The sequence below is a fragment of the Alteromonas sp. R7 genome, assembly GCF_055755235.1.
Window position 1 is genome coordinate 1 of record NZ_JBVTQX010000012.1, and the last position, 57,671, is coordinate 57,671.

Genomic DNA, 57,671 nt, shown 5'->3' on the forward strand with positions numbered 1-57,671 from the left:
CGGGATGGAGCAGTCTGGTAGCTCGTCGGGCTCATAACCCGAAGGTCGTAGGTTCAAATCCTGCTCCCGCAACCACATTTAAAACCCAGCTTTTGCTGGGTTTTTTCTTTTTATACGGCAAAACATAATAGCGTTCCTTGATTTACACGATAATTTTGAATTAATTACTACACTGTGTAAATGAGTGTGCTAAGTTAACCTCACGCCACCATTGAAAATTAAACTAATAGGTAGTATGGCCGCGTTATGATATCCCGTTTTTTTACTTTTGAAGAACACGCCACCTTAATAGAAGGTGCTTATCATTTTCCTTTGGTCATTCTATCGCTTATGGTGGCTGTGTTTGCCTCATTTATGGCGTTTAATGTGGCAGGGCAAGCCGCGATCACCGAAGACAAACTTCGACGAAATGCCTTATTAGGCACCGGCAGCATTGCATTAGGCGGTGGTATTTGGTCTATGCATTTCTTGGGGATGACCGCTTTTGATTTGTGTCTGCCCGTTGACTATGATCCTCTGATTACCGGGCTCTCTGCCGTTCCCGGGATTGCCGCAGCTTGGGTGGCGCTTCACCTTTTAACTAAGTCCCGTATTAGCCTCGCTGAAATAATATTAGGTGGTGTACTGGTAGGTGCTGGTATTGGCACTATGCACTATAGTGGTATGGCCGCTATGGAAATGGCACCGCTTCTTCGTTACGACCTTGGTATGTTTGCCCTTTCTATTGTGGTAGCTGTGTGTTTAGCCATGCTGTCGCTGTGGATTAAATTCGGCATTACAGCTGCTACGAAAAGTAAAAAGCTGTTAGGAAAACATGTATTACTTGCAAGTATCGTCATGGGACTGGCTATTTCTGGTATGCACTATACGGGGATGGCGGCAGCAAGATTCGTATTGCCACCAGGAATGGAAACGTCGGGTCAGTCTTCAGATATTGCTGTTTATCTAGCAATTTCGATTGCTATCGTTACGTTAATATTAATTACCATGGTATTGGGCATTAGCCTTCTTTTTAAATATCGCGATGTAATGGTACGCGCCATTGAAAGTGAGCGAATTCAAAGTGCTATTACCGATACCGCCGTCGACGCCATCCTGACCGTTGATGACAAAGGCATTATAAAAACCGCTAACCCCGCTGTTGAGCGCATCTATGGCTATACTCAGCAAGAAATAATCGGTATGCACGCAGCTGAGGTAGTAACTCCTGAAAGACGTCATTTATACGGTGATGACTTCTTCAGTCAGCGAGTAGTACCAACTGAGCAAATTATTGGTACAGGAAGAGAAGTAGAAGTACTTCGCAAAGACGGTGAGCGTATACCAGTGCGCTTGGGTGTCGGCTACACAAAAATTGATGGTAAGCCCGTTTTTGTCTCTTTCGCTTCTGATTTACGTAAACGCAAGGAAATGGAAGATGCATTGCGCGAGAGCGAAGCTAAATTTAGAAGTCTTATCTCAAATATTCCTGGTATGGCTTATCGCTGTTTAAGTATGCCAGGGTGGCCCATGGTATTTATTAGTGATGCTGTAACAGAAGTAACCGGATACCCGCCTGAAGATTTTACCTTGCCCAATCCGAAGCGCTCTTTCACCGATCTTTACCATCCTGATGATGTAGAGCGTCTATCATCTATTAGTCCTGATGTAGGCGCCTTTTCATATGAATATAGAATCGTCGCAAAATCCGGAGAGGTGAAGTGGGTTATCGAGCATGGAGTACAGGTTAAAGACGATGATGGCATGGTGCTCTATGTAGACGGCTTCATATCTGACATTACACATCGAAAAGTGATGGAGAATGAATTAAAAGCGGCAAAGGAAAAAGCAGAGCAAGCTGCCGCTGCGCGTACCGCATTTCTTGCTAATATGAGTCATGAAATCCGTACGCCTATGAATGCAATAATAGGCTTTAGCGACCTCATGTTAGGAGAAGCCTTACGCGAAGAGCAAAAATCTCACTTAACCACGATAAACCGTTCCGCACGTTCATTGCTGCATCTTCTTAACGACATACTTGATAGCGCGAAGTTGGATAAAGGTAAGCTTGATTTAGATTATCGCGATTTCCTTATTCGCGAAGAGTTGGATTTAGTTATTTCAACATTTTGGTTAGAAGCCAAGCGCAAAAAAGTTGGACTTGTACTTAATGTCGATGATTCGGTAGCTAACGGATACAGAGGTGTACCGGAGCGAATGCGACAGGTACTTAACAATCTGATAGGCAACGCCGTTAAATTCACTCACGAGGGTGAAGTGACTATCAATGTCAAAAGTGATGAAAAGTATGTGTATTTTGACGTGACAGATACCGGCATTGGTATGACGCAAGAGCAAGTAGAAAGAGTATTCGACCCGTTCTCTCAAGCAGATGCATCGATGAGTCGAAAGTACGGCGGCACGGGGCTGGGAACAACTATTTCCAAGCAGTTAGTTGAACTGATGGGCGGTAATATTTGTGCAACTAGTGAAAAAGGTAAAGGAACGACCTTTACTTTCAGACTTCCTCTAGAAGTTGTAGAAATTGATGATTATGTATCTAGTGAGCTCTCCTCGAAAGCAGCACGTATTGAAACCTCGTTAACCGTACTGGTTGTTGACGATGTGCAGCAAAACCTTGAGCTGCTTTCGTTGCTGCTAAAACGCGCTGGCCACAGTGTAGAAACGGCAACAGATGGACAGATTGCATTGGATAAAATGCGCGCTAAGTCGTTTGACGTGGTACTGATGGATTTACAGATGCCAAAGTTAGATGGCCTAGAGGCAGCCAAACAGCGTCGAGAGTTTGAAAAAGAAAATAGCTTACCACCTACGCCCATTATTGCGCTGACCGCTAGCGTGTTAGTACAGGACAAACATGCCGCGCAGCAGGCGGGAATGGAAGGGTTCGCCAACAAGCCCGTCGATTTCCCTCAATTGATGGACGAGATTGCTCGCGTGCTTAACATAGATACACTTCAGTTGGACTCGGTACCAGACACATTAGAAGTAAATGCTCCAGCATCTGCGCTTAAAGTTGATAAAAACGTGTTGGATTTGAAGAAGGCCATCGATTTATGGGGGAGTGAAGAGGTCGTCCTACAAGAGGTGGATAAATTCTCTACTACCTGCAGGGATAAAGTCGACGACTTAATGGGGGCGGCAATTCGTGAAGACTATAAAGCGGTTGCTACACTTTCACACGGTTTAAAAGGTACATCGGGTAATCTTTGCTTAACCACCTTCTATCATACAACCAGGGAAATTGAAGCTCAGGCTCTAAAATCAGAGGTGAATATTGAAGACGTTAACCGTCTTCGTGATGCCTTAGATAAAATCGAGTTGATGCTTAGCGAATCGCCACTGTATGCCGAAAATGCCATTAATGAAAGTATCGATAATGCATTGCTGCTGAGTCATTTGGAGGCTATGCTCGATAGTGTAGAGCAAAACATGGTAGATGAAGATGAATTGTCATTTTTACGCGAGGTTGGGTGTTCTAGTCACAAAGAACAGATAACTCAAATTCTCTTAGATATCGATGATTTTGAGTTCGAGTTGGCGCATGAGCGCATCTCTACATTGATACAAGAATTAAAGTAGCCAAGAGACGCGGCATGTTAAACATTGAAATCACAAAACCTACTTTATTACTCGTTGACGATGAGCCAGTAAACCTAAGGGTTTTAAAGCAACTTCTCGCTAATGATTATCAGCTTATTTTTGCGAGAAATGGCGAAGAAGCGTTAAAGCTCACTGAGACTAGACAGCCAAATTTGATATTGCTTGACGTTATGATGCCAGGACTGACGGGTTTTGAAGTATGCCGCCAGCTTAAACAGCAAGCAGATACAAGGCACATCCCCGTTATATTTGTCACCGCCTTAAATGATGAACACGAAGAAACGGAAGGCTTCGAAGCGGGCGCTGTGGACTACATTACTAAGCCTATATCTCCGGCCATCGTAAAAGCGCGGGTTAAAACCCACCTCAGTTTGGTGCAAGCTGACGAGCTACTTGATAGCCGTTTACAAGTTGTACAGCGTTTAGGTAGAGCGGCGGAATATAAAGACAATGAGACGGGCATGCATGTCATGCGCATGAGCCATTATTCGAAAGAACTTGCGCTTGCCTATGGACTTACAGATAAACAGGCTGAAATTCTGCTTCATGCTGCACCGATGCACGACATCGGCAAAATTGGTATTGCTGATAGTATAATGTTGAAACCAGGGAAGCTGACAGACGAAGAGTTTGCCACCATGAAAAACCACCCTGAGATTGGTGCGGAAATCATTGGTGATTGCGGCGATTCTTTGTTGTTGAAAGTTGCAAAGTCTGTTTCGCTAACCCACCATGAAAAATGGGACGGGTCAGGCTATCCTAAAGGGCTTGCGGGTGAAGATATTCCCATTGAGGGGCGTATTTGCGCCATTGCTGATGTGTTCGATGCCTTAACCAGCAAACGTCCTTATAAAGACGCCTGGAGTATTGAAAAAACGGTAGATTTTCTTCAAAGCCAAAAGGGAAAGCATTTCGAACCCAGACTTGTCGATTTGATGATAGAAATTATGCCTAAAATTCTTGATATTAAAGCGACATTTAAAGACGAAGACTAAGTCTGCTGGACTAAACCGCAATTAAAATACTTTCATGCAGGCCGAATTTTACACAGAAAAAATCGATACCCTCCAGTGTGTGCGCCTATTGGCTGTTGCTTAATGCGACGGCTATACGTATAATGTGTTCATTAAGTGATGAGAGCGGGATCCCTCAGTACAGGAAAGTAACGCACTTATCATTAGCAAGCTATCACCTAACGGTGGTTTTACCCATAGGTTTGCAACTGCCCTTGTTGGCAGGTATGGGTTCAGAATTTTAATAAAAGCCCCGCTAGTCCGGGGCTTTTTGTTGTATTAAAACCTGGAGTCAGCCTCGCTGAGCCGGGTGATGACAGGTGGGCTTTAGGCCCTTTTTTCGTTTTTGGAGGTTTGCATTGGCAAAACTTGAAGAGAAACTAACCGAAATGCTAGAGCCAGGTGTTGAAGCACTGGGTTTTGAGTTGGTTGGGATCGAGTTTGTACGAGCGGGGAAGCATTCTATTCTTCGCGTTTTTATTGATCATGAAAACGGTATTACCGTTGATGATTGTGCAGATGTAAGTCATCAGGTTAGCGCAATTTTGGACGTTGAAGATCCAATTAGCACTGAATACAACTTGGAAGTGTCATCACCGGGTATGGACAGACCGCTTTTCAAAGAGAAGCACTATATCGAGTCTGTGGGTGAAGTGGTTCAAATTCGTTTGTCTATGCCAATGGATGACAGACGTAATTTTAAAGGCAAAGTACTCGCGTGCGAAAATGGCATCGTAAGTATTGAAGTGGATGGCCAGCAGTTCCAGTTAGCTGTGGCGAATATCGAAAAAGGTAACGTTGTTCCCACGTTCGATTAACGGAACAGCTCTGCTTTCATCGACGAAAGCAAAAGAGAGGCGAAAATGAATAAAGAAATTTTGTTAGTGGCGGAAGCCGTTTCAAATGAAAAACAAGTGCCTAGAGAGAAAATTTTTGAAGCGCTAGAGTTTGCGATCGCTAGTGCAACAAAAAAGAAAAACGAAGGCGAAATTGAAGTTCGTGTAAGCATCGACAGAACGTCTGGTGACTTTGATACATTCCGTCGCTGGTTGGTTATCCCTGATGATCAAGAACAGGAAAACCCATTTGCTGAAATTACGATTTCTGCTGCACAAATCGACGAACCAGAGATACAACTCGGCGATTATGTGGAAGAACAGATTGAATCTATTAAATTCGACCGCATAACTACGCAGACCGCAAAGCAAGTGATTGTACAAAAAGTACGTGAAGCTGAGCGTCAGCAAATGATTGCTGAGTACGAAGACAAAGTAGGTGAGCTGGTTACAGGTACGGTTAAGAAAGTAAACCGCGACAACATCATCATCGACTTAGGTAACAACGCTGAAGGTGTTATCTACCGCGATGACATGCTTCCTCGTGAAACTTTCCGTCCGGGCGACCGTGTACGTGGCCTTCTTTACGTTATTCGTCCAGAAGCACGTGGCGCACAGCTATTTATTAGCCGTACGCACCCAGACATGCTAGTTGAGCTTTTCCGTCTGGAAGTACCAGAAATTGCGGAAGAGACACTAGAAATTAAATCTGCAGCGCGTGACCCAGGTTCTCGTGCAAAGATTGCGGTTAAAACTAATGACAAACGCTTAGACCCGGTTGGTGCGTGCGTTGGTATGCGTGGTTCACGTGTACAAGCCGTATCAGGGGAACTTGGCGGTGAACGTGTTGATATCGTGTTATGGGACGAAAACCCAGCGCAATTCGTTATCAATGCTATGGCTCCCGCCGAAGTGGCGTCAATCGTTGTTGATGAAGACAGCAACAGCATGGACGTAGCGGTTGAAGCAGACAACCTAGCACAGGCAATTGGCCGTAGTGGTCAAAACGTTCGCCTAGCTAGCCAGCTTACAGGCTGGGAACTTAACGTGATGACGGTTGAAGATCTCAACAAGAAGCACGAAGAAGAAAACGCGAAGGTACTTGATCTATTTACTGCTGGTTTGGACATTGACGAAGAATTCGCGTCTGTCTTGGTAGATGAAGGCTTTACAACGTTAGAAGAAGTGGCATACGTGCCTGCAAGTGAGCTTCTAGCGGTTGAAGGGTTAGATGAAGAAATGGTTGAAGAGCTGCGCAACAGAGCGCGCGCTTTCCTAACCACGCGTGCACTGGCGAACGAAGAATCGCTTGAAGGTGCAGAGCCTACAGAAGCCTTATTAAATCTTGAAGGTATGAGTAAACACGTGGCCTATGTGTTGGCCAGCCGCGGTGTTACCGACCTGGAAGAATTAGCAGAACAAGGTACCGATGATATCAGTGATATCGATGAACTAGACGAAGAGAAAGCCGGTGCGTTAATCATGGCGGCTCGTAATATCGTATGGTTCAGTGAAGAAGAGTAAGGTCAACAGGGGGAAAATTACGTAATGGCAGATGTATCTATTGAAAAGCTCGCCAGCGACATTGGTACGACCGTTGACCGATTGGTTGGCCAGTTTAAAGACGCGGGTATCACTAAGAATGCCGGCGATCAGGTAAACGAAGACGAGAAACAAAAACTATTGGATCATTTAAGTAAGCAACACGGCAGCGCAGCTGAACCAACGCGTATGACACTTAAGCGTAAGACAACAAGCACGTTAAGTGTTGGTAAGTCTAAAGAAGTGAAAGTAGAAGTACGTAAAAAGCGCACTTACGTTAAGCGTAGCGATGTTGAAGAACAGCAGCGTCAAGCGGAAGAAGAGGCGAAGCGTCTTGAAGAAGAAGCACGTCTGAAGCGCGAAGCGGAAGAAAAAGCAGCAGCTGAAGCGAAAAAAGCCGCTGAAGAGAAAGCACGTAAAGCTGAAGAAGCTAAGAAAGCTGCTGAAGAAGAGCGTGCTCGTCGTGCGGAACAAGCGAAAAAAGAAGCTGAAGCACGTAAGGCCGACGAACCTGAGCTAACTGAAGCTGAAAAAGCGGAAGCTGAAGCGGCTCGTCAGGAAGAAGAACGTCTGCGCAAAGCGCAAGAAGAAGAAGCGCAGAAGAAGCTTGAAGAAGACGCGAAGAAAGCGGCTGATGAAGCGCGCAAACTTGCTGAAGAGAACGAGCGTCGCTGGAAGGAAGAAGAAGAGCGTCGTAAAAAAGCAGAAGCTGAAGAAGTTCACTTGCACTCTAACCGTTATGCTCAAGAAGCGGAAGACGAAGAAGACATGCAGGTTGAGCGTTCATCGCGCCGTCGTCGTAAGTCGAAGAAAAATGCGGGTGAGCATCTTAAGCAAGGCTTTAACAAGCCAGCTGCACCTGTAGAGCGTGTTGTTAAGCTTGGCGCAACCATCACCGTTGGCGAACTAGCAAGTAAGCTTGCTATTAAGTCTAACGAAGTTATCAAAACGATGATGAAGATGGGCGAGATGGCAACCATTAACCAAGTACTAGACCAAGATACTGCGGTACTAGTGATTGAAGAAATGGGCCATAAGTACGAGCTTGTTAACGACAATGCGCTTGAAGATGAGTTGTTGGCAGATGGCACTGGCGGTGAAAAAACCACTCGTGCACCTGTTGTAACCATCATGGGTCACGTTGACCACGGTAAAACGTCATTGCTTGACTACATTCGTCGCGCGAAAGTTGCAGACGGTGAAGCCGGTGGTATTACCCAGCACATTGGTGCATATAAAGTAGAAACAGAAAATGGCGAAATCACGTTCCTAGATACACCTGGACACGCCGCATTTACCGCAATGCGTGCTCGTGGTGCTACGGCGACGGATATCGTTATTCTTGTTGTTGCTGCAGATGACGGCGTAATGCCTCAAACGAAAGAAGCGGTACAGCACGCTCGTGCTGCTGGCGTACCTCTTATCGTTGCAGTGAACAAAATGGATAAAGAAACAGCTGATCCTGATCGCGTTAAAACTGAGCTATCTCAACTAGAAGTTATCTCAGAAGAGTGGGGCGGTGAGCACCAGTTCTGTAACGTTTCTGCGAAAACAGGTATGGGCGTAGACGAATTGCTTGAAGCTATCGTTCTACAAGCTGAAGTTCTTGACCTTAAAGCAGTAGCTGAAGGCCCGGGTCGCGGTATTGTTATTGAATCTCGCCTTGATAAAGGTCGTGGTCCAGTAGCATCTGTATTGGTTCAAGAAGGCCAATTACGCGCTGGTGACATCCTACTTTGTGGTGAAGAGTACGGCCGTGTTCGTGCAATGCGTGACGAAAACGGTAATGAAATTAAGATTGCTGGTCCTTCTACGCCTGTGGAAGTACTTGGTCTGTCTGGTGTTCCGGTAGCGGGTGAAGACGCAGCCGTTGTTAAAGACGAGCGTAAAGCGCGTGAAGTAGCAGCGAAACGTCATCAGAAGAAACGTGAACTTAAACTTGCTCGTCAGCAAAAAGCGAAACTTGAAAACATGTTTGCGAACATGGAATCAGGTGACGTTAGCGAACTTAACATCGTACTTAAAGCTGACGTACAGGGCTCTGTAGAAGCGATTTCTGAATCATTGGTTAAGCTTTCTACTTCTGAAGTAAAAGTGAATATTGTAGGTAGTGGTGTAGGTGGTATCACTGAAACTGACGCAACCCTTGCGGCTGCATCAGGCGCTATCGTACTAGGCTTTAACGTTCGTGCCGATGCTACAGCGCGTCGCGTACTAGAAGCTGAAGAAATTGATTTACGTTACTACAGCGTTATCTATAACCTAATTGACGAAGTGAAAGCGGCCATGAGCGGTATGCTTGCACCGGAATTCAAGCAGGAAATCATTGGTCTTGCAGAAGTACGTGACGTATTTAAGTCACCGAAACTGGGCGCAATTGCGGGCTGTATGGTGACTGAAGGTAACGTTAAGCGTAGCAACCCAATCCGTGTACTTCGCGACAACGTAGTTATCTACGAAGGTGAACTAGAATCACTGCGTCGCTTTAAAGACGACGTTCAAGAAGTACGTAACGGTATGGAATGTGGTATCGGCGTTAAGAACTACAACGACGTGAAAGTAGGCGACCAAATCGAGGTCTTCGAAATCGTTGAGGTTAAGCGCGAAATTTAATTGCCTTAGTTAATTCGGCATGTGAGAAACGGGGGCCGAGTGCTCCCGTTTTTGTCTGTATACAGTAAACAGGCTTCACGCATGCCCTGCGTTAAATAAGGAAAGGAGAGTATAATGGCCCGTGAATTTTCACGTACCGACAGAGTCGCTCAGCAAGTCCATAAAGAAGTGGCGAGCATTCTGCAAAATGAATACAAGCACCGCGTTGGCGACATGCCCTTGATCACGGTTTCTGACGTAGATGTGTCGCGCGACCTAGCACATGCAAAAATCTTTGTGACTATCTACAACAGCACCGAAGAAGAAGGTAAAGCGCAAATTAAACAACTGGCAGAATACAAAAAGTTTATCCGCAGTATTCTAGCTAAACGTATTCGCATGCGCTCAGTGCCTGATCTTCACTTCTTTGAAGATAAGTCGATTGTTGAAGGTATGCGTATCTCTAATCTTGTGTCTCAGACCATCGCAAAAGATGAGTCAAAGCGCGATAAAGACGATCCACAAGAGCAGGAGTAAATGGCAAGACGTCGTAAAGGCCGTGAGATTAACGGCATAGTATTGCTTGATAAACCGCTTGGTGGGTCATCTAACCAACTGCTTCAAAAAGTGCGCTGGCTGTACAAAGCTGCGAAGGCTGGGCATACAGGCGCACTTGATCCACTTGCCAGTGGCATGTTGCCGCTGTGCTTGGGTGAAGCTACGAAGTTTTCTCAGTTTCTTCTGGATGCAGAAAAGACCTACGAGGTAACTGCTCAACTAGGTGTTCGCACCACCACGTCTGACGCCGATGGCGAAGTGGTTGAAGAAAAGCCTGTTGATGTAAGCGAAGAACAAGTACGTGATGCGTGCTTGGCGTTTCTAGGTAAGAGTAAACAAATCCCGTCCATGTTTTCAGCGCTTAAACATCAAGGTAAGCCACTTTATCACTATGCACGTCAAGGTATAGAGATTGAGCGTGAACCTCGTGATATTGAAGTGTTTGAATTAGATGTACTGCGTATTGAACTGCCGTTTGTAGAAATGCGCATTAAATGCAGCAAGGGCACTTATATTCGCTCTATCGTAGATGATTTAGGTCAGAACCTTGGCTGTGGCGCCTACGTGACTCGCTTACACCGTACGGAAGTAGCAGACTATCCTACGGATAAAATGGTCTCGCTGGATAAGTTAATTGAAATTCAGGAATCACTGGAAGAAGGTGACTTTAAAGCGCTGGATGACTTATTGATTCCTATGGATACCGCCGTAAGTCGGTTGCCATTTGTGACCATTAACGACGCTGAAAGAAACCGTTTTGATAACGGCCAATCTGTAAAAGGGACTTGTAGCGAAACGCTGAGTGAAGGCGTGTCTTACCGCGTTTACCATGGCGACGATACCAGTGGTATATTCTTAGGCGTAGGGGAAGGGGTTCTTGACCCGAAAGACCAAGGTATCCCTAAACAAGAAGTGTTTGTTAACCCAAAACGTCGAGTTGTTTATAGTTAGTACTTTGCAATGACCTATATCTAGCAGATTATGCTCGTTTAAAGCCTTGCGGTTAACGCAAGGCTTTCTTAATTGCAAATAAAGTAGTATAAAAGGTGCACTATTTAGTGGTAGGTTCTTTATCACTCATACAGATTTCTACTTTCTGCGAAACGTCTTAAGCTGGCGTGGTGTTTTAATTAAGGGATTATTCAATGACCAAATGGATTGGCTTATGGCTTTGTTCGCTATGCCTAGTATTTGCTGCGGGTTACTATGTCAATGATAAACGCCCTACAGTCCCTTCAGAAGTTTCTGTTCACATAACCAATGTAGGCGATGGTAAAGATCAACACGTCTCACAAACAGCGTTACTCCCTCAGCAAGGAGAGATCAAGCGTGAGCAGTCACCCAAAGACTCAGCGAGTAAATCTGACAATATTAGCCTAGAAGCCTGGTTTTCCGACAAGCCCAAGCTTAGCTTAAAACAAATAGGCGCCTTAATTATCTCTATAAGCATGATGGGCGAGCAGGCGATTATCGATACGTTATCAAGCATCGATACGTCTATTAGCGACCCAGATGCTGCCATGATTTTGTCAACAATGGTCTCTCGCTTAGTAGAGCTGAACCCCGAAAAAGCTTGGGACCTTGTTGATAACATGGATATTAACTTGGAATCAAAGCAGCAGTTTCGCATATCAGTTATAGCTAACTGGGCTAATCAATCGCCTTCTGACGCCCTTGACTGGTATATTAATAATTCCTCACTTACCTCAGGCATGCTCGAAAACAACATTTACCCTTCGCTTATTTTTAGAGAAATGGCAAGTGAGGATATTGATAGCGCCTTTCAGTCTATCGCTCTTCTTGAGTCAGAGAATTTAAAAAGTGCGGCCTATAGCGGCATTTTTAGTGTCTTAGAAACATCAGAGCAGTTTCGAGACACGTTATCGTTAATAAAACGTTCGGATGATAAACGGTTAGAAACTAATTTAATAAGTGTATGGGTACGCAAAGACGTTGAAAGCACTAAAGCTTGGTTCGACACGCTAGATGACAACGAACGAAAAAAAGAGATAAAGCGCGCTGTCTTTGATAGTTATGTAAACCAATCACCTAGTGAAGCTGCTTCCTGGTTTGTAAGACATAGCAATAGTGAAAACTATCAATCTGATGTTGAACACGCTGCCAGAACTATCGCTTACTTTGAGCCCGACACTGCGCTAACTTGGGCACAACGTCAAACGAATATTGATACTGAGCAAGTAGTGATTACCTTATTACAAGGAGCTGTTTACAGATCGCCGCAATTTGTAGAGCAAAATTTAGATTTAGTCGTAGATCACGACGCTAAGATAAGCATAGCTCACTCGGTATATTCTGCATACGGATACAAAAGTGACCAGCGGGCAATGGATTTTCTAAACGGTGTCGAATACAAAAGTGAGTTAGCTAAACGTATTAATAAGGTGGAATCGAACCTTAAACGGGTTAATTAATGAAATTACGTCGTTCCGTCCTTGCTAAGTCTGTAAACGTCATTATAATACGGCGCTCATTCCGCTTTGCTGAATTAGTGATCGGCGAAGCATTAATATTAGGAGAATGATATGTCACTAACTAAAGCAGAAACCGCAAAAATCATTGCTGAGTACGGCGTTAAAGAAGGCGACACTGGTTCACCAGAAGTTCAAGTTGCTTTGCTTACTCACAACATCAACAAGCTTCAAGGTCACTTTGCTGATCACAAGAAAGATCACCACTCTCGTCGTGGTCTTCTACGTATGGTTAGCCAACGTCGTAAGCTTCTAGACTACCTTAAAGGCAAGAACGCAGAGCGTTACCTTGACCTTATCAAGCGTCTAGGTCTACGTCGATAAGACTAGGTTTCAAGAAAAGCGCCCAATGGGCGCTTTTTTTTGCAAAAATGTACAGCAAAGTGCAATACGCCCTAGTACATGTATGAAGCCAGCCAATTAACCTTGTGTTTGTACTACGCGTTAGTTCGACGGTATGTTTTGCTTTTTATCTTCAAACATCCGCTCATCTGCAATGTAAATTAACTCTTCTAGCGTCTTGCCTTCTTCTGGATAGCTCGCGTGACCTATGCTGACGCCAACGCTGAACCCGCCTTGTGTGGTAGTAATAGGCTGTGTAAGCTTTTTAGCAAGTCGGGCTTTAAGTGTCTCTACATTGTATTCAGTGCTTAGCTCGGTGATTACTACGATAAACTCATCACCACCAACCCGTGATGCAATATCGTACACGCGACACATGGATTGAAGCCTTTGTGCAAGCTCAACAAGAACTTCGTCACCGATAGTGTGGCCGTATTCGTCATTAATGGGCTTAAATCGATTGAGATCCAGATAAAGTAGCGTACACACCTTATTGTTTCTCTCTAATCGAGGAAGCTCATTTCGCATATAGGTAGATAGGGCAAGCCTATTCGCTAAACCTGTTAGCGTATCGCTATTTGCCAGTTTTCTAATTTTCTGTTCTGCTTCGACTTGCTCGGTGATATCAACATTAATTCCAAACATCTTGTTGCCTTCAATGCGACCATAACCGCTAACATGACGGTATTTGTCGCCAGCGGCTTTCACTCTAAAAATTGCGTGAAATCCTGAGCTATCTTTTATTGATTGCTCTATCTTTTGCTTCACATTGGCAATATCGTCATCGTGAACTGTGTATTCCCAGTCACTAAATTGACCACTAAAACCAGCTTTGGAGACATTGTAGATTTTATGCATCCACTCATCCCAAATGAGCTCGTTAGTAGCGATGTCCCACTCCCATACACCTATGTGTGCTGCGTCAGCGGCCATAGACATGCGGCGGTTTAACGTTTTAAGCGTTTGTTGAGCTTCCCGCCATTTTGTTACGTCTTCGGATAGTGCCAATATGTATTGAGGGGTGCCGTAGTTGTCATCAATGACAATCTTTTTGGTCTCAAAAAAGCGCGTCACACCACCTATATTGAGTTTGAATTCGTTAACGATTTGCTTTTCAGAACTTGAAAGTAATTGCTTATCGTCAGATACAAATTTCTTGGCCTCCGCCTCGTCGAATATATCAAAGTCAGATAGCCCCACGAGTGACGCTTTGTCGGTGCCCAATATTCTACTTCCCGCATCATTTACATGGGTAATCGAAAGGCTGTCGGCACGCTTTACAATCAACATATTGGGCAGTGCGTCAAACACCGTTTGTGCAAAAACTTCTTGGTTCTTTACGTCAGACAAATCTTTTACCGTACACACATATGAAATATGGTTTCCCGGCAGCAAATTAATGCGAAGTGTCAAAGGAAAAACCTTTCCGCTTTTCCGAATACCGTCCAAAGTTAAAGGCACGTTGTGCGCTGCGCTATTCTTTGCCGCTTTTTTTAATCCTATCAGGAGTGGCTCATGGGCATGCTCAGAAGGGCTCACAAGCTCGCGTATGTGAATGGTCTGAGGAGAAAAACTGTCGAGACCAAACATGCTTAACGCGACAGGGTTGGCAAATTCAACCATGCCGGCACTGTCGAAAGTCAATACGCCTTCTTGTACTGTATTTAACACCGCGTTATAGCGCTCTAGCAGTAACGTACGTGCTCGCAGCTCGATAAAAATAAGAATAGTAAACGCGAAAAGCATCACCATTAGCATGACCAAATAAGCGAGGTTTTTGGTTTCTGGCTCTTGTAGTATTTGCGTAGAAGGCAGTGCATATACGTGCATAGACAGCATACCGGTGTAATGCATACCGGATATAGCACTGCCCATTATAATAGCTGGAACAATTTGTTTAAGTATTCGCAGTTGCGAAGTGGTGACATATTCATGGGTTTTTAAAGCAATACCTGCCAGACCGACGGCAACCACAATAGACAAAGAGAAGTACCAGCCATCGTACGCCATGATGGCATTCATCTGCATTGCCATCATGCCGATGTAGTGCATGCTGCCAATGCCAAGTCCCATATATAAACTGCGAAGCAAAAGCGAGTTAGCTTTATGTGGCAGTTTACTCATCACAACAATACTCGCAAGAATCGCGGGTAACACAGAGAGTAGGGTTATGAAAGGGTCGTACGAAACCTCAAGAGGGAGCTGATAGGCAAGCATCCCAACAAAATGCATCGCCCAAATGCCAAAACCAAGAAAGCACGCTGATGCCAGCGACCAAAATGCTCGCTCATTTTGTAACTCTGTTTGCGACATCTTCGCAGAAAGAACGAAAGAGATAAGGGAAGCAGATATTGCAATAACAACAGAAGCCACCACGAAAAATACATCGTAGTTAGCCAATATTTCAGCACTAGGGGGAAAATCCTTTACCGAAAAAAAATGATAATGTCCGTTTTTCAAAGTCTTAAATTGTCTTATCAATAAACTACTACTAAATGTAGTAGTTTCATTTATTTACGCAACTCAACTTTGCTCGCTGTTTTTGTAGAAGAGCGAACTGCATTTTGCATAATAGTTAGTTCACGGCTTGTTAGGTTACGCCACTGGCCAGGTTTTAGTGAGCCGAGTTCAAGGTGCATGATTCGGGTTCGTTTTAGTTTGGTGACCTCGTACCCTAAAAACTCACACATTCTGCGGATTTGTCGATTAAGACCCTGAGTTAGAATAATGGTAAATGTATTTTTGCCCGTGGGTTTAACCACACAAGGCTTCGTCACCGTCCCTAAAATTGGTACTCCGCGAGACATACGGTTGACGAAGCGCTCACTGATTGGTTGGTTAACCGTAACTTCGTATTCTTTGTCATGAGCATTTTCAGCGCGCAGGATCTTGTTCACGATGTCCCCATCGCTGGTTAAAATGATTAAGCCTTCCGATGGTTTATCTAACCTTCCTACGGGGAAAATACGTTCCTTGTGACCGATAGCGTCAATAATGTTGCCTTTGACATGACGCTCAGTTGTACAGGTGATACCAATGGGTTTGTTATAGACAATATATACGCGATCTGACTTGTCTGAGGCAACGGCACCTACAACTTTACCGTCTACCTTTACAGTGTCACCAGGCCCCACTTTCGTACCCAGTTCAGGTGGTTGGTTATTAACGGTAACGCGATTTTGCTCAATGAGTTTATCCGCTTCACGGCGAGAACACAGGCCAGTGTCGCTAATATATTTATTTAAACGTTTGGGCGCTTGCTCACTCATTGCGCATTAGGTCCTATAGATTTCAAAAGAGGGCAATATTATCACGGCAAAAAGAAAGGGGCGATTCGCCCCTTTCTTTTTTATGCGTTAAACCGTGGTTTTTATTCTCGGTTGTATACTATTACAACAGATTTAATCTGGTTTACTGGTTACCTGCAGCTGAAGGAGCCGAACCACTTCCACCCGTTGAACCACCGCTAGATACTACTTTGGTTGCTATATCGCGAATTTCGTTTTCCAAACTGGTAATGCGGCCAGATAAGGTCGTATTGCGTTGCTCTAACACAGACAATTTGTCGGTTAAATTGCGTACGCTTTGCTGAGCGCTTTGTTTATCGCTTGCTGCTTGCTCAAGTTGAACATTAACAGCGAGCAGTTCATCAGCTAACGAAGCAAGTTGATTCTTAACCGAGCCAATGGCCGCCGCTTGCGATTTTACATTTTCTGAAACTGAGTTGATGTTCTTATTCAAGGCGTTTTGAACGTTACCCACGCGGTCGCCAAGATCAGCAATCTCTTGTTGATTACGACGCCAAGCTGACGCCCACAACTTATCCATTTGTTCCCAAAGCTCGTTTGTCTTGTTGGTTAGCTCAGTAACTTTAACTTGCAGGGCAACAGTAGATTCACCAATTTCTTCACCTGTAGCAGATAACTTGTTTTCTAACTGCAAAATGCGCTGCTCCGCTTGCTCAGCAACCGCTGTCTGTTGCTCAAGCATGGTGTACAGGTAATAGCAACCACCACAGGCGGCCAAGGCGATGACGGCAACGAATACAACCCAGATTCCATTACCGTTTCCACCACCAGAGGGTTGGCGGTTTGCTGATGGGGCAGATGAAGGTGGAGGCGTTGCTTTTGTTGGCGCCGCCTGACGTTTTGTTTGGTAATCACGACGGTCTTCTTCATCCAATCTAATGGTTGGAAACTCATCGTTTTTCGAATTATTTGCCATAGTAAATTTATAATCTCGTTATGTAGTGCTAACTTCATCGCATTTAGATGCTTTAACTCAATAAGAAGACAGCACATTTATATTTGCGCGCTAAAGCATGTTATCGCTAAATTAAAGGAAATTCTACGGCTTATGCTCAATGTCAATTATACATAAGCCATAAAATCCGAGAATTTCCTTAAAGCGTAGCGCTACTGCTTATCGCCGATCCATTCAACGCGATACAAATCTCGTCTTCTATCAAGATAATTCCGCACAGAACCTTCATTTTGAAGCTTAGTGAGTTTATCCAAATCCAAATCAACAATGAGCGTCATTTCTGTGTTTGGCGTGGTCTCAGAGACAATTGCGTCATGTGGGAACGCGAAATCACTTGGCGAGAAAACCGCGGTTTGCCCATATTGAATATCTACGTTGTCCACTTTGGGTAAGTTACCTACGCTACCTGCAATTGCCACGTAGCATTCATTTTCAATAGCGCGGGCCTGCGCACAGCGTCGCACGCGCAAATAACCGTTTTTGGTATCTGTCCAGAAGGGAACAAACAAAATTTGCATTTCCTGATCGGCAAGAATACGCGCAAGCTCTGGAAACTCCACGTCATAGCAGATCAAAACGCCGATTTTGCCGAAGTCGGTATCAAATGTCTTAAGGCTGTTTCCGCCTTTCATTATCCAATCTTCTTTTTCGTGAGGTGTTGGATGAAGCTTATACTGGCTTTCAATCGTGCCGTCGCGTTTGCAAATGTAGCTGACGTTATAGAGCTCTTCCTCTTCTACCACAGGCATAGAACCTGCGATAATCGTAATATTGTACGATACGGCCAAATGAGACACGGCAGTTAAAATCTCATCGGTATAGGTCGCTAAATGCCAAATTGCATCAATTGATGAATCTGACGGGCTCAGGCCCATTAATGGCGCGTTGAAAAACTCAGGGAACAGGGCAACGTCGCAAGAATAGTCAGACAAGGCATCGACGAAGTACTCTACTTGTTGTAAAAGCTCTTCTACATTATTGAAGTAACGCATTTGCCATTGAATACATCCGATTCGCGCGCTGGTCTTCCTGCTGGCGATGAGGGAAGGCGTGCCCGGTTCATAATAAATATTGTGCCACTGAAGTAGCGTCGCATAACCCTGTGAGGCTTCATCCTCTGGAAGGTAAGCCGACATGACTTGCTTGACTTCAAATCCATTTGAAAGTTGAAAAGTTAAAATGGGGTCGTAGATGTCTTTGAGCTTGACTTGCTCAATGTATTCATAAGGCGACAGCTCATGCGCATGGTTTTTATAGTTCGGGATTCGACCGCCCGCCATAATGGATTTTAGATTCAAATTACGACAGAGCTCTTTACGCGCTTCGTAGAGACGACGACCAAGGCGTAGACCTCGATACTCGGGTGAAACAATTACTTCAACTCCATAAAGCACATCACCGTTAGGATCGTGTGTGGTCAAATAAGCATCACCCGTAATTTCATCGTAGCTGTGTTTATCCCCAAACTGGTCATAATCTACAATCACTGAAATGGCGAAAGCGACCACTTTGCCTTTATCTTCAATACATATTTGCCCATCGGGAAATGTAGTAACTTGGGCTTTATAGTTAGAGTAAGGCCATGCGCCTCCAACGTTGGCGTATACCTCATCCATTAACGCTTTAACATCGTTGTAGTCGTCCAGTCTCAAGTTTCTTAAGTCTAGATGATGTTCCGTTTCTTCTATTTGTGTTTGATCTTGACTCATGGGTTACTCTTTTTGCTAAAAATTTTAATACGTACATTGCGTATATCTTTACTAAACCGCCTTGCCATGCGTTTTTCAACTGTTAATTACAATCCGTATGTTCAGACGTAATGGCAACGGAAACAAGGGCAGAAGAAAATTCTCTCAATCAACCCTCTTAAAATATACACCTCGGTTTACTTATTGATTTAGTTTACCTTTACCGTCATTTGCTCACTTTAAAATTGATATTAAATAAGCAAGAAGCGTGCGACTTCTTAACGACAAATAATTTTTCTTTTATCGATAAAAAAATAGCGCGGAAAATGCGTGGTGATGCAATTGCTATAGGATTCAACCCCGCGTATAAGTTCGCTAGTTTTTTAACGTACACAACCCGCTCCTAACTACACGATTAGTTAACCGCTCAAAGGTAGAAATGCTCTGATGAATAGAGAACAACTTGCGTCGTATCAGCCTCTTCACGTTTTCGATGAAGCCATATTTGAAAATATCGTCGATGACTTAGTCACGAAAGGCTTTTCTATTCAAGAGCATGGTTTACCTGATTTCATTACACAAGCACTTTTGGCCTGCCAGCGTTCAATCTCTGAAGCTGAATATCAAGCGGCAGGTATTGGTCGCGCAGAGAATTATCAAAAGGCTGAAAAAGTTAGAGGGGACGAGATTTGCTGGATTACAGGTTCATCTAGCGAAGGCGCTTTGTGGCTTTCGTGGTGTGAAGCCATGCAGCAGTATGTAAATCGTTCGCTCTTTATGGGGCTTTTTTCTTTTGAAAGTCATTTTGCCTGCTATGAGCCGGGTAAATTTTTCAAACGCCATGTAGATGCGTTTAAAGGTCAGGGCAATCGCGTGTTGTCTTTAGTCGCCTATTTGAATGACGACTGGACTTCAGAAGATGGGGGAGAACTCGTGCTCTACGCTGATGAAAGTGATCTAATTGGAACAAGGGTGCTGCCAACGAAAGGTACTTTCGTTGTCTTTTTGAGCGAACAATTCCCTCATGAAGTATTACCTGCTGCCCGCAGCCGTCACTCGGTTGCAGGTTGGTTTAGGGTTAACGGAAGCGTTAACGACGCGATTGATCCGCCTCGATAAAAGCACTAATCACGTTGTGAAACGCACGTGTATCTAAAAACCAAGACTTATGTATAATAAGTTTAGGCTGTATGCGCGCTATTATTACAAAACTGGTTTGAATTATGGGCCAGCTCCTCTCGCGCACAGCTCGCGCAACATTGTGCCGTCGCAATAGCAAGTATTCTATTACGACGCTTAGGGAAAAGACGTTAGAAGTGATTGGTAAATGCTGGAAAAAATACCTGCCCCAACCCCAAGAGAAGAATTACATGTGCTGGTTATCGATAACCAGGGGCTTGTACATGATGTAGTGTCATCAGCTTTGCATGAAATTGGAATAAAAAACGTAAGCAGTGCTTTTAATGCCTTTCACGCGAAAAGGTTATGTGCTGCAAGACAATACGACTTTGTTTTACTGGCGTTTAACGTCAGTCACGACAAAGATGGCTTTCACCTTTTTGAAGAATTAAAACACCTCAATCACATCAACGACACCACCACGGTCATTTTTCTCAGTGCAGAGACATCGCCTGAATTGGTTAATTGTATTGTTGAATTGCAACCGGATGACTTTTGGGTCAAACCTCTTCAGCGCAACAAAATTGAGCTGCGTTTGGAATACCTTATCCAAATAAGGTTAAAGCTACATAAAATGCTTCATTGTATGCAGGTGGGGGACTATTCCACCGCTATGTACTATGCAGAGCGCCAGTTAAAAGATCCTTCGCTATCGGAGTATCACACCAGAATTAAACGCTTAATTGGTGATTGCTTATTGCAGCTTCGCGATTATCAAACTGCGGAAGACTACTTTAGAAGCTTATTGCAGAGCATGGATCATGCGTGGGTTCACATTGGTTTAACCCGGTCGTTGCTTCGACAAGATGAATTAGAAGAAGCCCAGCTACTGGTTGATGACTTATTGCAGCGCCACGACACGCGATTCTTAACCTTTGACTTGCTTGCCCAGTATTTCATAGAGAAAGAGCAGTTCGATATTGCCTACGAACAAATGAAAGAGGCGAGTAGGCTAGCACCTCGCAATATTGAGCGTAACAAACGGTTATGGGATCTTGCTCGATTGAACCACGATAAGGCAGGGCAACTTTCAGCCGTTCAGAATATGGCAAAGTTTGCTAAAAATTCTATCCATGACTCACCTCAGCTAACGCTCAATGTTATTCGTTCAACCATTGATTTAGCCACAAGCCTTGGCAGTACAGAAGGCGAACGCTATATGAAACGCGCAGAATCTGAACTGGAAGAATTGAAACAACAAAAGGGCATGCAGTCTCAGCTTGGCGAGCAGATTGACGTCGTAAAAGCGCGTGTCTTGTGCTTGCGAGACGACAAAAAAGGGGCTGAAAAGTTGATGAAGGATCGTTCGGCGTCTACCGACGGCCTCTCAATGGAGGATAGCCTCGATAAAATGAAAGCATTTCACGAGTTAGGAATGCGTGAACACTGTGTGAGTATTTTAGATAAGCTTAGAAAGCAAATTGAAGGAGACACGTTTACTTCTCAAGTGGTAAATGAATACCTGAATCAAGAGTCGATTGAACGTACTGAAATTCAATTTACCACAAAAGAGCTTAAGCAAATGGCTGCGGTTAACTATAAAGAGAATCGGTTGTCGCCAGCTTTCAACAATTTATGCCAAGCACTAACACTGTCGCCTAAAGACAAACAAGTTGCGCTTAGCTTGTTGAAAGTTATTACTCAAATCCACTTAGGGGATAATTTAACAGACGAGCACATGGAAGCGGCCCATAAAGCGGCGAAGCTTCTTTTAAGTAGTGACTTGTCGCCAACCCAGGCTGAAAAGCGGGATCAGTACATAAGCCGAATCGGCATTGAGGTGGATGACAGTAACGCTGCTGACTTAGTTGGTGTGGTGGCTGTTAAAGCATAACGGTTACTACACAGACTGTCATTGAAAAGAGTACCAATAAAAAAGCTGCCTCCATTGAGGCAGCTTTTTTACGTGAATGAAGCACACCCGTTAAGCGTGTACTTCATTTTTTCACTTTTTACTTCTTAACAGTAGTCGAACGACGACGAAAGCCAATCGCTGCAGCTAGCAGGGCAAGAATTCCTCCCATTGCTCCACCTGAGCTATCATTGTTTTCTTCTTCCTCTTCAACTACGTCTGCTTGTAGGTCAAAGGTTGCGATGAATGGGTCGTGATCTGAGCTTCTAAATGGACCAACATCAGTAAAGGCGTAACCGTCTTCATCTGGGTAATAACGAAGCGCTTGATCGTACTGCAACTGGTAAGCTTCAACTGAGTTGATGTTCCAGTGAGCACCGTCAATGGCGTCTTCAAGCATGGCTTCACTTGCTAGTACGTGATCTAAACTACCTACCTGTTCAGTTCCGTAGAACCAATATGAGAAGCCTTCTGCATCAAACTCTTCAGCCAAGTTGTGATAGCCGAAGCTAGACTCTACGTCCACTGACGAGCCTTCATCCATACCTGTATTGACCGCAGTCGTAATAGTGTATCCACGAGACTCAGGTGTGTAATCGGTAAGTACAGCTACTGGATCTTCAGCGCTATAAGCGTTTAAGTCGCCTAAGATAACCTTGCGCTCTGGCAGGCTCTCATCACTTAGCGCGTTGCCTAATGTGATAGCTGCCGATACACGAAGTGCGTTACAGCTACCCTGAATCGTGGTAATTTCAGACGGCGCTTCTGCCACATCTTCTGCACACTGTGAACCTTTTGATTTAAAGTGATTCACGGCAACAAGGAACGATTTGCTGCTTTCAGTGTGTACAAACGATTGAAGAAGGCTTGGGCGCATGCGTGCCAGGCTATCTTCATCAATTTGTTGCTCTGGCATAGCAACTACCATGGCATCATTTTCTGGCGTCACTACTGTAGCTTTGTATAACAAGCCTACAGTAATCGCATCCGTACCAATTTCACTGCCATCACTGGTTGCGATGAATGAGTATTGCTCGGTTTCACCAAGTTCGGCGTTAATAGCATTAACTAGAGATTGGATAGCGCTATCTTCACCAAAACCATCGTTTTCGATTTCCATCAAACCGACAACGTCTGCGTTAAGGTTAACGATAGCTTCAACGATACGACCCTGTTGCAATTCAAACGCCACTTCATCGTCTGCGCCGCGGTTTTCGTCATAATCGAAATTTACGTCGCCATTTGCATCTACTTCACCATTAAAGTAGTTAAGCACGTTGAACGTAGCAATAGATAGGTTGCCTTCTGTAACCACTGGGTTTGCTTCGCGAGAAGACGTTACTTCGATAACGTCGCTTGGATTAATTCTGTAAGTGCCAAAACTGTAGTTTAGTGGGCCAGCAGCAGAAACCGAATCACCAATGCGAATGGCATTAGCGTAGCTGAAAGTAGGGAAGTAATTAAGTGCATCTGGGTACTGCGAGCTGCTGTTATCTTCGATTGTAAGAAGGCTTGTCTCGCTCGCTTCTTCTGCCGCAGTATAAGCTTCTGACAGAGGCGCAGCTACGTCGCTTGGTTGGCGTTTAATTGTATCGCTAACAACGATTTCACCAAAACGCCACAGGTTGTTTGTACTCGTCACTGTTGCATCAGTCACGCTAACAACCATACCTTCAACGGTTTCAAGGTCAAGTTCGTACGGCATAGAAAGTTCTACCGCTGCTACAGCATCCGCTGTACCACAATCAAGTGCAGCCACATCACTATCCATAGCAAGTGTGGTCATACCGTAGTTTTCTTCTACTTCACCGTAAAAGCGAACCAGGTTACCTGTTTCAACGTCGACAGAACCTTCTACAAATAAGCCTTCAGACGTGGCGTCGTCAGCGTCGTAATCAGACGCTTCTTCTTGGACAAAGAAGCCGCCAGCACGTGTGCCAGTTACAATAGCTTCAATTATAACGTTATTGCCAACTTCAGCAGAGCTGCTTTCACTGCCCTGTATAGCACTAATAAGTGTCGCGTCTGCACCGCAAATACCTAGCTCAACAGCAGGCTCTTCTGGAACTTCTACAACGTCACCGCCACCTTCAGTGGTAAATGTACCCGCTGGAAACGGCGTTGCAGCGTCAGTGTTAGTGGTCGAGCCATCAAGCGCGTCAACACCACTGTAAGTCCAGTTAGATGCTTCGAAACTGCCGCCATTTGCTGTTTGACCTGACGTCCGGTATGCCCAACCGTCTAGGTACTCCCACGCGGTGCCACTACCGTCGGTGTTGATATCGCCAAACGTGTCAATAACGCTGCCATCTTTAAAAAGCTCAATAGCATCGTCACCATTAATACCCATTGATGAAGTATCGTAGTCTGGTGCAGAACCGAAAAACGCAGTAAATCCATCAATTTCTGATGCTACGTAGATATAAGTACCAGCGCTTGCAGACGTACCAGCTGGAAACGTAAACTCTTCGCCATCAGTACCGCCGCCGTTGTTTGCAGTTCCAAGGGCATAGGTAGATAAATCTGCTATGTCATTGACTACGAAAAGTTCAACTGCTTTTGGAACACCACCGCTTAACGGTCCATCGATAACACCACTAATGACTAAATCGTTAGCTTGGATGGCGGTTGAAGAAAGTGCAGAAATGATTCCTGCAGATAGTAAAGTTAATGATGTTTTCACGTCATTTTCCCTTTGTAGTTTTCATTATTTTTAATTCACATAATTACTGCTTCTGCTTTTGCCGAAATAGAAAAAACAGAGTGATATGTGAAGCGCAATTTTCTTATTGCTTGAACTACACTAAGGGCATTTGTAATGGATAGGAATGACTTAACCTTATTCAAGCTGTTTTTAAAATATTACTTAGATATCAAGTTCTTATCATCTACAGGTAAGTTTACTCATACCTTTAACTCTTAACCAAAAGCTAATATAGGTGTTAAGTAATGCTAACGACACGTCTATGACAACAGTCCGCCTGGTAAAAAATACGCTTTTTCTTGATATCTTTATTTCAGCGCACGAGTGAACAGCGCATGATCATCAACTACTTGTTCTGTATAAAGATTTGCTATTTTTACGAGCAGGCTTTTTACTTGAGAAAAGGACGTTGATGCTGACGACGCGAATCGTGTACTTCTTCTATCGCCTCGGCAGTGAGCTAGCGCAAGGCTATACCCGCACAATTCGGCAAAATACTCAAAGCCACCATTTATCGCTTTATTTCCCATTGCAATATCTTGTGGGTCGATTCCCACTTTAGCGTGATGTCGGGAGCGAACCAGGTAATGCGCATTTTCAAACTTAACTTCATCAAGCACTAAGTCGGGTTTTCTTTGCATTCTTCGTTGGCATCGAGCTGTAAGGTGTGCAGCATTTAGGCGATTAACCGGGTTAAAATCTGGAAAGTAATAAATAGGCGCCGCAACACGTTGTTGCTTAACCTCGACAATATGACAATGCGCAAAGCTTGCTGAATTATGTGGTTTTGCTGGTCCTACTAAAAAGTAGTAGCGCGCCATATTTACCGACCCGGTGCCCGCGTCCAGGCGTTTCACTATATCGACTACCGCATCGTCCATGTAGGGAGCAAAAGCTTCTAGTAGCGTGGCGTATTCTTGTGGGCTTAGGGTAGAAAATTTTTCACTGTTGGCCTTAAACCCCAAGGTCTTGCCATCAAAATGAACGGCTTTAGCCAGCGCACTTTTAACCGTGAAGTCTTCTCCTCCTGCGCTGCGAGCTTTGGCTTTTTTATATAGTTTGGTCAGCTTGCTTGGCACGGCATCTGGACAGTAGTCTATGGCTTCATTGATCACCATGGCGTTTTCTACTACTTGGCTACAGATTTCTACATAACGCTCAATAAATGCGTATTGCGCATTAATAACCTGCTGGTGGCTGACAACAGGTTTAGTGATGTCGATGTTATCGCACGCATACTTTCCATCAACGGTGCCTAGGCAATGTATCTGGGCAAGGTGCAATGAAGTGAGATAACGAAGCACATCCCAATGTGCTTTGCCGACACACGCATCATCAAAGTCGTTGGGTGAGAAGATCACTGTATCTCCGTGAGACCCTTCTTCTGTGAGAAAGCCAAAATTGGAAGTATGACAGTCTCCCATCACGCTGGTGAGGGGAACTGTCTCGCATTCTCTAGGAAAATTGATAAGGCCAGCTTTTATATCAGCGTAAAACAACTGCGCACTGCCTCTGTAGAAAACAAAGGGGCTGGCCTCCATTTTTGCATGCTTTGCCAAAGTGCGAGATGGCGCGTGTCCATCGATTAGCATTATTTCGTGGGAGATGCGCTGTAGTCGGGAATGGGTCATAGTTTTCTCATTCAGCAGAGTTTAGCCGGTGAAACCGTATTGCAAAACAATCAATCTATTTTGGCTCAATTTTCATCGTTCAATTCAATAACCTGATTAAGCGATTCATTTTTACCAATTAGTTTTTTGTGATTGTGCGCGCTATTCTTATCACCAGTTTCGAGAGACATGAATTTCGCGTTACGTGATTATCTTCACAAAACTGCAAAACCATGTCGACACAATAAACGTAAAGTTTGTATTCGCATGTGTTTAACGTGCGAAAGTAATTTAAACCAAATGGAGAATTAAACATGGCATTGATTAATACTGCTATCAAACCTTTCAAAGCAACTGCATTTAAAGACGGCGAATTCGTAGACGTAAGCAGCGAAGACATCAAAGGTAAATGGGCAGTTTTCGTATTTTACCCAGCTGACTTCACATTTGTTTGTCCAACTGAGCTTGGCGACATCGCTGACAAGTACGAAGAACTTCAGTCACGTGGCGTAGAAGTATTTTCAGTATCTACTGACACTCACTTCACTCACAAAGCATGGCACGATTCTTCTGACACGATCAACAAGATCAAATTTGCAATGATTGGCGACCCAACAGGCGAAATCACTCGTAACTTCGATTGTATGCGTGAAACTATGGGTCTTGCTGACCGCGCTACATTTGTTGTTGACCCAGAAGGCATCATCCAAGCGATGGAAATCACTTCTGAAGGTATCGGCCGTGACGCAGATGACCTAGTACGCAAAGTTAAAGCCGCTCAGTACGTTGCAAACAACCCAGGTGAAGTTTGCCCAGCTAAGTGGAAAGAAGGCGAAGCAACTCTAGCACCTTCACTTGACCTAGTAGGCAAAATCTAAGCAGCACGCTTAGCGCTTCGTGCATTGCACAGTATTAAGCAAATAATTTGTAGGGAGTGGGTCTCCACTCCCTGATATTAATTTCCAATTTCCGCTTATGTTGTTGACCCTTCAAAAGGTTGGCGGGGATCGGCGTGTCGAAAATAAGGCAGAATAACCGTGTTAACTAAAGAAATTTTACAAGCATTGAAATCATATGCAGAGTCAATGCAAAAAAACGTAACCTTTGTCGTACAGACCGGTGAACATAGCAAGCGTGAAGAGCTTGTGACGTTTCTGTCCGACATTGCTTCAGTAAGCGAAAAATTAAACGTAGAAGAGCGTGACACAAATGATGAGTTGCGCAGTGCAATCAGCTTTTTGTTGGAAGCTGACGGCGAAGATACGGGAATTCGTTTTTCTGGTATCCCTGGCGGTCACGAGTTTAACTCGCTTGTACTTGCCATGCTGCATGCAGCGGGTACTGAACTTAAGCTAGACGATAGCGTTAAGTCGATGGTGAAAGCGGTGAATGAACCACTTAATTTTGAAGTGTTCATTAGCTTAAGCTGTCACAACTGCCCTGAAGTCGTACAGGCACTTAATCAATTTGCTTTGATTAATCCTAACATCAAGACCGAAATGATCGACGGCGGGTTATATCAAAATCTAATTCAAGAGCGCGACATCCAAGGTGTTCCTAGCGTATACCTTAATGGCGAGCTATTCGCGAATGGTAAAGTTGATGCCTCTGTGCTTATCAACAAGTTAATTGAACGCGACCCTAGCCTTAAAGAAGCAAACAAAGGCGATGCGTTACCACTTCAAGACGTAACGGTTATCGGTGGTGGTCCAGCAGGCGTTGCTTCGGCGATTTACAGTGCCCGTAAAGGCCTTAAAGTTGCCATTGTTGCTGAAACTTTTGGCGGCCAAGTTAAAGATACCATGGGTATCGAGAACCTTATCTCAGTACCTAAAACAACGGGCCCTGAGCTTGTTGGTAACTTGATGGAGCACGTACGCGATTACGACATAACGCTTAAAGAGCACGTACGTGTTGATAGCATTGAGAAAGGCAACATTAAAACCATTACGCTTTCTTCTGGCGAACAGATCCGCACTCGTACGGTTATTGTTGCGACAGGCGCACGCTGGAGAGAACTTGGTGTTCCGGGCGAAAAAGAGAACATCGGTAATGGTGTTGCGTACTGCCCACACTGCGACGGCCCTTTCTTCAAAGGTAAAGACGTAGCGGTCATTGGCGGTGGTAACTCAGGTATTGAAGCAGCACTTGACCTTGCAGGCATTGTAAAATCGGTGACGGTATTTGAATTTATGCCAGAACTAAAAGCGGATAAGGTACTTATCGATCAAGCTCAAAAGCGCGATAATATTACCATTATCAAGAACGCGGCAACGCGCCAAATTACTGCTGAAAATGGCAAAGTAAACGCAATTGAATACCAAGATCGCTCAACTAACGAAGTGCACACCCGTGAACTTGCAGGTGTATTTGTTCAAATTGGACTTGTACCAAACAGTCAGTTTATGAAGGGCACGGTAGACATGACGCAGTATGGCGAAATTATTGTTGATACTAAGTGTCATACATCTGAGCCGGGTATATTTGCAGCCGGTGACGTAACAACAGTACCGTATAAGCAAATTGTTATTTCGATGGGCGAGGGCGCGAAAGCATCGCTTGCTGCATTTGAATACTTATTAAGCCATGAAGTAGTTGAGTCTGAACAGGAAAGTGAAGCGGCATAGTCATTAGCCTTTCACTTCTCATGAGAGTTAAAGCCGAGCTAACGCTGTTAGTTCGGCTTTTTTGTATGCGCGTATCTTTATGTTACTTAACAACCTCGGTTAACGCGTTTTCTGTTACTTATTAATGTTAATGTGAATGATACTGGTTATCATTTGTGTAAATTTTTGCTAAATTAGACGAAAGTACTAATGCAGCCTTCAGTTCACTTCATTCTTGTAATAGGTGAATTGATGGGTCTTAAAAATTAATAACAGAAAACACTCAACATGAATAAGAAATTACTCAGCTTGGCGGTAGCGGCTATCTTAGTGTCTCACGCACATGCTCAGGAAGATGAAAGTGGCGCTGGCTCAGCTATAGATAAGCGAGAAGCAACAGCGGAAAAAGCAGAAGCGAATGCAGTAGAAAAGATTGAAGTAGTGGGCATGCGTTCTCCGTTTGGCGCAACAAAAACAAATACACCCATTGTCGAACTCGCCCGTACAATTTCCATTGAAACCGCATTAGATTTAAAGCAAAAAGGTGTGTTAAATCTTTCTCAGTCTGCCACCTATATGGCGGGTGTGACGGGGGAGTCTTACGGATACGCCACCCGAGTCGATTCAATCTCTTCCAGAGGATTAAGTATTCCGCGCTATCGCGACTCAATTCAAGAGTTGTTTGGCAGCTATAATTCTACGCGAGCTGAAATTTACACAATGGAACAGGTTGAGCTGCTTAAGGGGCCTGCCTCTGTACTTTACGGTCAGGGCTCTCCCGGTGGCATAATGAACTATGTGTCAAAAACGCCGACGTTAGGCAAAGGAAGCGAAGTGGTGTTGTCCTACGGAAACTTCGACCGCGCGCAAGTTGGGGTGGATGTAAACGGCAGCCTGTCTGAAGATGATAAGTGGATGGGGCGTTTTGTTGGTATATATCGTAATGCTGACTCTCAGGTTGATTATGTTAGCGATGACACCCAAGTATTCATGCCGTCACTGTCCTTCATGCCTTCTGACGATACAACGCTAACGCTTATCGGGTTATTCCAAGATACTGATAGCGATACAGCAGCGCAGTTTATTCCTGTGGAAGGCACATTATTGCCTTTGGCTGACGGCACTTATTTACCCGACCAAGATGTTTACGCAGGTGAACCAGGGTTTAATAAATTTGATACTAAGTCGGACCAAGTTACTTTGCTTGGCGAGCACTTGATTAACGATACAACGTCACTTTCATTTACTGCCTTATGGCGAGATGGTGAGGCAGACTACCACCAAGCGTGGCCCACTTTTACGGGCGGTACTCGCTATCTAAACGCTTTTGTAGGGGCACCGGTCGCGCCTACCGATACCTTTGTGCCAAGAACGTTTTATCAAGCAGACAATACGTTTAATCAACACGCTTTTGATATTCGTGTAAACAAGGGCTTTGTAACAGGCGCTTTCGAACATGAATTATTAGCGGGTGTACAATATCAACATGTTAAGACTGACGCCAACTCTGCTTACTATGCTGGTGGTGGGGTATTACAAGGTGATTTTAGGTACATTCTGGACTTGGCTAACCCTGAGTACACAGGCGCACCAGAGCAAGCCATTTTCGACACAATCTACAACGATGCGCCTGAACAGACAGTCACGGACACGGGGTTATACCTGTCTGATCAAATTTCCTATGAAAACTGGCGGGTAACGCTAGGCCTACGTCACGACCGCGTTGATAATGATACGGGCGTAACTGAGCAGGATGACACGCAAACATCATACTCAGCTGGAATTTTGTATCGTTTTGACAACGGCATTTCTCCCTACCTTAGTTACGCTGAGTCGTTCGAGACGGTAGTGGGACTAGATAACAATAACAACCAGCTTAAGCCTGAAGAAGGTCGTCAATACGAGGCAGGGATTAAGTATGAACTCTCGTCAGTACCTGGTTTTATCACGCTGGCGTATTACGATATTGAAGTTTCAAACCTTCCTAATCCTAACGGATTACCAGACGAAGCGGCGCAACAGCAAGGCGTAACGACCATTGAAGGGATTGAGCTTGAAGGGCGCGTAGACTTTGGCCAGATAACAGCGCAGTTTGCGGCGTCGGTCTTGGATGCAGAAGATCCTAACGGTTTTTCGTTGTCAGCACAGCCAGACAGCAATTCATCCCTATGGGTAAATTATTCTCCACTTGAGCTTGAAGCGCTGACGGTAGGAGCTGGTATTCGCTACGTGGGAGAATCAGTTTCTGAGAATGGTATCATCAGATACGACACGCCTAGCTACACCCTTGGTGACCTGATGGTGTCGTACGAGCTAGCAGATAATTTGAATTTGCAGCTGAATGTAAGAAATGTGACCGATAAAAAATATCTCACGTCTTGCTTATTCAGAGGTGACTGTTTCCCTGGTGTACGCAGAACAGTGAACGCGTCGCTAACCTATTCGTTTTAAGGATTTATCATGCTTTCAGTTGCAGCGGGTGGTTTAACACTTGCAGCCTTAGGTGTTATTTATAAAAGTTGGCGCGCTCAAGCGTCAACGTATCTTTATTTGGGTCTTGTCGTATGGCTAGTTGCAGCAGTGTGCTGGTCTTATGCTCAGGGGTGGGAGTTTGGCGTGCTGTATGTGCTGTGTATCCCTTCCATTTTAGTGTGGCCTTTTATTGCGTTTAACCAAACGCATTTGCCTCAGCCAAAAAATGTACCTCAGCCGAGGAGCTTTGATTTCTCGCGACGTACAGTTCTAGGGAACATCGCAAACTACATCGTGGTGCTGGTTGTTTTATTGGTTGTGAGCGTGTTATTGACGCTAGGACTATGTGCGCTACTTCCATTCTCAATAGCAGGGAAGTTGGCTACAGGTATCGTGCTGTTGCCAATTTTTTGGGGTCTTATTGTTTATCACTACCTTGCTACCGCCCACAAAATTAAAGTTGTTGTTGCTTACGCAGTTTTGGCTGCGCTTTGCCTACCAATACTTATTTTCTTCCCCATGTAGGTGAATATCGATGGATAAAATAACAAAACAAAATGCATTAAATGCACATACTTGGGTAGGCGTTTTTCTAAGTGTACTTCTCTTTTTGGTGTGCTTATCTGGGACCGTTGCGGTTTTTCACTTAGAGTTTGAAAGGTGGGAACAGCCGCATATTGAAGAAATGAAGAATGTTTCTCCTGATGTTGTTGAAAAGGCGATGGACACCTTTTTGGCTCAGAATACGCAGGAGTCTCACCATCTTTATGTGGTTTTCCCTACATCAGATATCCCTCGGTTGGTGGTAGAAAACGATCATGCTGCTTACTTTGCCGACAGTGAAGGTAACTTATTAGAGCAAGAAAGCGTGTCTTTTACCGAAATGCTCGTGAACTTGCACTTGTATCTCAATTTGCCACAAAGTTGGGGAATGATTTTGGTCAGCGCTTTGGGCGCTATCATCTGTACTCTTGTCGTCACTGGAATTATTGCTCACAAACGAATAGCAAAAGATGCTTTTAAACTTCGACGGGGTGGCAACGGTCAGCAAGCACAAATTGATTTGCACAACCGTTTTGGACTATGGGCAGCGCCTTTTCATTTAGTTATAGGTATAACAGGCGCATATTTTGGTATGGCAGGGATCATTTTGGTGGTTGTTGCCTCACTAAATTACGAAGGCGATCGCGACGCGGTTATCCAGAAAATCTTTACGCCAGACCCTGTATTAGCGCCACAGGAAGGTAAACCGGCTATTGGTAGGGCGTTTGCACAAATGGAAACGCTAGCGCCAGAAAAGTCGCCAATATTTTTAACGGTACACGAAGTCGGTGAACCAGAGCAGTTCATCGAAATATATGCCAAGGCACCCAATAGAATGATCTACGCAGAAGGCTATCGATTCGATACGGCGGGTAACTTTATCGGTGTGGCCGGCTATGAATTCGGTGAATGGGGTAAGCAGTTGGTATGGGCGATGTACCGTTTGCACTTCGGTGACTTCGCCGGCCTTACCAGCAAATGGCTGTACTTTGTTCTTGGTGTAATGCTGACCATGCTTTGCGTGTCGGGTATGGAGATTTGGCTGTCTAAGAAGGCGCATCCGCCGTTAGCAAGCAGGCTTTGGTACAGCACGGTGTGGGGTAGTGTGAGTGCACTCGCATTAACTGCTGTAGCAGATATGTTTTTTACAGGCTCGCTCATCGCCGTTTTTTGGTGCCTTATGCTACTTAATACCGGTATTACAGTGGGAGTTAAATCACTCACAAAGCCGATATGGTTGCTTATATCAGGCCTAAGCGTAATGGTGTTACTCATAGCCTATGCGGCTGTGCACCAAAGCGCGACGCTATCGGTTGCGTCACTTCAGCTTAATATACCTATGGTGGTGTACGTGGTGTGGAGTGTTTATCGTGCTAATACGCTGATTAAGCGAGCTAAAAATGCAGAAACACAGATTGAAGCCGACGCGAGTAACAGCGCGCCTCAATCAGCGCAAGAAAAAAGAGTGAATGCGTAAATCTTATCGTAACTATTAGGGGCTCACAGGAAGCCCCTTAGTTACGCTTCTTTCTTTTCCACGTACCGCCATACATATAGCCATTGCTGGCCTTTGCTCGTTCTTGACAAGCTTTGCATACTATACGCCACGTGTCTTCATCACCACATCGAATACGAAACTGTGTGTTGGCATTGATACCGCAGTTGTCACAGGGTTTTGGTAGCCGAACTCTGTCCTTTTTTCCCACTCTAAAAGCGTCTCTTTTTTTTCAATTAATAAATTCTCTGATGCCTATTTTTTATCACAGGTCACTGCGCATAAGCTCGAAAACTTAAATCACTTTTGCGATTGCAACGGCAATAGAAGAGCCTTTTTCAACGGCTGCGCCCCATAATTTCATTAATAACGACGGCCTTTTTGTCATTAGGAACAGCGCTTCATCTCTGTGATGTTGTTCATCTGCTTGGCATTGTCTAAACCGATTTATAACGTTTGAAGGGGGGATGGCTAACGCAGAAATGCGCTTACATTGTTCTTCGTAATGCGAATCTACGAACTGCTCTACTCGGTAAATGGTGTAGTAAAAGCAACTTATACCGCAAAGTCTTGGAATAAAGCCGGTGATAAACCCAGAAGCTATCCATACAGGTAAAATAAAACTTCCCCTGAAAAGCGGCATTTCGTTTTCAAAGACGGCGAGGTGTCGTCTTTCCGTTTTAAGGTGCTCATGTATGAAGGGTTGTGCCTCGTTGTTTGTGCCAGAAAAATTAACCAGTTTTAAAACACATTCGGCAAATAGAGCACCACGGTATATCCAAACGGCTCCCGTCTCTCCCGCGTGGCTCGCACGTAGTTCTTTGTCTACTTGCTTAGCGTGATTATCTCCGAGTGTTTTTGCATAAAATGGCATGACGTACCTCTGTAGCATTTTATAAACAAACGATCTGAAGGGGGGAATGGATGCTACCTAACGAATTTGTAATGCATATTCAAATATGCGCTATTTAGAAAGCTCTGGATGATAGTGTTCTATTTATAAACGAAAGCAGAGTATCGGAGGGTTGCTTGCTATGCTTGATAGATACACAACATGCGTTGCTTGCAGGAGAGCATAAATGAAGGTATTCGGTGGCGTTGTCATTCTTGTCATAGGGTATTTACTATTGTGGCCAGTTCCCATTGCGCCAATAGGCTGGCAAGCACCGAGCAGTAGCGGATTTTCGGGGGAGTTTGCGGAAAACAACCGTCTGGCAGATCTTTCGCTTATTGAATTAGGCGCAGATAAAGGGCCGGAGGATTTTGCGATAAACGTTGCGGGAACTATTGCAACCGCTACTCATTCTGGTGCGGTATTACTCAAGAAAAAAGGTGAGGCAGCATTTACTCCATGGATTAACACTGGTGGACGCCCGCTCGGTATCGAGTTTGATACCAACGGCAACTTATTAATCGCCGATGCACATCGCGGATTGCTAATTGCAGACCCTGAAGGTGAGCTAACGGTATTGGTTAACCAAGTAGAAAACACTAAAGTTGTATATGCGGACGATGTGGATGTTGCCGACAACGGCAATATTTACTTCACTGACGCAACCACCAAGTTCTCCGCCAAAGAGTATGGGGGAACGCTGCAAGCGAGCCTGCTAGAAATTTTGGAACATAGAGGCAATGGCAGGCTTATAGAGTACGACCCAGTACGTAGAACGAGTAATGTACTGATGGATGGTTTGGTTTTTGCGAATGGTGTCGCAATAAGCCATGATCAAAATTCAGTGTTGGTCAACGAAACCGGTAAATATCGCGTGTTGCGCTATTGGCTAGTTGGGCCAAAACAGGGTCAAGTAGAGGTCGTGATTGATAATTTGCCGGGATTCCCAGACAACATCAGTCAGGCAAATAGCGGCGCGTACTTTCTGGGTCTTGCTTCGCCTCGCTCCGCTCCCGTTGACGCTCTATCTGACAAGCCTTTCATTCGTAAAATTGTACAGCGTCTGCCACAGTTCATGCGCCCACAAGGTCAAGCATACGGGCACCTTGTTAAAATAAGCGAAAGCGGAGAGGTTTTACAAAGTTATCAAGACCCTAGTGGTGCATTTCCCTTTGTTACAGGCGCAATACAGACAGATGAAGGTGTATATGTGAGTAGCTTAACTGCACGGTCGGTAGGTGTGTTGCAGTTAAACTAGAGACGATAATAAGCATATTGTTACGGCAGAATAAGTAGTTTTCTTTTCTACCGCGATAGAGCGATACGCGTCACGAATGAAACTTACTCATCAACTCTGCAACACGTTTTCTTACATTTCGAAACATTTTAAACTTTTGTTATGTAGTTACGCTTAGAAGGATATGTCACTATCGGCTATGCTAATAAAAGTTGTTTTTAGCACAAGTTTAGTAGTTTTGGGCTAGCCGTTTTAAAAGGATATTTTCTAAATCATGAAAGCGTATACGTATTCTTCTGTTGCACTTGCAGTCACGATTTCTCTTCTAGCTGGATGTGGAGGCGGCTCAGGCTCGTCTAATACCCCTCCTGTGGTGACAACGCCTACCACGCCAACGACACCTGTAACAACAGAGCCAGAATGGGAAGCGGGGGTGTATGAACCGCAATCTCAATATCTAGCGAAATGTGAGACTCCTAGAAGCGGTATTGATCCTTTTACTAATAGGGCTTACCCAGATACACAAGGTACCGCCATGGATGAAAAGCTGTGGCTACGTACTTGGACTAATGACACTTACTTGTGGTACGACGATGTAGATGACAATGACCCTGCAAATTTCTCAGTGTTGGGATATTTTGATCAGCTTAAAACCAATGAGCTAACGCCAAGCGGTACGCCAAAAGATAACTTCCACTTTTCACAGGACACTGCCGAATATAACGAACTGTCTCAATCGGGGATTTCATCGGGCTATGGGTTTGATTGGGAATTTGGTTCAACAACCGTGCCGAGAGAACTAACAGTGCGATTCACTGAGCCGGGTTCACCTGCAGCTACTGCTGGCGTGCCTCGCGGTGCGACCCTTTCGCGTATAAACGGCGTCGACTTTGTCAATGACAACACGCAGCAGGGCGTCAACGCGATTAATGCTGCGCTGTTTCCGGAAGACGCAGGTACGGTTACAAGCTTTGAGTTTGTGCAGGTTGATGGTTCAACTCTCTCAGTAGACATCACCTCCGGCGATATCAGCGTAACGCCGGTTCAAAACGCAAAGGTACTCGATACCGAAAACGGCAAAACGGGCTACTTCCAATTCAATACCTTTATCGTTACCGCGCAAGAAGGATTAATTGATGCGTTCGATATGTTTGTTGAAGAAAATGTGACCGAGCTCGTTATTGACCTTCGCTACAACGGCGGAGGACGTTTGGCGCTAGCTTCACAGCTTTCCTATATGATAGCGGGTCCGAACCAAACCAATAACGCAACCTTTGAAACATTGCGTTTTAACGATAAAAACCCAAACACCAACCCTGTCACCGGAGAGACCATTCGTCCAACACCGTTTTACCGCAATGTTATTGACTATAACGCAGGGCAACTTACCGACACGCTTCTGCCTAGCCTTTCGCTGACGAAGGTTTACGTTTTAGCCACGGGCGCGACATGTTCAGCAAGTGAAGCGGTAATGAATGCACTTCGTGGTATTGATGTAGAAGTAGTGCAAATTGGCTCTACTACTTGTGGTAAGCCGTATGGGTTCTACCCAACAGACAATTGTGGTGAGACTTACTTTACTATCCAGTTCCAAGGGGTGAATAACAAAGGGTTTGGTGATTATGCTGATGGTTTCATGCCTACCACCACGCCTAATTTCGATTTTGAGTTGCCGGGGTGTGAAGTTGAAGATGACTTTACCGCAAGCTTGGGTGATCCAAATGAAGGGATGCTGTCAGCTGCATTGGAATATGCTGCTACAGGCTCATGTCCCGAAGTTGTCACGTCAAACGGCGTGGCGGATGTCAAAGCACTGCGCAGTAACCAAAGTGCGTTAGGGGACGAAAAGCTCATTCCTATCGACAAGCCTGAACAACGCAAAGAGAACTTTATTTTACACAACAAAATAAATCAGCCTGTTATTCAGGAGCGCAAGTAATGTCGCTTCTTAATAAAAAAGGAAAACTGCTAAAAGGAAGACTGCTAGCAGCACCTCTCGCCATACTTTTGCTCTCGGCGAGCGGATGCGCGACAACGCAGGAGGCTGAGTTACACGAGGCAGTAACCAAATCCACTAGTGTGAGTCAAAAGCAAGCTATTGAAAGTAAGATCAGCAACTGGTTTGGTGGTCTAAACATAACGATAGCCGAGGATGCATTCAGTAAAACCGCGAGCATTACGATTGAGCGTAAAGCAAAGGTAGATGGCAGGGGATTACCTTTTGACGGAAGGCACGACAACCCTGTTTATAGCTTTACGCTGCTAAGTGATGGTGAACAGTGCGTGTTGCGTAACGACCAAAGTGGGGAACTTACCAAGCTTGAAAATGTGACCTGTTATATAGTGGACGAGGCATAAGTCGGGATAAATCGACGAAAGCGCAATGTCATCGTTGACAATAGGCCTTAAAAAAACGCCCAGAGTCTACAAGCTCTGGGCGTTTTTGTTTCTATCGTTTGTGCTGCTATCGTTTGTGCATACTTGGCTGCTTTTGCGTACGGCCGCGGCTGTTGCCACTACTATTATTTCCTTTCGAAGCGTTGCCTCTGTTCTTATTCCCGCCGGTGTCGTTACGCTGCTGTGCTGTGTTACCACGAGCTTGCTTGTTAGCGTTGGAATTACGTCGGCTCTTATTTACGCCGTTACCGCCTTTGCTGCTCTTGCCCTGAAAGGTAGGAGGAAGCCCAGTATGTTTGGTCAGTGCGCGTTCACCACGACGGCCTTTTTGCGCTTTTTGGCGTTTTTCATCTGCCGTTTCTGGCGGAACAAGGTGCTGAGGACCACGGCCTATTAAGTCTTCACGCCCCATACGCGTAAGGGCTTCGCGAATTTGCGCAAAGTTTTTCGGGTCGTGATAACGCAGCATCGCCTTGTGTAATCGACGGTGAATTTCACCTTTTGCAGAAGGCACCTCTTCACTGTCTTTAGTGACTTTGCGAAGGGAATTTACCTCGGTATGGTACATGGTGGTAGCCGTTGCCATTGGCGACGGATAGAAGTTTTGTACCTGATCGAGCTTAAATTTGTTTTCTTTAAGCCAAATCGCAAGGCTTAGCATGTCTTCGTCGGTGGTACCCGGGTGCGATGCAATAAAGTAAGGAATTAAGTACTGCTTTTTACCTGCTTCTTGTGAGTACTTATCAAATAGCTCTTTGAAGCGGTAGTAGCTGCCCATGCCCGGTTTCATCATTTTTGAAAGTGGGCCATCTTCGGTGTGTTCTGGAGCGATCTTTAAGTAGCCGCCTACGTGGTGAAGAGCCAGTTCTTTCACGTATTCCGGGTCTTCTACCGCTAGGTCGTAACGCACGCCTGAAGCAATCAATATCTTTTTAATTCCAGGCAACTCACGAGCACGGCGGTATAAATCGATAGTTGGCTTATGGTCCGTGTCCATGTGCGCACAAATGCTAGGGTACACACAAGAAGGGCGACGACATGTTGCTTCTGCTTTAGGGCTCTTACAACGCAGGCGATACATGTTCGCCGTCGGGCCGCCTAAGTCTGAAATAACACCAGTGAAGCCCGGTACAGTATCGCGTATTTGTTCTATTTCTCGAATAATAGAGTCTTCAGAACGGCTTTGAATAATACGCCCTTCGTGTTCAGTAATAGAGCAGAAGGTACAGCCGCCGTAGCATCCGCGCATAATATTAATACTGAAGCGGATCATATCGTATGCAGGAATTTTTGCATCGCCATACACAGGGTGAGGCACACGCTGATAGGGTAAATCGAATACCGCGTCCATCTCTTCGGTTTCAAGCGGCATGGCCGGTGGGTTAATCCAAATGTGTCTGTCGCCGTGGCGCTGCATTAGCGCACGCGCACAACCTGGATTGGTTTCTTGGTGCAAAATACGAGAGGTATGTGCGTATAACACCTTGTTGTCTTTCACCGTCTCGTACGCAGGTAGCTTAACGTACACGTTTTCCCAAGGCTTACGCTTTTCTTTCTCTTTTTGCGCAGGCTGAATCACAATGGGGGCGGCTTCTGGCGCTTCACTGCTTTTGGCGTCTTTATCCTGCGAATCGCACTCGGGCTCCATCTGGTAGGGGCTTGGAATGGCGTCTATCTTGCCCGGCCTGTCTAGAGAGGTCGAGTCAACACCTTGCCACTCTGGTAAGGCTTCTTTAACGATAATCGCAGTACCGCGAATGTCTCGCAAATCGGCAATATCTTCACCTGCCGCTAAGCGATGAGTGACTTCAACAAGAGGACGTTCGGCGTTACCGAAAAAGAGCATATCCGCTTTGGAATCGAACAGTACAGAGCGGCGTACTTTTTCACTCCAATAGTCGTAGTGCGCAATGCGACGTAAGCTGGCTTCTATGCCACCAACAATAACAGGCACACCTTTAAACGCTTCACGGCAGCGCTGTGAATACACGGTAACCGCACGATCAGGGCGCTTGCCACCTACATTGCCTGGCGTGTAAGCGTCATCGTGACGAAGCTTTTTGTCAGACGTGTAACGGTTGATCATAGAGTCCATATTGCCGGCTGTTACGCCGAAATACAGGTTGGGTTTACCCAACTTCATGAAATCGTCTTTGCTGGTCCAGTCTGGCTGAGAAATAATACCCACGCGAAAACCGTGCGCTTCAAGTACTCTGCCAATCACCGCCATACCAAAACTAGGGTGATCTACATACGCATCGCCCGTTACCAAAATAACGTCACAGCTGTCCCAGCCAAGGGCATCCATTTCTTCCTTCGACATGGGAAGAAATGGCGCAGTACCCAGGCAGTGTGGCCAATATTTAGGGTAAGAAAACAGACCGCGATCGGCCTTAATGGTGGCTTGCATAGTAATCACATCTAGATAAATCAGAGAGTTGCTGAGCTTAAATTAAGCTAAAGCTCAGAATAAGTGCGTAATTATAACAGTGTTGGCCAAGCTAAGGTATAGCACTGTCATTAAATTAAAGAGCTTTGTATACTCACTTAAATCAACAAGCTGTAAAGCTAGCCATGAGCGCATTTTTTTATAAGCGCTTCAAATGCCCGCATTTAGCGAATGACAGGCTTGTCTATTTACAACGAAGAGAATTAACGACGACTATGGCGTATTGGCTATTTAAAACAGAACCTGATGCATTTTCAATCGATGACTTGGCAAATCGCCCAGAACAAACGGAACCGTGGGACGGCGTAAGAAATTACCAGGCGCGTAACTTTTTACGAGACGGCGTTAAACGGGGTGACAAAGTATTTATCTATCATTCAAGTTGCAAGCTGGTCGGCATTGCAGGTGTTGCTGAAGTGGTAAGAGACGGCTACCCGGACACTACGCAGTTTAACCCTGAATCAAAATACTACGATCCTAAATCAAGTCAGGATAACCCCCGCTGGTATCGCGTTGACGTGAAATTTGTAGAGAAATTTTCAAGCGTTCTGCCGCTTTCAGTGATTAAAACGATGGACGGTATTAATGAACTGCCATTGGTCAAAAAAGGTGGAAGACTGTCAATCATGCCTGTAGAAGAGGCTGAATGGCAGCAACTGTATGCTGCTGCCAAACAGTAAGTTAAATGCTAAAAAGCGTAGCCGTCATATCTTGTTAGCTTGCTAAAGAATAAATATAAGGACTATCGCTATGCGCTAACTTTCTAGCGTGCGGTGTATCTAGCGGTATTATCTAGCGTGATTAGCTAACGAATAGCTGCTACTTGCCAAAGGCAAATTTAGTATCGGCATCGCGCAATAGGAAAAGTGCAAAGCACGCGCCCCACATTGGCCATGCAGCAAAAAACAGTAGGTGATTAAAGGCATCTAGATACTGCGGGAATGAAGACAGGGTAGACCCACCGTGAAGGATAAAAATAAGACCGTAGGTGTATTTTTTCGCAAGTCCCGCTAAGAATGCCAAAACCAGCGCAAGCTGCAGTGCGCCCATAACGTAAACGGCCATTTCAGGCACGCCGCCGATACCATAGAACTTTTCAAAAATGGCCATGCCGTGGGCTGGGTTAACAAACTTATCGAGTGTCCATACGAACATAACGATAAATATTGTTACGCGAAGAGAAAGTAGCGACCATTGTAGTCGGTTTTGAATATCGGTGTTGTTTTGCATACATGCTCCAAAAGTATAATAGTGCAAGCATACTAGAACGACCGTTCAAAATAAAAATTTCAATTAATTTTGTGTTTTTTAATATTTTTTTGAAAATTAAATGTACTGAAATTTTTTGTGACGCGTATCGGTCTTGTCGAACAAGAATTAAAAATACGGATCTGTTAATGAAAAAAGTAATCGGCCTAGCCGTTAGCACACTCGCACTTGCAATCAGTCAATCGCTCTATGCCCAGCAAGCGGCAGATATTGAAGTGGTTGAGGTAACCGGAAACCAGCAGAGTTTAGATACGCTAAATCCTGGTGATAATACACTTAAAGGCATTTTCGGTAGCGGTTTAAGTGCAGCTGAGACACCTAGAGCGGTGACGTCACTGTCGGCACAAGCGATAGAGGCACTTAACATTAACGATTTACACGACATCGTAAAAGCGGCGCCCAACGCGTACGCCTCTAGCGGCTTTGGCACGCCAAGCCTGCCCAGTATACGCGGCCAATTAGGTGAGCTTTTTCAAGATGGTATTAGACGTCAAGCGGGCAACAATGGCTTTGGTTTGCCTTTGTCGTTCAATAGCGTTGAGCAAATTGACGTGGTGAAAGGGCCGTCGCCAGTGTTGTTTGGTAGTACGCAGCGCAACGGTGGCTTTGTAAACCTTCAAACAAAGGTTGCGCCTACTACAGAAAGCAAGGGGAAAGTCACCCTTCGCGCCGGGCGCTGGGATCAGTATTCAGCGCAAGTGGATTACGGCACAGCTATAGAAGAAGGTAAAAGTGGTATTCGCTTTAGTGCAGAGTACTTAGACCATGGCAGTTTCTACGATTTTGCCGAGCGCGATAGCACGAACCTTTTTGTAGCCTATCGCTATACGCCAAGCGATGTACTGACGTGGGATATCAGCGCGGAGTATTATGACACAGACTATCCAGACAACGCAGGTATCAACCGCCCAACGCAAGACCTTATCGATAACGGTATTTATATTACTGGGCAAGGCACTCAGCCGAATGGCAGTACAGTACCGGGGGCAGGTGCTATCATTTCTCCTACCGGAGAAGTGGTTATTCCTCGCAACCGCGTATTCACAAATCCTGACGACATTAACGGTGCTGAAACTACGGTTATTCGAAGCAGTGTCGAATACAAAATGACTGATAACGTGGCGCTTCGCAACATTACATATTATCAATATCTTGAACGTGAAGAAATAGCGCAAAATAGCTTTGTTGAGATCATTGACGGGGCTGACACGTTCGAAAACCGCACTGAGCTAGATTATAAGTGGAACGACAGCCAAACCACGACTGTAGGGTTAGCGCTACGTTACAACGACGTGTTGGGCTATAGCCAGTTTACCACTGAGGCCGATAATCCGATTGATTTAACCGGGCCTATCTCAAACCGCGTTATTCCGCTTACCGATGCCCAAAAAGCCCGATTAGTTGAGCTGCGTCCTGGCGTATATGTTTCACCGGGGGCGCAGTACGACGTAGACGGCGATGGTAACGGCGATTTTAATTTATCAGACACCACCGACTCTACCGCATGGCAAACAGGCCTGGCGCTTCAGCAGCGCTCGACGTGGACCGATAAATTTTCAACGATTGCTGGCGTACGTGTTGATTACTATGACGTAGACGCGCGTGACCCACTAGCGCCGATTGGTGTTGAAGCAGCTTCAGATTCGTACAGCGATACATTAACCAGCTACCAGTTAAGTGCAGTGTACAAATTAACGGGTGATGTAAATGTTTACGCGGCGTTTTCAGAAAACGACGCAACATCGAACAGCATGGCGGGTGGAACGGTGTTAGGCGGTAATAACGAGATTAACCCGCTTAACTTTGCTACTGAAAATACGCTGTACGAAGTGGGTGTAAAATATGCGCCAAACAGCAGCTGGTATGCAGAGGCCGCTGTGTTTGACCAGACCCGAAGCCTACGTAACCGTGATGGCAGTAACAGTGGTGTGAAAACGCAAGGTTTCGAACTACAAATGTTCTATCAAGCAGACGATGTTTGGATCAATGCCGCGTATAGCTACTTAGACGCGCGTTTTGATGATTCAGCGGCGTTTCAAGGTACGGCGCAGGTTATTGATGCGTTTGATAATAGTCGTCCTGATATTATTGAAGGTACAGGAGTAGGATCACCTTCTTTTGCCGCGTTCCCTGCATCAGACAGTCGCGTTCAGGGGATCCCGCCACAAATTGCTTCTATTAACGCTGGCTGGCAAATTACGGATGACCTGCAAGTGGGGGCAAGTGCGCTCTATACCAAGTCATTCCCACTAGACTTTCTGCAAACGGTGCATATTCGCGACCAATATACGGTTGATGTAAATGCAGACTATCAAGTAACAGATGACCTTCGATTGCGTTTAGATATCATTAATGTGACCGATGAAGAAAACTGGCAGCCGCTGTTTGAAGGTGGGTATTTCGGTGCGACACTTGTCATGCCAAACGTACCTCGTCACGCTCAAGTTACCATGCAATACGCGTTTTAAGCGCTAAGGATATTTATGTTTAAGAAAATAGCGCTTTTAGGGGTTATTGTTGCCGCCATATTTAGCTTTTTTTATTTTGATTTAAATAGCTATCTAACCCTTCAAGGTATGAAGGATTCACTCGATACGTTTCAATCGCAGATTGCTCAAAACCCGGTATTAAGTATAGGTGTGTTCTTTGCCATTTATGTTGCCGTAACTGCACTTTCTTTGCCGGGTGCGGCTATTTTGACCCTGGCAGCAGGGGCTTTGTTTGGCCTGGTTCAAGGCTTAGTTATTGTATCGTTTGCCTCGAGCGTAGGGGCAACGCTGGCGTTCTTAGTTTCACGCTTCATATTGCGCGACACCGTGCGAAATAAGTTTAAAGAAAAGCTTAAAAAGATTGATGAGGGCGTGGAAAAGCAAGGTGCGTTTTACTTATTTACCCTGCGCCTAGTGCCAGTATTCCCGTTCTTCCTAATCAACCTGTTGATGGGGTTAACGTCGCTTAAAACCTGGACATTCTACTGGGTAAGCCAAGTGGGCATGCTTGCGGGCACCGCGGTATATGTAAATGCGGGTACTCAACTTGCCCAAATAGACAGTTTGTCTGGCATTGTCTCACCTGGGCTTATCTTTTCATTTGTACTTTTAGGCATATTCCCTTGGATAGCTAAAGCTATCGTAGCAGTGGTCAATCGCCGTCGCGTCTACAAAGGCTACAGCAAGCCAAAGAAGTTTGATCGCAACTTAGTGGTTATTGGAGCGGGTGCAGGTGGTTTGGTTACCAGCTATATTGCTGCTGCGGTGAAAGCAAAAGTCACGCTGGTAGAAGCCGGCGAAATGGGCGGCGACTGTCTCAACTACGGCTGCGTACCGAGCAAAGCCATTATAAAAACGGCAAAAGTGGCCAATCAAATGCGTCATGCTGATAACTATGGTTTAGAGCCGGTAACACCCGCTATGTCGTTTAAAAGGGTGATGGCACGTGTGCACGAAGTGATTGCGGCAATCGCGCCTAATGACAGTGTAGAGCGTTACACTAGCTTGGGTGTTGATGTTGTAAAAGGCTATGCGAAAATTATCGACCCTTGGACAGTTGAAATAAAAAAGAACGATGGCGGTACCCAAACACTAACCACAAAAAATATTGTGGTTGCTACAGGTGCAGCACCATTTATTCCCGAATTACCAGGCATTGAGCAAAGCGGCTATGTCACCTCTGATACCTTGTGGACCAAGTTTGCTGAACTTGAAGACGCGCCAAAACGTTTAATCGTATTAGGTGGCGGACCTATTGGTTGTGAGCTCGCCCAAGCCTTTTCACGCCTTGGCAGTGACGTAACGCAAGTTGAGCGTGCTCCGCGTTTAATGGGCCGAGAAGATGCGGATGTGGCGGAGTATGCTGAGTCTGTGCTTAGAGAGAGCGGCGTAAACGTATTGACGTCCCATGATGCGCTTCGCTTTGAACAACAAGACGGTGAAAAAGTACTGGTTGTAGCGAAAGAGGGTGTTGAATCTACTATAGCCTACGACGAAGTCATTGTGGCTGTGGGACGAAAAGCCCGTTTACATGGTTTTGGTCTGGAAGACCTAGGTATTCAATTTGATAGAACAATTGAAACAGACGAATACTTGCAAACCCTGATGCCTAATATCTTTGCCGCTGGCGATGTAGTAGGGCCTTATCAATTTACCCACGTGGCCGCCCACCAGGCATGGTACGCTGCAGTCAACGCACTTTTCGGCACGTTTAAAAAATTCAAAGTTGATTATCGCGTTATCCCATGGACAACCTTCATCGATCCGGAAGTAGCGCGCGTGGGCATTAACGAGCGTGACGCTGGCGAGCAAGACATTGACGTTGAAGTAACGCGATACGAGTTTGCAGAGTTAGATCGTGCTGTTGCGGAAAGTGCCAGAAAAGGGTTTATTAAAGTACTCACGCCACCGGGTAAAGACAAGATACTGGGCGTTACTATCGTTTCGGAACACGCAGGAGACTTACTGGCTGAGTTTGTTATTGCGATAAAGCACGATCTAGGGTTAAACAAGATCCTTGGCACTATCCACGCTTACCCAACATGGGCTGAAGGCGCAAAGTATGCAGCAGGGAATTGGAAGCGCGCAAACGCGCCTGAAAAATTGCTCAGCTATGTAGAGAAATTCCACACGTGGCGCAGAGGATAGTTAATGTGAAAAAAGCATTAGCGGTGACAAAAGCAGTTGCGGTGAAAAACGCATTGGTGATGGCGAGCGAACAAGTAATGACAAGAGTAATCGCGATGTCCAGACGAATCACTATTAGAAAATTTGGTCGATTGGCAGTAAGCAGCATCATGCTGCTTGCTGCAAGCGTAAGCTTTTCTGCTCTCTCTGATGAAGCGGTGCCAAAGCAATTGAACAGGATACACGAACCGTTTAGTGCGTTGCTAAGCGAGCATGTGAAAACCATAGACAATGGTGCCAGCACGCAAGTTGATTACCATGGGTTTAAACAAGATAGGGAACGTTTAACTCAGTATTTAAATAGCTTAGCTAAGGTAGAAAAAAGTACCTTTGACGGCTGGAGCAGGGCCGACCAACTGGCATTTCTCATAAATGCTTACAATGCCTACACCGTTGACCTTATTCTTACCGAATACCCTAAGATTGAGTCTATTCGCGATTTAGGCGGTTTCTTCTCGTCGCCATGGAAAAAAGAAATTGCGCCGCTACTTGGTAAAACCCGTACGCTGGATGAAATAGAGCACGAACTTATTCGTGGACAAAACAAAACCACGGAAGGATATAACGAGCCTCGAATTCATTTTGCCGTAAACTGTGCCAGTATTGGTTGCCCTGCGCTGCGAGAAGAAGCGTATGTTGGCGCAAGGCTAGATAGCCAGCTTGACGCACAAACCAAGCGTTTTTTAGCCGATACGTCTCGCAACAGAATGGACGGTAACACCTTGAAGCTTTCAAAAATACTCGACTGGTACAGCGAAGATTTTGAAAAAAACACCAATCGGAAAAGTGAAAGTTGGCAAGACATTAAAAACGTAAACACGGAAAATCTCAGCCAATTTTTGCTGTTATACAAGGATGCATTAAACCTATCGAGTCAGCAGATTTCAGTGCTTGAGCAAGATAACGCAGAGTTAGAATTCTTAGATTACGACTGGGCACTCAATGCCACGCAATAGCGCTTCAGTTAGCACGAAAGCGGCTTGTTTACGCCGCTTTGGCAAGTTTAGTCGCCTCATTAAGGGGCTGGCACTGGCGTCAGCTGTTTTCAGTTCTCAGCTAATTACGGCTTCGCATTCATTTGCGGTGCCGTTTGATATTGCCAGTGTTGATGGTTCTATTGTTGATGTTTCTGGCAATGAAATACAGAGCCAGCATCAATCGCCAACACGTGCGTCAACGGTGCTCAAGCGCACCTCAGCGCAATCGCCTAAAGACGACACACAAAGCAAACCTCTGGTACGTTTTCATGCATGGGGGGGAAGCGCTCAAGTGAATGGTTATTTGCAATGGGTAGCGGCGCAAGTTAGCCAGCGTTTTAACATTGAACTGCAGCACGTTAAGCTTGCTGATACCAGTGACGCCGTGTCACGCGTATTAGCAGAAAAAGCGGCCGGTAATCACGATAACGGCAGCGTAGATTTAATATGGATAAATGGCGAAAACTTTGCGGCAATGAAAAAGCATGGCTTGCTCTCTAAAGACTGGGTTAAAGAACTTGATTATTTCGCGCTAACCCGCCCGGAAAAGAACTCTGCCATGGTAACCGATTTTGGCGAACCCACGCTTGGTATGGAAGCGCCGTGGGGTAAGGCGTCGATGGTGTTTTATTATCGTAGCGCGCACATGAAAGCGTTAGGCACTGCACCTCCGCAAACCATTAATGAACTGCTTCGGTTCTCTCAAAAAGCGCCAGGACGCTTCACTTATCCAGTGCCGAGCGATTATTTAGGCATTAGCTTTATAAAATACGCAGCAATTGCACTTAACGGCGATAAGCAGTCTTTGTTTTACCTACCTGTTACCGAATCGTCTCTTCAGGCTGTATTGCCCGCACTTTGGGCTTATTTGGACCAATTGCATCCCACTATGTGGCAGCAAGGTGAGTATATGCTTCGCCAAGCCTCACAACTTCAACGCTTGGTTGGCACAGGTGAGTTAACACTCGCGTTTTCATTTACCGCCGCTGAAATTCCATCAGCGGTAAATCGCTTTGATCTACCCGACGATGTTCGCACCTATGCCATGCAAGACGGTAGCCTTGCTAATGTCCATTTTGTGGGGCTGACCTACAATTCGAAAAACAAAACAGCAGCAAAGCCAGTAGTAAATTTTTTGCTTTCGCCAGAAGCTCAGGCCGAGAAGCAAAAGCTGACGGTGTGGGGCGATGATACGGTTCTTGATATGGCATCGCTGACACAAGCACAAGCGATGCTGTTTAAAGACGAGTCTGTGCACAAATCTGCCCTCGACAAATCACAGTCAGCGGTGCTGTTAGCAGAACCCCATGCAAGCTGGACTGATAAATTGCGCGAAGCCTGGTATGAACGTTACGGGGCACGCTACTAATGTTTACTCACATTACACTTGTTGCACGCTGGTGCTTGCTGCTTTTACTTTGTATTCCCGTATTGGCAGGGCTGGTAGGGGTAATATTTCCTGCGTTAGGTTATTTCCCAGCTATCGGCGCAAACGCCTTTTCAACGCAAGTGTTTGCTACGCTATTCGACCTCCCAGATATTTGGCAAATGATGTGGTTGTCGCTTTTTACGGGCGTAGGCTCAACCCTTTTAGCCGTAATAGCAGCGTTTTGTATTCTCGCCACGTTTTACCAATCTTCCCTGCTAGGAAAAATTCAGGGTGTGTTAAGCCCGTTTCTGGTGTTTCCCCACGCGGCTGCGGCCATTTCCCTTTTATTTGTAGTTAGCCCTTCTGGTATATTTGCAGCAACTACCACGCGCTTGAATGCGTATTTTAGTCATGCTTTCACAACCCCCTTTGTTAATGAAATCAGCGAAATGGCATTGCCCGCTGCGAATGATGGAACGCTACTTTATGACGGTCTAGGACTAAGTATACTTATCGCGCTTAGCCTGAAAGAGCTGCCGTTTATTTTGTTAATGACGCTAAGCGTTATGTCTCAGCCGCTGGTGAAAAAGAAACTCACAGGGTATGTAAAGGTGGGGACAGCGTTAGGTTATTCGCCTACTGCGAGCTTTTTTAAACTGGTGCTGCCGACAATTTTTTCCCAGATAAAGTTACCGCTTTTAGCAGTACTAGTTTTCGCCACTTCAAATGTAGAAATTCCACTTATTCTAGGCCCAAATAACCCGAGCACTTTGGCTGTCGCCATTATGCACTGGTTTAATCATATTGATTTGTCCATGCGACTGCTTGCAAGTAGCGCTGCTGTGGTTCAAGTGGCAGTATCAGCGGTGGCGGTAGTATTGTTTTTGGGGATAGAGCGATTAGTGGCATACACCGGTAAGCGCAGCCTTTCAGGTGGAAATCGATATTTTGCAGATACTGCGCTACGCGCATGTGGTTTTACCGTTATGGCAGTTTACATCATCTTGATCTGCGCGGTGGTATACACGGTTGTTGTGTACTCCTTTGCTAAGCAATGGCATTTCCCGCTGTTATTGCCAGAGGGGCTAACACTACTGCACTGGAGTACGGCAACAAGTGCGCTGACAACACCGCTTATTAATACCTTATTACTTGGCGTGCTGGTGAGTACAAATTCATTGGTACTTGTTTTATTTACCCTGGAAAGCGAGCAGTTAAAGCCAGCGCGTGTTGTTGCTTCGAATGCATTTTCTGTCTCTCTATTTTTGCCACTATTGGTACCTGGCGTTGCTTTTCTATATGGTCTGGTCTGGTTCCAGCAGCTTGTTTTTCAAAACGCCGTATGGTTTCACACCTATATAGCGCACATGGTTTATGTTGTGCCTTACGTGTTTTTATCGATGGCTGTGGCGTATAGGAAGTTCGACAACCGATACGCCATGGTGGCGCAGAGCTTGGGCAAAACGCCGTGGCAGGTGTTTTATCATGTTAAGCTGCCTTCGTTGTTCAGCGCCATTATGGTGGCATGGGCGTTGGGGCTGGCGATTAGTTTTAGCCAGTATTTACCTACCTTGCTGGCGTCTGGCGGGACGCTCCCTACTGTTACTACCGAGGCTGTAGCGTCGGTATCGGGGAGCAGTACGCGACTTACTGCGGTGTATGTCATTATTCAAGCGGTAATGCCGTTAATTGGCTTTATGATCGCTTGGTACATGCCTGCAATTGCAACGAGAAGACGAAGTAGGCAAATGCTGGTATCAGATACTCACAGCAATCGTTCCGCAGACCCGGTGCAGTAAAAGCGCATGGCTAACATAAGAACAAAAACTACAAGGGCGTAATTTATAGTGCTTAGTTTAGAAAACATCGTTATTTATCGCGATGACAAGCCGCTGCTTCAGTTAAGTGCTGAGGTAGCAAAGGGAGAAGTGCTGACCATTATGGGACCTAGCGGCGCAGGTAAGTCTACTTTACTTCAAGCCATCGCCGGACAGCTTCAGGCCCCCTTTAGCGTTACTGGACAAATTAAAATTAACCACGTGGTGATAAACGATATCGATGCGCACCTTCGCAAAGTGGGCATTATGTTTCAAGATGCGCTTTTATTTGAACACATGACCGTGGGCGAAAACATTGCGTTCGCTATGCCTGATAAGGCATATAAAAACAAGCAATTGAAACACGACGCCATAAACGCGTTATTAGTGGCCGTCGAACTTGACGGCATCGCTGACCGGACTGTGAATACGCTCTCTGGTGGTCAGCAGGCCAGAGTAAGCCTTATCAGAACGTTAGCTTCTGAGCCTGATGTGGTATTGCTTGACGAGCCGTTCAGCAAACTAGATGTAGCCCTTCGAAGTCAAATTCGCAGCTGGACGTTTTCGCAGCTAAAAGCACGTAATATTCCCGCAGTATTAGTGACACACGATAAAGATGATGCGCTAGCCGCAGGCGGCAACGTCATAGAAATTTTATAGCGGTATTACATAGGTGCTGCCGAAGGTAGTACTGAAATAGTAAAAAAATACTGCAGAGCGAGTAAAGAGACATGTCATGTTAGATGCCAAAGTTACCCCTTTTATAAAGCCACTTTTAAAACCGTTGATAAAAGCGCTAGACAGCAAGGGTGTTACCCCAAATCAGGTTACGCTTGCCGGGTTTGTCGTCGGTATTCTTGCGTTTCCCTTTATTATTCTTAACTGGTGGAATATGGCGCTAGGTTGCATCATATTGAATCGTGTTTTTGATGGAATTGACGGTGAACTGGCGCGCTATCAGCAAAGCAGCAGCAGTGCGGGTGGTTTTTTGGATATTTGCTTAGATTTTCTATTCTACGCTTCTATTCCTTTGGCGTTTGGCATTGCTAACCCTCAAGAGTGGGGCATGCCAGCTATGGTGCTGTTAGCTACTTTTATTGGCACTGGCAGCAGTTTTTTAGCCTTTGCCATTGCAGCAGAGAAGTTTCAAATAGATAGGCCCCAGTTTGCTAACAAAAGCTTTTATTATATGCAGGGGTTAACCGAAGGCACTGAAACCATTTTGGTGTTTTTGGCGTTCTGTATTTGGCCGCAGTATTTTGCAACGCTTGCCTATGTGTTCGCTGCAGCTTGTGCCGTAACAGTCATTACTCGCATAGCAGGGGGCTTTTCTACGCTTCACAGGGTAGAGCGCGACGCTGCAAAGTCAGAACGCACAGTGCCTTCTTCAGGTTATGAATGATGGTGAAAGTTCTCGTTGCAGTAAAAGTAATCTGAATTTTGGAAGTAATTAACGTGATAAAGGTAATTTGCTTTGGATAATACCGCGATTATTCGCTTAAGCGTATTTCTTGGCGTTTTTGTGCTTATGGCAGTACTTGAAGCACTGTTGCCAGCGCGAGAAGCCGTGCTTAGTAGGAAAACACGCTGGTTGGGTAACTTGTCCATGGTGGTAATGGGGGCGTTGGTATCGCGTATTTTGCTTCCGGCCACACTCGTTGGTGTGTCTTTATGGGCGCAGCAGAAAGGCATAGGTGTGTTCAACGTTTTACTGGATGCCGTGCCGGCTGATGCTTCAAGCTCCAATCAACTGCTAAACAGTGGTGAGCCTCTCAGTAATTCTTCAACGTATCTTGTTCATATAGCCATCGTAACCTTAAGTGTTTTACTACTTGATATGCTTATCTATTGGCAGCACCGACTTTTTCATACCGTGCCTATGTTGTGGCGCTTTCATAAAATGCATCATGCCGATAGTCATGTCGACACCACTACAGGCCTTCGCTTTCATCCAGTTGAAATTGCTATGAGCTTGGGGATTAAAGCCGCGGCGGTAGTGATACTAGGCGTGCCAGCTATTGCTATTGTTATCTTTGAAGTAGCGCTAAATGGCTTTGCCCTTTTTAATCATGCCAATATTAGGTTGCCACAAAAGTGGGATGATAGAATTGGGCTTGTGCTAATCACACAGCGCTTACATCGCATTCACCATAGCCAGGCTAAAAATGAATCTAATTCTAACTATGGCTTTAGCGTATCGTGGTGGGATAGGCTGTTTCATAGTTTTACGCCTCGCGCTGCGTTTAGCGACGAAACATTGCCCATTGGTCAAAAAGACGTGCCAGCCACTAAGAAGAACGCAAGTATCATTGCGCTTTTACAGCAGCCATTTAAAAAGAGGTAGGCATCCCTGCCTTTTTAGATGGGTTATTAACAGCCGAGCGCAGCGGTTAAGCCTCCTAATCCCCCTTCAACAGCATTTTCTTTATAGCTTGGTAGTGACGGCATAATGTTTAGACCTGTTCTGGATTCAACTTCATTAACCGTTACCTCAGTTGCGCAAAAGTTATCACTGCGAGCTGCGTTTTGCTCTAGGATGAAAGCAGAGGCTTCCACCCAGCCGTTAACATCGGTAATGACGACTTTAAAATATCCACTAGGAATGCTGTGCGACTCATCTGCCTCTGGCAGAGTAGCGAAATACCACTCATATAACGGTCCAGAAACCACATAGACGTCTTGCCCAGTTCTCACTACATCACGCACCGCATTTTCTAGGTCCACCCAAGGACCTTGGTTTAGGTCTGAATCTTGAGGTGTAATGTTTGATAAATAATTTAGCATTTGCCAATCGGCTGTGTTGCTGAACGAAGCAAGAGGAACTTGATGGCCGCGGTCAGTACCAATTGTAGCCCATGCTCCGCTGTAATCGTTCGGCTCTAAAGTATTCGCAGAGTTAATTGAAGGATCAGCTTTCCAATTACGACTTCTTGATGGGCCGTCAATAGTGCTTGGGGTTACATGATAGGCCACCCAGTTGGCGAACTTTGTTTGTGCATTATTGTTGAGGGTGTAAATGGAACGGGTAATGGTTTGTCCAGATTGACCGGTGGGGCAGTTGTAAACACAGTTATCAGCAAACGCATTAAATGCGCAAATTATTAGTGTGAACGCGATGAGCTTTTTCATTATATTTCCTTTTGTTTTTAGACGCCTGCGTTTTACAGGCTGTACCAAAGTACAGGTCTAAAATGTCAGGAAATAGTACCTAATGTTACAAAGAGTACAAAAACAAATACCTATGTTTGAAAACGCGATTAGCAGTGGCTTTTCTTATAATGCCCTGGCTTGTTGAACGAGCCGACGAAGCACGTTATCGCGCAAGATATGCTGGCAGAAAATTATGCTCAGTTGTGTAAGAATTAGTGTTAAGAGCTTCGCCAAGCATTTACTCGGCGAAGCTCATAGGAGCGCCCGTCGTTAAAGGACTTTGGTTTACGTTCTCTCGGGCATATCGACGTTATTTGGGCTGTAACGTCAATACCATCTTACCAATGTGTTTTTTCTTCTCAAATTCTTGCTGCGCTTGGTGTATTTCACTTAGTGGGAATGTGCTCGATACAAGTGGTTTAATATTGCCTGCTTCGATGTGTTTTACTAAGTTGGCAAATACATCATGTCCTAAAATAGTGCAGCCTAATAGAGTTAAATCTTTCAAATACAGAGTCCGTACATCCAAAGAGACGTCGTGACCAGCAATTGCGCCCGACGTCGCGTAGCGACCAAACGGTTTTAGGATCTCAAGTAGCTCAGGCCATCGTGGGCCAGCAACAAGGTCGATAACAACGTCGAACGGCTCGCTTTCTGCCATGTGTTGCCAATCTTCATCACGCAAAACGGTCTTGTCGGCGCCTAATGCTTGTATGGCTGATTGCTTTTGTTCGCTGGTTACTGCAACAACATAGGCGCCACGTGCTTTAGCGAGTTGTACGGCAGCTGAGCCTACGCCGCCCGAGGCACCGGTTATAAATACTCGCTCACCTTTTTTTACGTTAGCTCTGTGCAGCATGTTTTCGGCTGTAGAGTAAGAGCACGGGAACGAGGCTAGTTCCACATCTGTCATCGTTGAATCTATTGCATGGGCGTGGCGCGATGCGACTTTAGTAAACTGTGCGAAACCTCCATTGCATTCCGAGCCGAAGTACCAAGGGGTACTTAGCGGTTTACTGTCAACTTCTACCAAACAAGGCTCAATGATGACGCGTTCACCAATACGTTCTTTGCTCACGTTATTACCCACAGCGGTAATATAGCCACATACGTCGGCGCCTTGAATTAGAGGTAGGTTTAACGCATTGCCGGCCCATCCAGCATCTTCTGCATTGTTGTCGCCTTTGGAATACCAACCTTTTCGCGTATTTAAGTCGGTGTTGTTTACCCCCGCAGCGCGTACTTCAATAAGTACATCGTTGTCGCTGAGTGTAGGCAAAGGTATGTTTTCGTTAAATGTAAGCGCGTCGAGATCGCCATGTTTAGTTAACTGCACGCCGTACATTTCATTTGGCAATGATTTCATATTGTCCTCCAGAATTTTTGCTTTAGACGAGAAAGGTAATGGTTGATGCAAGTGCTAAGAAGGGCTAATCAAGTAGCACTGTTAGTGCGCCTTTCGCTGCGGTTAACGCTTTATCACCAATCGTTGGCCATGCTGATGACATGCCCTCATGTAGCAGGAACACGCTGTTTGAAAGGGCTGGGTCTTCGAGCTTTTCATTCAGCCACGTTAGCACCGCGTGTTTGTGGTTGTTCACAGCGGTTTCAATTTGAAGATTATTGGGGTAACTCGCCAAAGCCTGCAATGACATGCAACCTCTGGGAGCGAATGTCGTTAGCCACACCGACAAGCGTTCAAATATGTGGTTAATTGCTTCGTTACGCGTCGAGGGACAGTTTTCTTCCAGAAACGCGATGTAACGGCTGTGACGATAGTCAAGCGCGCCAATAATCATGTCTTCTTTTGAAGGGAAGTATTTGTACAAGGTTTTTAGTGTGGTGCCGGTGTAGTCCTTGAGTTTAGCCACATTAGGCTCTGCGAATCCGTAAAGGGCAAAAGCTTGCTCTAGTTTCGAAGCTAACTCAAATTGTTTGGGCGCGGTCATACCGGGTCTCCTCGAAAACGGTTGTTATTTTCGTCTGCTTGGCACATCGCTTGTTAACCAATTAAACAGATGTTAAGTAGAATGAATATTCTACTCTAGGGTAGAATAAGTATTCTACTTAATCAACAGCCGCTATACGTTCTTTATTATATTTTGCTTTCCGTTACGAAATTTAGTCACATGTGAATTTGTGATTAATAATAATCACATTTTGCTGTGTGATTGTTTTTGAATTTGAGGTGGTAGCGTGTCATAGTTGACCCCTGAACGGAAAAAAGTGTCTATTGAAAGCAGAAAAGACAACGCGGCGCATAGTGAAATGACAAGAAAGAGTGCTTTAACAAGCAATACAAAAAAGCGCGCTGGTGTGATTACCGGTGACGTCTCCAACTCTCAGTCTTATTCTGATGCTGAATTCAGAGAGATAATTGCTACGCTGAGAGAGCGTTTAACATACTACGCCGAGTACTACGGTGGAGACTTTGATATTTATCGAGGAGACGCATTCCAGCTAGTTGTTGCACAACCACAGCATAGCATTGCAGCCGCAGTTGGATTGCGGCTAGCTCTTAAGGCGCACGCTTCAGGTGTGGACGTGCGAATGAGTGTTGCTGTGGGAGAAGCGCAATTTCGCCCTTCAGAAGTAAAAACTGGCACTGGAGACGCATTTGTGTTGTCAGGACGAGGGTTAGATAACATAAAGCCGCACCATCTTACTTTTTGTAGCGGTGAACAAACACTCGACGACAAAACGCAGCTCTTAACACGTTTTGCCGACGCGCATATCAATGGACTGACACAAACCCAGTCGCAAACCTTACTCGCGTATCTTGAAGCCACGGATAAGAGCCATGAAAGTGTAGCGGCCATACTAGATAAGAATCGCAGCAATGTAAGTCGAATTCTCAATGCCAGTAACTATAAACTGATAGCAGAATATCTCGACTATATGGAGAGAGCGCTCATGTTATGGGTTCAAGAAGGAACCTCATTAAAAACGGAACAATTGACCAAGGAAGACTAACGTGATGACGGGTTATACAAAAAAAATAATGCTTGCAACAGGAGAGCCACATGCTTGCTGAACCTCAACTGCTGGTGGCACTCGTGTTAGCGCATCTATTAGCAGACTTTTATTTTCAACCGTTTACCTGGGTACAGCAAAGAAACGAACGACACGCACTGGCTTTGCCCTTATACCTACACGCAATCATACACGGTATACTCGCGGCAGCAGCAATGTTCTTGTTTTCATCAACGATAAGTATCGCAAGTATAGGTATTGGGGCAATTGTAGTCGCCGTTTCTCACTTCAAAATTGACGTGATTAAATCGTATTGTAAGCAAAACACTACATCTTTTGTTGTCGATCAAATAGCGCACATTGTCGTGATCTTAGGCGTATTTTTGTATGCCACCAATCAGTGGCGCGAGGCATTGGGACTACTTCAGCAAATAGGTACATCGCATCTATTAGTGGTCTTGGCCTATTTGGCGGTACTCAAGCCCAGTTCAGTTATTATTAAACAGCTGCTGTCGCCTTGGAGCGATGAAGTACTAGCTAACAAAATGCCGTCTTCTCACCCCAATGATCCGCCCACAATAAGTACAGAGGCACAACAAACTTTATCACTGGCAGGTCAGCGAATTGGCTATTTAGAACGTGTACTCATGTTAACGTTTGTGTTGTTAAATCAGTTTTCTGCCATAGGTTTTCTTATTGCGGCTAAATCTATATTTCGCTTTGGCGACCTCACTAAACACCAAGACAGAAAGCTAACTGAATATGTACTTTTGGGCACCTTCACCAGTGTGGCGATGACCTTTGCCATTGGCTTGGCATGCGCAGCGGCATTAGGGCAGTTACCTATAAAGTCTTAGCAAGGGCTTTATTGAGTAGGTAGTGTCCAAAGTAGTTTATTCTACGTACTGTATTGTTTAATGAATTGACTTGGGGTAATGCCTTCGTGATTTTTGAAAACACGACTGAAGTGAGATTGGTCATTGAATCCCAATGATAACGCGATGTCGCTCATGGAATGAGTATTCGCGAGTAAGTATTTTTTACTTTGCTCAACACGGTATTGGGTAATAAATTGGTA

At 45.2% G+C, this 57,671-nt stretch carries 43 protein-coding genes (1 of these 43 running past the window's edge); 30 read left to right on the top strand and 13 right to left on the bottom strand.

Going from position 1 to position 57,671, the window contains the following annotated elements:
• The first annotated feature begins 246 nt into the window (after nt 1-246).
• The 9 genes from AC0J2X_RS17035 (at nt 247) to rpsO (ending at nt 12,957) form a co-directional block, all read left to right on the top strand.
• A complete protein-coding gene (locus AC0J2X_RS17035; RefSeq protein WP_239244512.1) occupies nt 247-3,582 on the top strand; it encodes an MHYT domain-containing protein in 3,336 nt (1,111 codons plus the stop codon).
• 14 nt (nt 3,583-3,596) lie between these two features.
• Nucleotides 3,597-4,598: a response regulator gene (locus tag AC0J2X_RS17040; RefSeq protein WP_014976349.1), complete on the top strand. Its 1,002-nt coding sequence runs from the start codon at nt 3,597-3,599 to the stop codon at nt 4,596-4,598.
• Between the two features lie 377 nt (nt 4,599-4,975).
• Nucleotides 4,976-5,434, top strand: a complete 459-nt coding sequence (gene rimP, locus AC0J2X_RS17045; protein ID WP_014949254.1) for a ribosome maturation factor RimP — start codon at nt 4,976-4,978, stop codon at nt 5,432-5,434.
• A gap of 45 nt (nt 5,435-5,479) precedes the next feature.
• Nucleotides 5,480-6,976, top strand: a complete 1,497-nt coding sequence (gene nusA / locus AC0J2X_RS17050; protein WP_014949255.1) for a transcription termination factor NusA — start codon at nt 5,480-5,482, stop codon at nt 6,974-6,976.
• Nucleotides 6,977-7,000: 24 nt separating this feature from the next.
• Nucleotides 7,001-9,607: a translation initiation factor IF-2 gene (gene infB, locus AC0J2X_RS17055; protein WP_014976350.1), complete on the top strand. Its 2,607-nt coding sequence runs from the start codon at nt 7,001-7,003 to the stop codon at nt 9,605-9,607.
• Nucleotides 9,608-9,721: 114 nt separating this feature from the next.
• Complete coding sequence (gene rbfA / locus AC0J2X_RS17060) at nt 9,722-10,123, top strand: 30S ribosome-binding factor RbfA (RefSeq protein WP_014949257.1); 402 nt, start codon at nt 9,722-9,724, stop codon at nt 10,121-10,123.
• Nucleotides 10,124-11,095, top strand: a complete 972-nt coding sequence (truB, locus tag AC0J2X_RS17065; protein ID WP_239244514.1) for a tRNA pseudouridine(55) synthase TruB — start codon at nt 10,124-10,126, stop codon at nt 11,093-11,095.
• A gap of 194 nt (nt 11,096-11,289) precedes the next feature.
• A complete protein-coding gene (locus AC0J2X_RS17070) occupies nt 11,290-12,576 on the top strand; it encodes a hypothetical protein (protein WP_472996228.1) in 1,287 nt (428 codons plus the stop codon).
• Nucleotides 12,577-12,687: 111 nt separating this feature from the next.
• Entirely contained in the window at nt 12,688-12,957 is a 270-nt protein-coding gene (rpsO, locus tag AC0J2X_RS17075) for a 30S ribosomal protein S15 (RefSeq protein ID WP_012518257.1), read from the top strand.
• A gap of 120 nt (nt 12,958-13,077) precedes the next feature.
• Here the strand turns inward: rpsO and AC0J2X_RS17080 are convergent, their stop codons facing one another.
• The 4 genes from AC0J2X_RS17080 to AC0J2X_RS17095 form a co-directional block, all read right to left on the bottom strand.
• Nucleotides 13,078-15,435 (bottom strand): diguanylate cyclase domain-containing protein, encoded by a 2,358-nt coding sequence (locus AC0J2X_RS17080; protein WP_239244518.1) that lies wholly within the window; start codon nt 15,433-15,435, stop codon nt 13,078-13,080.
• Nucleotides 15,436-15,485: 50 nt separating this feature from the next.
• Complete coding sequence (gene rluF / locus AC0J2X_RS17085) at nt 15,486-16,244, bottom strand: 23S rRNA pseudouridine(2604) synthase RluF (protein ID WP_014949260.1); 759 nt, start codon at nt 16,242-16,244, stop codon at nt 15,486-15,488.
• A gap of 142 nt (nt 16,245-16,386) precedes the next feature.
• On the bottom strand, nt 16,387-17,199 hold the full coding sequence (locus AC0J2X_RS17090) for a hypothetical protein (RefSeq protein ID WP_472996229.1): 813 nt from the start codon (nt 17,197-17,199) through the stop codon (nt 16,387-16,389).
• A 191-nt stretch (nt 17,200-17,390) separates the two neighbouring features.
• Entirely contained in the window at nt 17,391-18,947 is a 1,557-nt protein-coding gene (locus AC0J2X_RS17095) for a bifunctional GNAT family N-acetyltransferase/carbon-nitrogen hydrolase family protein (protein WP_014949262.1), read from the bottom strand.
• 426 nt (nt 18,948-19,373) lie between these two features.
• Between AC0J2X_RS17095 and AC0J2X_RS17100 the strand changes: the two genes are divergently transcribed.
• Entirely contained in the window at nt 19,374-20,045 is a 672-nt protein-coding gene (locus AC0J2X_RS17100; RefSeq protein ID WP_472996230.1) for a 2OG-Fe(II) oxygenase, read from the top strand.
• Between the two features lie 208 nt (nt 20,046-20,253).
• Nucleotides 20,254-21,939 (top strand): response regulator, encoded by a 1,686-nt coding sequence (locus AC0J2X_RS17105; protein ID WP_472996231.1) that lies wholly within the window; start codon nt 20,254-20,256, stop codon nt 21,937-21,939.
• A 118-nt stretch (nt 21,940-22,057) separates the two neighbouring features.
• On the opposite strand, the gene AC0J2X_RS17110 is transcribed toward AC0J2X_RS17105, so the two are convergent.
• Entirely contained in the window at nt 22,058-24,640 is a 2,583-nt protein-coding gene (locus AC0J2X_RS17110; RefSeq protein WP_472996232.1) for an ExeM/NucH family extracellular endonuclease, read from the bottom strand.
• A 329-nt stretch (nt 24,641-24,969) separates the two neighbouring features.
• Nucleotides 24,970-26,292, bottom strand: coding sequence for a DUF2252 family protein (locus AC0J2X_RS17115; protein WP_472996233.1), 1,323 nt, complete (start codon nt 26,290-26,292; stop codon nt 24,970-24,972).
• Between the two features lie 299 nt (nt 26,293-26,591).
• On the opposite strand from AC0J2X_RS17115, the gene ahpC reads away from it, so the two are divergent.
• The 5 genes from ahpC (at nt 26,592) to AC0J2X_RS17140 (ending at nt 33,369) form a co-directional block, all read left to right on the top strand.
• Nucleotides 26,592-27,149 carry an alkyl hydroperoxide reductase subunit C gene (gene ahpC / locus AC0J2X_RS17120; RefSeq protein ID WP_425291745.1) on the top strand — a complete coding sequence of 186 codons (558 nt, stop codon included), beginning with the start codon at nt 26,592-26,594 and terminating at the stop codon, nt 27,147-27,149.
• A 159-nt stretch (nt 27,150-27,308) separates the two neighbouring features.
• Nucleotides 27,309-28,898: an alkyl hydroperoxide reductase subunit F gene (ahpF, locus tag AC0J2X_RS17125; RefSeq protein ID WP_462586251.1), complete on the top strand. Its 1,590-nt coding sequence runs from the start codon at nt 27,309-27,311 to the stop codon at nt 28,896-28,898.
• A gap of 267 nt (nt 28,899-29,165) precedes the next feature.
• Nucleotides 29,166-31,328 carry a TonB-dependent siderophore receptor gene (locus AC0J2X_RS17130; protein ID WP_462586250.1) on the top strand — a complete coding sequence of 721 codons (2,163 nt, stop codon included), beginning with the start codon at nt 29,166-29,168 and terminating at the stop codon, nt 31,326-31,328.
• A 9-nt stretch (nt 31,329-31,337) separates the two neighbouring features.
• Entirely contained in the window at nt 31,338-31,874 is a 537-nt protein-coding gene (locus AC0J2X_RS17135) for a hypothetical protein (RefSeq protein WP_342341117.1), read from the top strand.
• Nucleotides 31,875-31,884: 10 nt separating this feature from the next.
• Nucleotides 31,885-33,369 carry a PepSY-associated TM helix domain-containing protein gene (locus AC0J2X_RS17140; protein ID WP_342341118.1) on the top strand — a complete coding sequence of 495 codons (1,485 nt, stop codon included), beginning with the start codon at nt 31,885-31,887 and terminating at the stop codon, nt 33,367-33,369.
• 313 nt (nt 33,370-33,682) lie between these two features.
• Here the strand turns inward: AC0J2X_RS17140 and AC0J2X_RS17145 are convergent, their stop codons facing one another.
• Complete coding sequence (locus AC0J2X_RS17145) at nt 33,683-34,261, bottom strand: demethoxyubiquinone hydroxylase family protein (protein ID WP_462586249.1); 579 nt, start codon at nt 34,259-34,261, stop codon at nt 33,683-33,685.
• 205 nt (nt 34,262-34,466) lie between these two features.
• Between AC0J2X_RS17145 and AC0J2X_RS17150 the strand changes: the two genes are divergently transcribed.
• The 3 genes from AC0J2X_RS17150 to AC0J2X_RS17160 all read left to right on the top strand — a co-directional run bounded on the left by AC0J2X_RS17150 (nt 34,467) and on the right by AC0J2X_RS17160 (nt 37,874).
• Nucleotides 34,467-35,537 carry an SMP-30/gluconolactonase/LRE family protein gene (locus AC0J2X_RS17150; protein WP_239257637.1) on the top strand — a complete coding sequence of 357 codons (1,071 nt, stop codon included), beginning with the start codon at nt 34,467-34,469 and terminating at the stop codon, nt 35,535-35,537.
• 253 nt (nt 35,538-35,790) lie between these two features.
• Nucleotides 35,791-37,455 carry a S41 family peptidase gene (locus AC0J2X_RS17155; RefSeq protein WP_462586248.1) on the top strand — a complete coding sequence of 555 codons (1,665 nt, stop codon included), beginning with the start codon at nt 35,791-35,793 and terminating at the stop codon, nt 37,453-37,455.
• On the top strand, nt 37,455-37,874 hold the full coding sequence (locus tag AC0J2X_RS17160; RefSeq protein ID WP_472996234.1) for a hypothetical protein: 420 nt from the start codon (nt 37,455-37,457) through the stop codon (nt 37,872-37,874). The genes AC0J2X_RS17155 and AC0J2X_RS17160 overlap by 1 nt, the downstream gene beginning before the upstream one ends.
• Before the next feature lie 106 nt (nt 37,875-37,980).
• On the opposite strand, the gene AC0J2X_RS17165 is transcribed toward AC0J2X_RS17160, so the two are convergent.
• Nucleotides 37,981-40,323, bottom strand: a complete 2,343-nt coding sequence (locus tag AC0J2X_RS17165) for a YgiQ family radical SAM protein (RefSeq protein WP_462586246.1) — start codon at nt 40,321-40,323, stop codon at nt 37,981-37,983.
• A gap of 254 nt (nt 40,324-40,577) precedes the next feature.
• Between AC0J2X_RS17165 and AC0J2X_RS17170 the strand changes: the two genes are divergently transcribed.
• The gene (locus AC0J2X_RS17170) at nt 40,578-41,042 is read left to right on the top strand and encodes an EVE domain-containing protein (RefSeq protein ID WP_101566579.1); all 465 of its coding nucleotides are present in this window, start codon (nt 40,578-40,580) and stop codon (nt 41,040-41,042) included.
• A gap of 139 nt (nt 41,043-41,181) precedes the next feature.
• Here AC0J2X_RS17170 and AC0J2X_RS17175 read toward each other — a convergent pair whose 3' ends face one another.
• Nucleotides 41,182-41,592: a hypothetical protein gene (locus tag AC0J2X_RS17175; RefSeq protein ID WP_014976366.1), complete on the bottom strand. Its 411-nt coding sequence runs from the start codon at nt 41,590-41,592 to the stop codon at nt 41,182-41,184.
• A gap of 167 nt (nt 41,593-41,759) precedes the next feature.
• On the opposite strand from AC0J2X_RS17175, the gene AC0J2X_RS17180 reads away from it, so the two are divergent.
• The 8 genes from AC0J2X_RS17180 to AC0J2X_RS17215 all read left to right on the top strand — a co-directional run bounded on the left by AC0J2X_RS17180 (nt 41,760) and on the right by AC0J2X_RS17215 (nt 52,814).
• Nucleotides 41,760-44,099 (top strand): TonB-dependent receptor, encoded by a 2,340-nt coding sequence (locus AC0J2X_RS17180; RefSeq protein WP_014979159.1) that lies wholly within the window; start codon nt 41,760-41,762, stop codon nt 44,097-44,099.
• 15 nt (nt 44,100-44,114) lie between these two features.
• A complete protein-coding gene (locus AC0J2X_RS17185) occupies nt 44,115-46,268 on the top strand; it encodes an FAD-dependent oxidoreductase (RefSeq protein ID WP_014979160.1) in 2,154 nt (717 codons plus the stop codon).
• A gap of 5 nt (nt 46,269-46,273) precedes the next feature.
• Nucleotides 46,274-47,263, top strand: coding sequence for a DUF547 domain-containing protein (locus AC0J2X_RS17190; protein WP_014979161.1), 990 nt, complete (start codon nt 46,274-46,276; stop codon nt 47,261-47,263).
• Nucleotides 47,250-48,653, top strand: coding sequence for an ABC transporter substrate-binding protein (locus tag AC0J2X_RS17195; protein ID WP_462586245.1), 1,404 nt, complete (start codon nt 47,250-47,252; stop codon nt 48,651-48,653). Before AC0J2X_RS17190 ends, AC0J2X_RS17195 begins: the two co-directional genes overlap by 14 nt.
• Entirely contained in the window at nt 48,653-50,452 is a 1,800-nt protein-coding gene (locus AC0J2X_RS17200; RefSeq protein WP_462586244.1) for an ABC transporter permease, read from the top strand. The genes AC0J2X_RS17195 and AC0J2X_RS17200 overlap by 1 nt, the downstream gene beginning before the upstream one ends.
• A 48-nt stretch (nt 50,453-50,500) precedes the next feature.
• Nucleotides 50,501-51,130, top strand: a complete 630-nt coding sequence (locus tag AC0J2X_RS17205) for an ATP-binding cassette domain-containing protein (protein ID WP_462586243.1) — start codon at nt 50,501-50,503, stop codon at nt 51,128-51,130.
• Between the two features lie 76 nt (nt 51,131-51,206).
• Complete coding sequence (locus AC0J2X_RS17210; RefSeq protein WP_462586242.1) at nt 51,207-51,872, top strand: CDP-alcohol phosphatidyltransferase family protein; 666 nt, start codon at nt 51,207-51,209, stop codon at nt 51,870-51,872.
• 72 nt (nt 51,873-51,944) lie between these two features.
• On the top strand, nt 51,945-52,814 hold the full coding sequence (locus AC0J2X_RS17215; protein ID WP_462586241.1) for a sterol desaturase family protein: 870 nt from the start codon (nt 51,945-51,947) through the stop codon (nt 52,812-52,814).
• Nucleotides 52,815-52,840: 26 nt separating this feature from the next.
• Here AC0J2X_RS17215 and AC0J2X_RS17220 read toward each other — a convergent pair whose 3' ends face one another.
• The 3 genes from AC0J2X_RS17220 to AC0J2X_RS17230 form a co-directional block, all read right to left on the bottom strand.
• Nucleotides 52,841-53,599: a DNA/RNA non-specific endonuclease gene (locus tag AC0J2X_RS17220; RefSeq protein WP_462586240.1), complete on the bottom strand. Its 759-nt coding sequence runs from the start codon at nt 53,597-53,599 to the stop codon at nt 52,841-52,843.
• Nucleotides 53,600-53,930: 331 nt separating this feature from the next.
• Complete coding sequence (locus tag AC0J2X_RS17225) at nt 53,931-54,986, bottom strand: alcohol dehydrogenase family protein (protein WP_462586239.1); 1,056 nt, start codon at nt 54,984-54,986, stop codon at nt 53,931-53,933.
• Between the two features lie 64 nt (nt 54,987-55,050).
• Entirely contained in the window at nt 55,051-55,569 is a 519-nt protein-coding gene (locus tag AC0J2X_RS17230; protein ID WP_462586238.1) for a TetR/AcrR family transcriptional regulator, read from the bottom strand.
• A 277-nt stretch (nt 55,570-55,846) separates the two neighbouring features.
• On the opposite strand from AC0J2X_RS17230, the gene AC0J2X_RS17235 reads away from it, so the two are divergent.
• On the top strand, nt 55,847-56,593 hold the full coding sequence (locus AC0J2X_RS17235; RefSeq protein WP_014979171.1) for a hypothetical protein: 747 nt from the start codon (nt 55,847-55,849) through the stop codon (nt 56,591-56,593).
• A 50-nt stretch (nt 56,594-56,643) separates the two neighbouring features.
• Complete coding sequence (locus AC0J2X_RS17240; RefSeq protein ID WP_472996235.1) at nt 56,644-57,450, top strand: DUF3307 domain-containing protein; 807 nt, start codon at nt 56,644-56,646, stop codon at nt 57,448-57,450.
• 41 nt (nt 57,451-57,491) lie between these two features.
• On the opposite strand, the gene AC0J2X_RS17245 is transcribed toward AC0J2X_RS17240, so the two are convergent.
• A protein-coding gene (locus tag AC0J2X_RS17245) for a helix-turn-helix domain-containing protein (protein ID WP_472996236.1) crosses the window boundary here: on the bottom strand, nt 57,492-57,671 show its end. 726 nt of this gene lie beyond the right edge of the window; only the last 180 of its 906 coding nucleotides appear in the window; the start codon falls outside the window, past its right edge — the gene reads right to left on this strand; its stop codon occupies nt 57,492-57,494.

Coding starts and splice junctions, on each gene's coding strand:
- AC0J2X_RS17200 (WP_462586244.1), top strand. CDS start 48,653: ATGTTTACTCACATTACACTTGTTGCACGCTGGTGCTTGCTGCTTTTA.
- AC0J2X_RS17165 (WP_462586246.1), bottom strand. CDS start 40,323: ATGCAAGCCACCATTAAGGCCGATCGCGGTCTGTTTTCTTACCCTAAA.
- AC0J2X_RS17150 (WP_239257637.1), top strand. CDS start 34,467: ATGAAGGTATTCGGTGGCGTTGTCATTCTTGTCATAGGGTATTTACTA.
- AC0J2X_RS17225 (WP_462586239.1), bottom strand. CDS start 54,986: ATGAAATCATTGCCAAATGAAATGTACGGCGTGCAGTTAACTAAACAT.
- truB (WP_239244514.1), top strand. CDS start 10,124: ATGGCAAGACGTCGTAAAGGCCGTGAGATTAACGGCATAGTATTGCTT.
- AC0J2X_RS17210 (WP_462586242.1), top strand. CDS start 51,207: ATGTTAGATGCCAAAGTTACCCCTTTTATAAAGCCACTTTTAAAACCG.
- rpsO (WP_012518257.1), top strand. CDS start 12,688: ATGTCACTAACTAAAGCAGAAACCGCAAAAATCATTGCTGAGTACGGC.
- AC0J2X_RS17115 (WP_472996233.1), bottom strand. CDS start 26,292: ATGACCCATTCCCGACTACAGCGCATCTCCCACGAAATAATGCTAATC.
- AC0J2X_RS17155 (WP_462586248.1), top strand. CDS start 35,791: ATGAAAGCGTATACGTATTCTTCTGTTGCACTTGCAGTCACGATTTCT.
- AC0J2X_RS17220 (WP_462586240.1), bottom strand. CDS start 53,599: ATGAAAAAGCTCATCGCGTTCACACTAATAATTTGCGCATTTAATGCG.
- rluF (WP_014949260.1), bottom strand. CDS start 16,244: ATGAGTGAGCAAGCGCCCAAACGTTTAAATAAATATATTAGCGACACT.
- infB (WP_014976350.1), top strand. CDS start 7,001: ATGGCAGATGTATCTATTGAAAAGCTCGCCAGCGACATTGGTACGACC.
- AC0J2X_RS17105 (WP_472996231.1), top strand. CDS start 20,254: ATGCTGGAAAAAATACCTGCCCCAACCCCAAGAGAAGAATTACATGTG.
- AC0J2X_RS17140 (WP_342341118.1), top strand. CDS start 31,885: ATGGATAAAATAACAAAACAAAATGCATTAAATGCACATACTTGGGTA.
- AC0J2X_RS17040 (WP_014976349.1), top strand. CDS start 3,597: ATGTTAAACATTGAAATCACAAAACCTACTTTATTACTCGTTGACGAT.
- AC0J2X_RS17135 (WP_342341117.1), top strand. CDS start 31,338: ATGCTTTCAGTTGCAGCGGGTGGTTTAACACTTGCAGCCTTAGGTGTT.
- AC0J2X_RS17160 (WP_472996234.1), top strand. CDS start 37,455: ATGTCGCTTCTTAATAAAAAAGGAAAACTGCTAAAAGGAAGACTGCTA.
- AC0J2X_RS17145 (WP_462586249.1), bottom strand. CDS start 34,261: ATGCCATTTTATGCAAAAACACTCGGAGATAATCACGCTAAGCAAGTA.
- AC0J2X_RS17175 (WP_014976366.1), bottom strand. CDS start 41,592: ATGCAAAACAACACCGATATTCAAAACCGACTACAATGGTCGCTACTT.
- rbfA (WP_014949257.1), top strand. CDS start 9,722: ATGGCCCGTGAATTTTCACGTACCGACAGAGTCGCTCAGCAAGTCCAT.
- AC0J2X_RS17130 (WP_462586250.1), top strand. CDS start 29,166: ATGAATAAGAAATTACTCAGCTTGGCGGTAGCGGCTATCTTAGTGTCT.
- AC0J2X_RS17240 (WP_472996235.1), top strand. CDS start 56,644: ATGCTTGCTGAACCTCAACTGCTGGTGGCACTCGTGTTAGCGCATCTA.
- AC0J2X_RS17035 (WP_239244512.1), top strand. CDS start 247: ATGATATCCCGTTTTTTTACTTTTGAAGAACACGCCACCTTAATAGAA.
- AC0J2X_RS17070 (WP_472996228.1), top strand. CDS start 11,290: ATGACCAAATGGATTGGCTTATGGCTTTGTTCGCTATGCCTAGTATTT.
- AC0J2X_RS17180 (WP_014979159.1), top strand. CDS start 41,760: ATGAAAAAAGTAATCGGCCTAGCCGTTAGCACACTCGCACTTGCAATC.
- nusA (WP_014949255.1), top strand. CDS start 5,480: ATGAATAAAGAAATTTTGTTAGTGGCGGAAGCCGTTTCAAATGAAAAA.
- AC0J2X_RS17185 (WP_014979160.1), top strand. CDS start 44,115: ATGTTTAAGAAAATAGCGCTTTTAGGGGTTATTGTTGCCGCCATATTT.
- AC0J2X_RS17095 (WP_014949262.1), bottom strand. CDS start 18,947: ATGAGTCAAGATCAAACACAAATAGAAGAAACGGAACATCATCTAGAC.
- AC0J2X_RS17090 (WP_472996229.1), bottom strand. CDS start 17,199: ATGGCAAATAATTCGAAAAACGATGAGTTTCCAACCATTAGATTGGAT.
- AC0J2X_RS17195 (WP_462586245.1), top strand. CDS start 47,250: ATGCCACGCAATAGCGCTTCAGTTAGCACGAAAGCGGCTTGTTTACGC.
- AC0J2X_RS17100 (WP_472996230.1), top strand. CDS start 19,374: ATGAATAGAGAACAACTTGCGTCGTATCAGCCTCTTCACGTTTTCGAT.
- AC0J2X_RS17170 (WP_101566579.1), top strand. CDS start 40,578: ATGGCGTATTGGCTATTTAAAACAGAACCTGATGCATTTTCAATCGAT.
- AC0J2X_RS17230 (WP_462586238.1), bottom strand. CDS start 55,569: ATGACCGCGCCCAAACAATTTGAGTTAGCTTCGAAACTAGAGCAAGCT.